Origin of the sequence: Streptomyces sp. NRRL WC-3618, from assembly GCF_001280005.1 — a bacterium.
In the GTDB taxonomy this organism is placed as follows: domain Bacteria; phylum Actinomycetota; class Actinomycetes; order Streptomycetales; family Streptomycetaceae; genus Streptomyces.
Map to the genome: position 1 here is coordinate 1 of NZ_LGDW01000450.1, position 49,753 is coordinate 49,753.

Annotated in this window: 43 protein-coding genes and 4 pseudogenes; 13 read left to right on the forward strand and 34 right to left on the reverse strand. The window is 69.1% G+C overall.

The annotated features are described in order from the left end of the window. Positions 1 to 777: pseudogene (locus ADL01_RS30560) on the forward strand (hypothetical protein); the annotation flags it as partial. A gap of 129 nt (positions 778 to 906) precedes the next feature. Continuing rightward, positions 907 to 2,022: a mannose-binding protein gene (locus ADL01_RS30565; protein WP_159049687.1), complete on the forward strand. Its 1,116-nt coding sequence runs from the start codon at positions 907 to 909 to the stop codon at positions 2,020 to 2,022. 101 nt (positions 2,023 to 2,123) lie between these two features. Here ADL01_RS30565 and ADL01_RS30570 read toward each other — a convergent pair whose 3' ends face one another. The 10 genes from ADL01_RS30570 to ADL01_RS30615 form a co-directional block, all read right to left on the reverse strand. Then, entirely contained in the window at positions 2,124 to 4,427 is a 2,304-nt protein-coding gene (locus tag ADL01_RS30570) for a glycosyl hydrolase family 95 catalytic domain-containing protein (RefSeq protein ID WP_199834969.1), read from the reverse strand. Positions 4,428 to 4,456: 29 nt separating this feature from the next. Beyond that, positions 4,457 to 5,146 carry a cinnamyl-alcohol dehydrogenase gene (locus ADL01_RS30575; RefSeq protein ID WP_053745251.1) on the reverse strand — a complete coding sequence of 230 codons (690 nt, stop codon included), beginning with the start codon at positions 5,144 to 5,146 and terminating at the stop codon, positions 4,457 to 4,459. Positions 5,147 to 5,431: 285 nt separating this feature from the next. Then, entirely contained in the window at positions 5,432 to 6,037 is a 606-nt protein-coding gene (locus tag ADL01_RS30580) for a sarcosine oxidase subunit gamma (RefSeq protein WP_053745252.1), read from the reverse strand. Beyond that, positions 6,030 to 9,350: a sarcosine oxidase subunit alpha family protein gene (locus ADL01_RS30585; protein WP_053745253.1), complete on the reverse strand. Its 3,321-nt coding sequence runs from the start codon at positions 9,348 to 9,350 to the stop codon at positions 6,030 to 6,032. The genes ADL01_RS30580 and ADL01_RS30585 overlap by 8 nt, the downstream gene beginning before the upstream one ends. Before the next feature lie 24 nt (positions 9,351 to 9,374). After that, complete coding sequence (locus ADL01_RS30590; protein WP_053745254.1) at positions 9,375 to 10,607, reverse strand: sarcosine oxidase subunit beta family protein; 1,233 nt, start codon at positions 10,605 to 10,607, stop codon at positions 9,375 to 9,377. Positions 10,608 to 10,757: 150 nt separating this feature from the next. Continuing rightward, positions 10,758 to 13,205: a GcvT family protein gene (locus ADL01_RS30595; protein ID WP_053745255.1), complete on the reverse strand. Its 2,448-nt coding sequence runs from the start codon at positions 13,203 to 13,205 to the stop codon at positions 10,758 to 10,760. 311 nt (positions 13,206 to 13,516) lie between these two features. Continuing rightward, positions 13,517 to 15,292, reverse strand: coding sequence for a cellulase family glycosylhydrolase (locus tag ADL01_RS30600; RefSeq protein ID WP_053745256.1), 1,776 nt, complete (start codon positions 15,290 to 15,292; stop codon positions 13,517 to 13,519). Between the two features lie 119 nt (positions 15,293 to 15,411). Then, entirely contained in the window at positions 15,412 to 17,544 is a 2,133-nt protein-coding gene (locus tag ADL01_RS30605; RefSeq protein WP_053745257.1) for an alpha-galactosidase, read from the reverse strand. Positions 17,545 to 17,559: 15 nt separating this feature from the next. After that, a complete protein-coding gene (locus ADL01_RS47575) occupies positions 17,560 to 17,814 on the reverse strand; it encodes a beta-galactosidase (protein ID WP_053745258.1) in 255 nt (84 codons plus the stop codon). Between the two features lie 573 nt (positions 17,815 to 18,387). After that, the gene (locus ADL01_RS30615) at positions 18,388 to 18,723 is read right to left on the reverse strand and encodes a YdeI/OmpD-associated family protein (protein WP_234354852.1); all 336 of its coding nucleotides are present in this window, start codon (positions 18,721 to 18,723) and stop codon (positions 18,388 to 18,390) included. A gap of 256 nt (positions 18,724 to 18,979) precedes the next feature. Between ADL01_RS30615 and ADL01_RS45525 the strand changes: the two genes are divergently transcribed. Beyond that, positions 18,980 to 19,102, forward strand: coding sequence for a hypothetical protein (locus ADL01_RS45525; protein ID WP_053745259.1), 123 nt, complete (start codon positions 18,980 to 18,982; stop codon positions 19,100 to 19,102). A 182-nt stretch (positions 19,103 to 19,284) separates the two neighbouring features. On the opposite strand, the gene ADL01_RS30625 is transcribed toward ADL01_RS45525, so the two are convergent. Together ADL01_RS30625 and ADL01_RS44935 are read right to left on the reverse strand one after the other, a co-directional pair. Then, positions 19,285 to 19,542: a hypothetical protein gene (locus ADL01_RS30625; RefSeq protein ID WP_053745260.1), complete on the reverse strand. Its 258-nt coding sequence runs from the start codon at positions 19,540 to 19,542 to the stop codon at positions 19,285 to 19,287. A gap of 236 nt (positions 19,543 to 19,778) precedes the next feature. Continuing rightward, on the reverse strand, positions 19,779 to 21,086 hold the full coding sequence (locus ADL01_RS44935; protein ID WP_234354853.1) for a sigma-70 family RNA polymerase sigma factor: 1,308 nt from the start codon (positions 21,084 to 21,086) through the stop codon (positions 19,779 to 19,781). Between the two features lie 463 nt (positions 21,087 to 21,549). Between ADL01_RS44935 and ADL01_RS46790 the strand changes: the two are divergent. Further along, positions 21,550 to 22,180, forward strand: a pseudogene (locus ADL01_RS46790) (transposase); the annotation flags it as partial. A 60-nt stretch (positions 22,181 to 22,240) separates the two neighbouring features. Here the strand turns inward: ADL01_RS46790 and ADL01_RS44940 are convergent. The 5 genes from ADL01_RS44940 to ADL01_RS30660 form a co-directional block, all read right to left on the reverse strand. Then, the gene (locus tag ADL01_RS44940) at positions 22,241 to 22,675 is read right to left on the reverse strand and encodes a DUF6368 family protein (RefSeq protein WP_053745262.1); all 435 of its coding nucleotides are present in this window, start codon (positions 22,673 to 22,675) and stop codon (positions 22,241 to 22,243) included. Positions 22,676 to 22,761: 86 nt separating this feature from the next. Next, positions 22,762 to 23,751: an ABC transporter substrate-binding protein gene (locus tag ADL01_RS30645; protein WP_053745263.1), complete on the reverse strand. Its 990-nt coding sequence runs from the start codon at positions 23,749 to 23,751 to the stop codon at positions 22,762 to 22,764. A gap of 19 nt (positions 23,752 to 23,770) precedes the next feature. Continuing rightward, a complete protein-coding gene (locus tag ADL01_RS30650) occupies positions 23,771 to 25,792 on the reverse strand; it encodes an ABC transporter permease (protein ID WP_053745264.1) in 2,022 nt (673 codons plus the stop codon). Continuing rightward, positions 25,789 to 26,883 carry a quaternary amine ABC transporter ATP-binding protein gene (locus ADL01_RS30655; protein ID WP_053745265.1) on the reverse strand — a complete coding sequence of 365 codons (1,095 nt, stop codon included), beginning with the start codon at positions 26,881 to 26,883 and terminating at the stop codon, positions 25,789 to 25,791. The genes ADL01_RS30650 and ADL01_RS30655 overlap by 4 nt, the downstream gene beginning before the upstream one ends. A gap of 20 nt (positions 26,884 to 26,903) precedes the next feature. Beyond that, positions 26,904 to 28,379 carry an aldehyde dehydrogenase family protein gene (locus tag ADL01_RS30660; protein ID WP_053745266.1) on the reverse strand — a complete coding sequence of 492 codons (1,476 nt, stop codon included), beginning with the start codon at positions 28,377 to 28,379 and terminating at the stop codon, positions 26,904 to 26,906. 299 nt (positions 28,380 to 28,678) lie between these two features. Between ADL01_RS30660 and purU the strand changes: the two genes are divergently transcribed. Beyond that, positions 28,679 to 29,560: a formyltetrahydrofolate deformylase gene (gene purU / locus ADL01_RS30665; protein ID WP_053745267.1), complete on the forward strand. Its 882-nt coding sequence runs from the start codon at positions 28,679 to 28,681 to the stop codon at positions 29,558 to 29,560. A 39-nt stretch (positions 29,561 to 29,599) separates the two neighbouring features. Beyond that, complete coding sequence (locus ADL01_RS30670; protein WP_053745268.1) at positions 29,600 to 29,881, forward strand: hypothetical protein; 282 nt, start codon at positions 29,600 to 29,602, stop codon at positions 29,879 to 29,881. 204 nt (positions 29,882 to 30,085) lie between these two features. Here the strand turns inward: ADL01_RS30670 and ADL01_RS30675 are convergent, their stop codons facing one another. From ADL01_RS30675 to ADL01_RS46795, 4 genes are all read right to left on the reverse strand, one after another. Further along, positions 30,086 to 31,048 carry a class I SAM-dependent methyltransferase gene (locus ADL01_RS30675; RefSeq protein ID WP_053745269.1) on the reverse strand — a complete coding sequence of 321 codons (963 nt, stop codon included), beginning with the start codon at positions 31,046 to 31,048 and terminating at the stop codon, positions 30,086 to 30,088. Positions 31,049 to 31,345: 297 nt separating this feature from the next. Continuing rightward, complete coding sequence (locus ADL01_RS30680) at positions 31,346 to 32,491, reverse strand: methyltransferase domain-containing protein (RefSeq protein ID WP_053745270.1); 1,146 nt, start codon at positions 32,489 to 32,491, stop codon at positions 31,346 to 31,348. Next, on the reverse strand, positions 32,488 to 32,649 hold the full coding sequence (locus tag ADL01_RS45530; RefSeq protein WP_199834970.1) for a hypothetical protein: 162 nt from the start codon (positions 32,647 to 32,649) through the stop codon (positions 32,488 to 32,490). The genes ADL01_RS30680 and ADL01_RS45530 overlap by 4 nt, the downstream gene beginning before the upstream one ends. Continuing rightward, positions 32,646 to 32,840, reverse strand: coding sequence for a hypothetical protein (locus tag ADL01_RS46795; RefSeq protein ID WP_420719752.1), 195 nt, complete (start codon positions 32,838 to 32,840; stop codon positions 32,646 to 32,648). Before ADL01_RS46795 ends, ADL01_RS45530 begins: the two co-directional genes overlap by 4 nt. Positions 32,841 to 33,009: 169 nt before the next feature. Here ADL01_RS46795 and ADL01_RS30685 point away from each other — a divergent pair, with 169 nt between their 5' ends. Genes ADL01_RS30685 through ADL01_RS30695 form a run of 3 tightly spaced genes read left to right on the forward strand, consistent with a single transcriptional unit; the run spans position 33,010 to position 34,290 of the window. Beyond that, a complete protein-coding gene (locus tag ADL01_RS30685) occupies positions 33,010 to 33,849 on the forward strand; it encodes a helix-turn-helix domain-containing protein (RefSeq protein WP_053745271.1) in 840 nt (279 codons plus the stop codon). After that, positions 33,846 to 34,055 carry a DUF397 domain-containing protein gene (locus ADL01_RS30690; RefSeq protein WP_053745272.1) on the forward strand — a complete coding sequence of 70 codons (210 nt, stop codon included), beginning with the start codon at positions 33,846 to 33,848 and terminating at the stop codon, positions 34,053 to 34,055. The genes ADL01_RS30685 and ADL01_RS30690 overlap by 4 nt, the downstream gene beginning before the upstream one ends. 25 nt (positions 34,056 to 34,080) lie before the next feature. Continuing rightward, positions 34,081 to 34,290 carry a DUF397 domain-containing protein gene (locus tag ADL01_RS30695; RefSeq protein WP_053745273.1) on the forward strand — a complete coding sequence of 70 codons (210 nt, stop codon included), beginning with the start codon at positions 34,081 to 34,083 and terminating at the stop codon, positions 34,288 to 34,290. Positions 34,291 to 34,601: 311 nt separating this feature from the next. Here ADL01_RS30695 and ADL01_RS30700 read toward each other — a convergent pair whose 3' ends face one another. Both ADL01_RS30700 and ADL01_RS30705 read right to left on the reverse strand, forming a co-directional pair. Beyond that, entirely contained in the window at positions 34,602 to 35,465 is an 864-nt protein-coding gene (locus ADL01_RS30700) for an RCC1 domain-containing protein (RefSeq protein ID WP_053745274.1), read from the reverse strand. 168 nt (positions 35,466 to 35,633) lie between these two features. Further along, positions 35,634 to 36,302, reverse strand: coding sequence for a Type 1 glutamine amidotransferase-like domain-containing protein (locus ADL01_RS30705; RefSeq protein ID WP_053745289.1), 669 nt, complete (start codon positions 36,300 to 36,302; stop codon positions 35,634 to 35,636). Between the two features lie 261 nt (positions 36,303 to 36,563). Here ADL01_RS30705 and ADL01_RS30710 point away from each other — a divergent pair, with 261 nt between their 5' ends. Then, a complete protein-coding gene (locus ADL01_RS30710) occupies positions 36,564 to 36,863 on the forward strand; it encodes a hypothetical protein (RefSeq protein ID WP_053745275.1) in 300 nt (99 codons plus the stop codon). Positions 36,864 to 37,169: 306 nt separating this feature from the next. On the opposite strand, the gene ADL01_RS30715 is transcribed toward ADL01_RS30710, so the two are convergent. Both ADL01_RS30715 and ADL01_RS30720 read right to left on the reverse strand, forming a co-directional pair. Beyond that, complete coding sequence (locus tag ADL01_RS30715; RefSeq protein ID WP_159049690.1) at positions 37,170 to 37,850, reverse strand: class I SAM-dependent methyltransferase; 681 nt, start codon at positions 37,848 to 37,850, stop codon at positions 37,170 to 37,172. 128 nt (positions 37,851 to 37,978) lie between these two features. Then, entirely contained in the window at positions 37,979 to 38,437 is a 459-nt protein-coding gene (locus tag ADL01_RS30720; RefSeq protein ID WP_053745277.1) for a glycine-rich domain-containing protein, read from the reverse strand. A 190-nt stretch (positions 38,438 to 38,627) separates the two neighbouring features. Here ADL01_RS30720 and ADL01_RS30725 point away from each other — a divergent pair, with 190 nt between their 5' ends. Together ADL01_RS30725 and ADL01_RS30730 are read left to right on the forward strand one after the other, a co-directional pair. After that, on the forward strand, positions 38,628 to 39,953 hold the full coding sequence (locus tag ADL01_RS30725) for a helix-turn-helix transcriptional regulator (RefSeq protein ID WP_053745278.1): 1,326 nt from the start codon (positions 38,628 to 38,630) through the stop codon (positions 39,951 to 39,953). 332 nt (positions 39,954 to 40,285) lie between these two features. Further along, positions 40,286 to 41,407, forward strand: coding sequence for a DUF4037 domain-containing protein (locus tag ADL01_RS30730; RefSeq protein ID WP_053745279.1), 1,122 nt, complete (start codon positions 40,286 to 40,288; stop codon positions 41,405 to 41,407). A 94-nt stretch (positions 41,408 to 41,501) separates the two neighbouring features. Here ADL01_RS30730 and ADL01_RS30735 read toward each other — a convergent pair whose 3' ends face one another. The 4 genes from ADL01_RS30735 to betA form a co-directional block, all read right to left on the reverse strand. Then, positions 41,502 to 41,921 (reverse strand): PIN domain nuclease, encoded by a 420-nt coding sequence (locus ADL01_RS30735; protein ID WP_053745280.1) that lies wholly within the window; start codon positions 41,919 to 41,921, stop codon positions 41,502 to 41,504. Further along, complete coding sequence (locus tag ADL01_RS30740; RefSeq protein ID WP_053745281.1) at positions 41,921 to 42,175, reverse strand: type II toxin-antitoxin system VapB family antitoxin; 255 nt, start codon at positions 42,173 to 42,175, stop codon at positions 41,921 to 41,923. Before ADL01_RS30740 ends, ADL01_RS30735 begins: the two co-directional genes overlap by 1 nt. A 150-nt stretch (positions 42,176 to 42,325) precedes the next feature. Next, positions 42,326 to 43,162 carry a methylenetetrahydrofolate reductase gene (locus ADL01_RS30745; RefSeq protein ID WP_053745282.1) on the reverse strand — a complete coding sequence of 279 codons (837 nt, stop codon included), beginning with the start codon at positions 43,160 to 43,162 and terminating at the stop codon, positions 42,326 to 42,328. Between the two features lie 3 nt (positions 43,163 to 43,165). Further along, positions 43,166 to 44,845 carry a choline dehydrogenase gene (gene betA, locus ADL01_RS30750; protein ID WP_053745283.1) on the reverse strand — a complete coding sequence of 560 codons (1,680 nt, stop codon included), beginning with the start codon at positions 44,843 to 44,845 and terminating at the stop codon, positions 43,166 to 43,168. 201 nt (positions 44,846 to 45,046) lie between these two features. Between betA and ADL01_RS30755 the strand changes: the two genes are divergently transcribed. Further along, positions 45,047 to 45,793, forward strand: coding sequence for an IclR family transcriptional regulator (locus ADL01_RS30755; RefSeq protein WP_053745284.1), 747 nt, complete (start codon positions 45,047 to 45,049; stop codon positions 45,791 to 45,793). Positions 45,794 to 45,872: 79 nt separating this feature from the next. On the opposite strand, the gene ADL01_RS30760 is transcribed toward ADL01_RS30755, so the two are convergent. From ADL01_RS30760 to ADL01_RS30780, 5 genes and pseudogenes are all read right to left on the reverse strand, one after another. After that, positions 45,873 to 47,000 carry an aromatic ring-hydroxylating oxygenase subunit alpha gene (locus ADL01_RS30760; protein WP_053745285.1) on the reverse strand — a complete coding sequence of 376 codons (1,128 nt, stop codon included), beginning with the start codon at positions 46,998 to 47,000 and terminating at the stop codon, positions 45,873 to 45,875. A 164-nt stretch (positions 47,001 to 47,164) separates the two neighbouring features. Then, positions 47,165 to 48,331 (reverse strand): NAD(P)/FAD-dependent oxidoreductase, encoded by a 1,167-nt coding sequence (locus ADL01_RS30765; RefSeq protein ID WP_053745286.1) that lies wholly within the window; start codon positions 48,329 to 48,331, stop codon positions 47,165 to 47,167. Next, positions 48,328 to 48,690, reverse strand: coding sequence for a bifunctional 3-phenylpropionate/cinnamic acid dioxygenase ferredoxin subunit (locus tag ADL01_RS30770; RefSeq protein ID WP_053745287.1), 363 nt, complete (start codon positions 48,688 to 48,690; stop codon positions 48,328 to 48,330). Before ADL01_RS30770 ends, ADL01_RS30765 begins: the two co-directional genes overlap by 4 nt. Positions 48,691 to 48,978: 288 nt before the next feature. Beyond that, positions 48,979 to 49,507 (reverse strand): annotated as a pseudogene (locus ADL01_RS30775) (MBL fold metallo-hydrolase). Beyond that, positions 49,507 to 49,753: pseudogene (locus tag ADL01_RS30780) on the reverse strand (S-(hydroxymethyl)mycothiol dehydrogenase); the annotation flags it as partial. The pseudogenes ADL01_RS30775 and ADL01_RS30780, both read right to left, overlap by 1 nt.

Here is a 49,753-nt window from a genome sequence, read left to right on the forward strand (position 1 = left end):
CCTCCCAGCCCCCCACCGCCTCCGGCGGCCAGCCGGCCGCTCCCTGCGGCGCCGGTGTCGCCACGGCACCAGAGCACGGAGGAGGAACGGCGTTCGTTCCGCGTGCTGGCGGACGTCGCGTGGGAGCGGCACAGCGCGGCGGTGAACAGGGCCCTTGCCGGGATGCCGACGTTGCGCGGGGCCGCCCAGGAAGCTGCCCGTGCCGATCTGATCGCCGTGCGGATGTACCTCCAGAACGGCGAAGGGCCTCTGAACCACAGGGAGTTGACACGGTCACTACGGGACGGGGATCCTCGGCTGCTGTCGTACGCCGCCTGCCTGGCCTCCGGACTTGGGCGGCTGCCCTCGTACCGGGGCGCGGTGCTGCGCGGTCCCGGCGGCGCGCCGGGGCACGGGGAACTGCGGCCGGGGACGGTACTGCGGGATCCGGCGCCGTTGAGCGGGCTGCCGTTGGACCCGGCCGGGAAGGACCAGGTGGCGGGCGTGGGCTACGCGATCTGGTCGATCACGGGCCGCCGGGTACGCCAACTGCTGGACTCCGGCGAGGAGATCGTCTTCACGCCCGGCACCCCGTTCAGAGTCCTCGACGTACGGACCGAGGGCGCCACCCCGCTGGTCCTGCTCCGCCAGCTCCCCGACATGACCACGACGACCGGAGTGCTGGAGGACGCCGACCACACGGCTCTGGAACGACTCCAGCACGCCCTGACGGACCGCACGTCACCGACCGAGGGCGAGTGGCCCGAACGGTGCTCGGGTCCGGCCGGCGAGCACTGACCCCCGGCCGGACCCGCCAACTACCCAACAACTAAACCCGAGTTGCCCCGGAGAGAATCTTCGGAACCTCCGAGGCAAAGCTGGGGACCTGATGGACGGACAACTTGTCCTGATGAGAGGAACGACTGGATGGGCGCACGAAAAGAGGGTGACGGGACGGCACCCGGAACCGCGAACGGATTGCCGCGTGTACGGGTGGCGGTCGCCCTGTCGGCCTCCGCGGAAGCCCCTGAGGGCGCGCTGACCCCGGGCGGCCGACCCACCACTCCGGAGCAGCGGACCACGTCCGCCGCCCCGGAGTCCACAACGGCCGCCACCGCCTCCACAGCCTCGGAGCCGACCGCGGTCCCGGCCCCAGCCACCGCCGCGCAACCGGAGGCCGAGACCAAGGCCGAAGCCGAGGCCACCGGGAGCGCTGCCGCCGCGACGGGCACCCAGAGCCAGGACCCCGAGGGGGCCATGCCCGCCGCCATGGCCGCTGCGGCGGCGGGTGGGACACCGCCCGAGAGCGACACCCACACGGCCCACACCGGACGTCCGAAGAAGCCGATGCTGGCCGGGGCGGCCATCGTCGGGGCCGTCCTGATCGCCGTACCCTTCCTGCTGATGTCCGGCGGAAAGGACGACGGGAAGAAGTCCGAAACCGTACAGAGCGTGTCCCAGCAGGACGCGTCCGACACCGTTCTGGGCGCGGACACCGCGAGCGAAACACCGGGGGACTACTCGACCGAGCACCCCTCGGCGCCCGCGAGCCCCAAGGAGTCCAAGCCCTCGGCCCCGCCGCACAGTCCTGCCGCCGTACCCCCGAAGCCGCAGGCCAAGCCCTCGCCCAGCGCGAAGAAGCCGTCGACGGTCAACCATTCCAAGCCCCGGTCGGCGAGCAAGCCGAAGACGCCGAAGAAGGCGAACCCGCCCAAGGCTCCGGTATGGACGCAGACGTCCGTCACCGCTACCAGCACGCTGGCCGTCGGTGAGTCCTGGACCACGAACCGGATCAGGCTGACCCAGCAGGAGGACGGCAACCTCGTGGTCTACAACGAGCACAACAAGCCGCTGTGGGCGAGCATGATGTTCGGCAAGAACCACAGGACCGTCTTCCAGGACGACGGCAACCTCGTCGTCTACAACAGCAGCCAACCCGTATGGGCTTCCAGGACCCAGAATCACCCGGGCGCCAAGCTGCTCCTGCGGCCCGACGGCAAGGTGGTCATCGTGGACAAGGGCACCGTGATCTGGTCCACCTGACCACCTGACCCGACACCTCACGCGACACCCACCGACCGCAAGCCCTGCCCGGCACCGTCCGGACAGGGCTTGCGGCATGGGCGGGACGACCGGCTGTCCGACTACGGCAACCCCCAGGCCTCTCCCCGCTCCCCCGGAGCCACCGGTCCGATCACCAGCTCGGGCCGCTCACCCACGTACAGGAGCACCTCTCGGCCCTCGGCCAGCTCGATCGTGAGCGTGCCGTCCTGCGCGGTGCTGGTGCGGGCCGGGGTGCCGTCGTCCAGCTCCGCCGTCACCGGGCCGCCGGTCAGGTCGTGGCGGAGGCACAGGGGCTCGCCGGCCAGGCTGCGTATCCGGACGAAACGGGTCGTGCCGGCCGTGCGGACCGCGCTGACCAGGAACGCGCCCTGGGTGCGGAAGTCGTGGAGGGTGACGTCCGGCCAGGTGGACGGGACTGCCGGGAAGACCCGTACGACGCCGCCCCAGCTCTGGCAGAGCATGTCGTGCAGGGACTGGGAGGCCGACAGGGGGGTCTCGATGACCGGACCGGCCTCCGTGTAGTGGGTGTTGGCCCGGCACGGGTAGCGCGTCGTGGGGTCGAAGAACTTCTTCAGGTAGGTCAGTGACGTGTCGCCGCGGCCCATCATCGCGTACAGCGACGCGGCGCCCGTGTAGCTGTAGCCGCGGTGGGCGCCGGTCAGCGCGTGCCAGTGGACGACCGACTTCTCGATCAGCTCGCGCTGCTCGGGCTGGTCCCAGTTCACCAGGTACAGCGGATACACCATCAGCAGGTGGGAGTAGTGGCGGTGGGACTGCGCGTACGGGGTGTCCGCGCCGATCATGAAGCCGTTGCCGTCCACGGGGTACGGCGTCAGCCTGGCCAGGGTCTCCTGCCAGCGGGGGGCGAGCGGGTCGTCGACGCCCAGTCGTTCCGCCGCCTCCAGGAGTGCGGTGCAGCCCCAACGGATGAGCGCCAGGTCGTAGTTGGTGTCCTGCGGTGGAACCACCGGGTACTCCGGGGAGAGGGTCGACGGGAGGTGCAGCCTGCCGTCGTCGCCTGGCTGAAGGAAGTGCAGGTAGTAGTTGACCGCCCGGCGGAGCAGGGGGAAGACGGTGTCCCGCAGCAGCTTCTCGTCCATGCTGTGGCGGTAGCTCAGCCACACGTTGTGCAGGGCCCAGGTCAGATCGCCCACCTCGGCGCCGGTGCCCGGACGGCCGACGCCCCGGTTGGCGTACATGTCGGAGCTGCGGCCCACTCCGGCACTGTCCGAGCGGTAGGCGGTGGGCACGTTCGCGGTCAGTTGTTCCTGGTTCTGGCGGACGGTGGTGGCCAGCGAGTCGAGTTCCAGGTGGTTGGAGCCGTGGATGAGCCAGTACTCCAGCTGGACGTTGAGGTTCCACCAGACCGCCGGCCAGGGCGTGGGTTCCAGCCAGGGGCCGCAGGTGGCCATGGGCGGGCCGCCCGCGACACTCGCGGACGCGACCTTGTAGAGCTGGATCCAGTGGAAGCTCTGCAACCGCTCGTCGGGGAACGAGACGAAGCTCTTGGGGTAGTACGCGTGCCAGTGCCGGGTGTGCGGGGTGCGCAGGGCTGCGTACGAGGCGGCGGTTCGGCGGATTCTGCTGAGCGAGGTGTCCCCCGCCCGCGTGTCCGACGGGTGGCTGTGGGCGACGGTGAGGACGAGGGTGTCGCCCGCGTGGCGGTATGCCGTCGCGGTCTGGCCGCCGCCGGTCAGGGGCTGGAGGACCTGTTCGATGTCACCGGTGGTCCGGGTGGTCCATGGCGGGTTCGGGACGTAGTCCGCCGGCGGGGCCTCACTGATCCTGCGGGGGCTGATCGCGTCCTCCGGGTGGAACGTCCAGTGGACCTCCTCGTCGCCGTCCGCCGTGACGCGGGCGGCGAGTACGCCGTCGTGGATGAGGGCGGCGAGGGTCAGGGTGCCCTTGTCCGTGGTGAACGTGCCGGTCAGTTCGGCGTTCCACAGGCTCAGGCGCCAGTTCACCCCGGTGATGGTGCCGACCGGGTCCAGGGTCAGGTGTCCCACGGGGAGCCGGCAGGTGCCCCAGCCGCTGCCCAACTCGGGGCGGTGGTCCTGGACTTCGCCGTGCTGAACGGTGAAGCGGACGGCGTTCGCGCCGGGTTCCCGGTAGATCATGCTGCCCAGCCGCCCGTCCCCCAGGAACGGGCCCTCGTGCCACAGCGTGGGCAGCCTGCGCCACAACAGGTCCTGTTCGCGCAGGAATCCGCTCCACGCGCTGTCCGAGTCCATGCGGTTGCGAAGCTTCCAGGGGGTGCGGGTGACAACGGCGGCGACGCCTGCCGGACCGGCGGATTCGGCCTGGGCGGCTTGGGCGGCCTGGGGCAGGGCTGCGAGTGCCGTACCGCCGAGTGCCGAGCCGAGCACTGCTCTACGAGAGGTCATGCGGGTGCCTCCAGGAGGGGGTGACCGGCTCACCGGGTCCAGTAGGTGAGGTTGCGGAAGCGGGCCTCGGCGCGTCCGGTGCCGTGGTGGTAGACGCCGTTCTTGAAGTGGCGGGTGGCGGGGCCCCGGTCCTCGGCGGTCAGCACCAACGCGTCGTCGAAGTAGACCTTGACGCTGCCGGCCGAGGCGTCGTGCGCGAGCTTGACGTTGAACCACGTGTCGTACGCGCCGGTCTTCAGGACCGTTCGGTCGAACGCCCGTACCGTGCCGCCGTTCGCGCTGTAGGCGTTGAGCATGAAGTCCGTGGCCGGGGTGCCGGCGGGGTGGCTCACGCGGAGGATCTGCACGAAGGTCGCGCCGTTCGTACCGGGCGGAAGGTACACGTCGGCGTCCCACATGTGCCGCCCGGACGTGTACTCCTGCCTCCAGCGCATCTCCGTGCGCGGGTCGGTGGAACTGCCCTGCGACAGGGGCTCGTCGGTGTCGTACACCCACATGCGGTGGATACCGGCGCTGTTGGCGTACCGGTCGCTCAGGTCGAGGTTCCACGGCTTGTGCATGCCGTACGTGAACGTCGTTCTCGTCCAGCCGTCCGTGGGGGACGCGGTGGGGGCCTCGGGAGAAGCGGAGGCCGTCGCCCGGGTGGTGGACCGGACGGCGCCCGAGGCGAGCAGGCCTCCGGCCGCCAGAACCGTACGCCTCGATAAAGACATGGGCATGCCAAATCGACCTTTCGCAGGGATCGGCGATTCATCGGACCTATCTCCCGACGGAGCATAGGACTAGACCAGACGGCGGTCAACGTTCCCGTCCGGACTCCCGTCTGGATTCATGTCTGAATTCTCGCCCGGTTCAAGCCCGACCGAAGATAGATCCGATGTACGGCGACTCCACGCCACCCCTGCTCAGCCACTCCCCTGCTCAGCCACTCCCGTGCCCAGCGACTGCCCTGCCCAGTTGCTCCCTTGCCCAGCTACTCCCCGCGCTGCCGGCCCACCGCCTCGTTACGACTGGAACTCGGTGGCCGCGTCCAGCAGCCAGTCAGCCAGATAGCCCGCGAAGGACGAGCGGACCAGCACCCAGAAGCCGGCCCGGGGTTCGTCCCGGGCGACCAGGACCACCTGGGTACGGCCCAGGGTCGTCTGGGCGCAGCGGCCGGCGCCGAAGGCGCGGGGATGCAGGTCCAGTGGGCAGCCGTGGGCCAGCAGGTCGCGGGCGCGGGGGCCCGTGACGAGCAGCGTGGTGCGCTGGGCGGAGACGTCGGTCACGGAGACCGGCTCCTCCCCCGCCGCCTCCCTGATCCGGCTCTCCAGGTCCCGTTCGCTGCCGGGCGGGCCGACGAGCAGCCACTCGTCGGGGCCCAGCCACAGGGCGACCAACTTCCCCGCGCGTACGACGGTGTTGGGCGCCAGAGGCAGCGGGAGGCCGAGGGCGAGTCCGACCGCGTCCGCCGCCGCCCCCTTGGCGTCGAGGCGCACGTCGAGCTGGGCCAGGAAGGGGAGTTCGGCCAGTCGGACCGCGCCCCGGGAGGCGCGGGTGGCGGCGGCCAGGCGGCCGGTCGCGTGCGACAGGGGGGACACGGGCGACCGGGACGTGTTGGTGTCAGCCATCTCGGCGGGCTCCCTCGGGGTCGTAGAGGACGGGGCTCGCGACGGTCACCGGGATCAGACGGTCGCGCGCGACGGCGTACAGCCGTTCACCGACGCGTTCCCGGCCGCCCTTGATCAGGGCGAGCGCGAAGGTCCGGCCCAGGGCGGCGCTGCGGTAGCTGGAGGTGACATGGCCGAGCATCGGGACGGGCGGCGCGGGCAGTTCGCTGTCGGCGACCAGTTGAGTGCCCTCGGGGAGGAAGGTGCCGGGGTCCTCCGGGAGCAGGCCGACCAGGTGCTTGCGGTCGGGGCGGACGGCGTCGGCACGGGCGTACGACCGCTTGCCGATGAAGTCCGGCTTCTTCTTCGACACCACCCAGCTCATACCGAGGTCCTGCGGGGTGACGGTGCCGTCGGTGTCCTGGCCGATGATCGGGTAGCCCTTCTCGGCACGCAGGACGTGCATGGTCTCCGTGCCGTACGGGGTGATGTTGTACGGGGTACCGGCCTCGTACAGCGCCTCCCAGAGGGCGCGGGCGTGCCACGGTGACACGTTGATCTCGTACGCCAGTTCGCCGGAGAAGCTGATCCGGCAGACGCGGGCCTCGATACCCGCGACCGTCGTCTCGCGCCACGCCATGAACGGGAAGTCGGCGTTGTCCACGGCCAGTTGGGGGGCCAGGGAGCCCAGTACGTCCCGCGAGCGCGGGCCGACGAGAGCCACCGTGGCCCACTGTTCGGTGACGGAGGTGCAGTGGACGCGCAGGTCCGGCCACTCGGTCTGGGACCACTCCTCCATCCAGTCCAGTACGGCGGCGGCGTTGCCCGTCGTCGTGGTGACCAGGAAGCGGTCGGGGGCTACGCGGATGACGGTGCCGTCGTCGAAGATCATGCCGTCCGGGCGGCACATCACGCCGTAGCGGATCATGCCGACCTTCAGGGTGCTCATCATGTTGGTGTAGAGCAGGTCGAGGAAGACGCCCGCGTCCGGGCCCTGTACGTCGATCTTGCCGAGGGTGGAGGCGTCCATGAAGGCCACGCTGTCGCGGGCGGCGGCGCACTCGCGCAGGACGGCCGCCTCCATGTCCTCGCCGGGCCGGGGGTAGTACCAGGGGCGCTTCCACTGGCCGACGTTCTCGAACAGCGCGCCGTGCTCGACGTGCCAGGCGTGCAGGGCGGTCGTCCGCACCGGGTCGTGCAGCGCACCCCGGTTGCGGCCCGCGAGGGTGGCGAAGGAGACGGGCGTGTACGGCGGGCGGAACGTGGTCGTGCCGAGGGCCGAGATGTCGACGCCGAGGAGCGCGGCGACGATGCCGCTGGCCAGCAGACCGGACGTCCTGCCCTGGTCGTTGGCGGTGCCCGCCGTCGTGTAGCGCTTCGTGTGCTCCACGGAGCGCATACCGGCGCCGGTGGCGCGGGCCAGGTCGTCCACGCTGACATCGCGTTGCAGGTCGACGAAGGAGTGGGTGTCGAAGGCGTCGGGGATGGCGTACACGTGCATGGGCGGCGTCTGGGGCTGCGCGGCCTGGTCGGGGACGGGCAGGTGGGGTGCCTCGGGGGCGTACCCCTCCGCCGCGAGTGCGCGCGAGGCCGCGTCCACGCCCTGTGCGAGGACCGAGGGCAGATCCAGGGCGCCGGTCGCGCTGCCCGCGACCTCGACCGACTGACGGCAGGTGTCGGGGACGAAGGTGCCGAGCGCCTGGTCGTACCGGAGCTTGCCGCCGGCCTGGCTGAACAGCTGCGCCACCGGGTTCCAGCCGCCGGAGACGAGAAGAAGGTCGGCGGCGAACTCCCGACGCCCGGCGGTTGTTCCGGCCTGGGTGAGCTCTCCCTCGTACGGGGCGACCGTCACGGCGCTCAGACGCGCGCCGCCTTCCGTGCCGACGACCGCGTGCCCGGCCAGCACCTCGATACCGGCCGCCGTCGCCCGCTCGGCCCACTTCCCCGGGTAGGGGCGGGTGTCGACGACCGCTGCCACGTCCACGCCCGCCGAGGCGAGGTCCAGTGCCGCCGCGTAGGCGCTGTCGTTCGTGGTGAACACGACCGCCCTGCGGCCGGGCAGGACACCGTGGCGATTGACGTACGTACGCGCCGAGGTGGCCAGCATCACTCCGGGGCGGTCGTTGTCCGCGAAGGCCAGCGAGCGTTCGTGGGCGCCGGTGGCGAGGACCACCCGGCGGGCGCGGATGCGCCAGACGCGTTCGCGGGAGACGTTCTCGGGGGCCGCCGCGCCGAGGTGGTTGGTGCGGCGTTCGACGGCGAGGAGGTGGTTGTCGTCGTAGTAGCCGAAGACGGTGGTGCGGGGCAGGACCCGTACGTCGGGTGCGGATTCCAGGCGGCCCATGGTCTCCGCCACCCAGTCGAGGTGTTCGGCCGTGCCCAGGAGGCTGCCGCCCGGCTCCGGGCGGTCGTCGGCGAGGATGACGCGGGCGCCGGTGCGGGCGGCGGCGGCTGCGGCCGCGAGACCTGCGGGGCCCGCGCCGACGATCAGCAGGTCGCAGTGGGCGTGTACGGCGTCGTAGCGGGCGGGGTCGGGGGTGGTGGCGAGGCGGCCCTGGCCGGGGAGGCTGGTTGCCACGAGGCCGTCGTACAGCTCCACCGTGGGGGCGGGGAGCATCGGTTCGGGGAACGGGGCCTCGATCTGGATGACGGCGTTGGGTTCTTCCACGCCGGCGGAGAAGATGCCTCGGGGGCGGCCGAGTTTGATGCTGGTGCCTGTGTGGATGATGCCGTTCGCGAGGAGGGCGGAGGCGAGGGTGTCGCCTTCGTAGCCGTGGTGTTCGGTGCCGTCGAAGGTGAACGTCAGAGTGCGGTCGCGGTTGACTCGGCCTCGGGTGGGGTGTCTGAACGGCTGGGTTTCTTTCCCCGCCCCGCCCCTTCCCGAAAGTTCTGGGGGCTCTGCCCCCAGGCCCCCGGTCGGCCCTGAAGGGGCCTCGTCCTCAAACTCCCCCAGAGGGGGGACCCCCAGACGGGCTGAGGGGGCGGGCCTGGGCTCAATAGTTGCCGAAGAGACTTCGGGTGCAGGCCAGCGCTGGGCAGCCGCCGTGTTCCTCGCATCCTCGATGACCGGGGCCTGCTCCCCAGCCCTGTAGACCGCCAGGATCTCGTTCGTCCCCGTGTCCCGTACGGCGTTGAACCAGCGGCGGCAGCCGGCCGCGTGGGTCCAGCGTTCGGCGAAGGGGCCCTTCGGGTTGTCGCGGAAGAACAGGTACCGGGCCCACTCCTCGTCGGTCAGTGCCGACGGGTTCTCCGGGTAGGCCACATGTGCCTGGCCGCCGTAGTGGAACTCGGCCTCGTCGCGGGGCCCGCACCACGGGCAGGGGATGAGCAGCATGTCGTTCGGCTCCCTTGAGGATCCCTAGTGGGCCACCGCGGCCGCGCCGTGCTCGTCCACGAGCGCGCCGGTGGTGAAACGGTCGAGCGAGAAGGGGGCGTTGAGGGCGTGGGGGGTGTCGTGGGCGATCGTGTGGGCGTAGACCCAGCCGACGCCCGGGGTGGCCTTGAAGCCGCCGGTCCCCCAGCCGCAGTTGAGGTAGAGGTTGTCCACCGGGGAGAGGCCGACGATCGGCGACGCGTCGGGACTCACGTCCACGATGCCTCCCCACGTACGGAGCACGTGCGCCCGCGCGAAGACCGGGAACAGTTCCAGGGCCGCCGCCATCTGCTCCTCGATGATGTGGAACGCCCCACGCTGCGTGTACGAGTTGTACGAGTCGATGCCCGCGCCCATCACCAGCTCGCCCTTGTGCGCCTGGCTGACGTACACGTGCACCGCGTTGGACATCACCACCGTCGGGTGCACCGGTTCGAGGAGTTCGGAGACCAGTGCCTGCAACGGGTGGCTCTGCAACGGGAGTTCGATGCCCGCCATCGCCGCCAGGACCGAGGTGTGGCCCGCCGAGCAGAGGGCCACCTTGCCCGCCGCGATCGGGCCCAGTGTCGTCTGGACCCCGACCACCCGGCCGGCGACCACGTCCAGGCCGGTCACCTCGCAGTTCTGGATGATGTCGACACCCGCCGCGTCCGCCGAGCGCGCCAGGCCCCACGCCACGTGGTCGTGCTTCGCGATGCCGGCGCGCGGCTGGTAGGTGCCGCCCAGCACCGGATAACGCACGTCCGGTGAGATGTTGACGATCGGGCAGACTTCCCTCACCTGCTCGGCGTCCAGCCACTCCGCGTCCACACCGTTCAGCCGGTTCGCCTCCACGCGGCGCACGCTGTCACGGACGTCCTGGAGGCTGTGGGCGAGGTTCAGCACACCCCGCTGGGAGAAGAGGATGGGGTAGTCGAGCTCCTCCTCCAGGCCCTCCCACAGCTTCAGGGCGTGCTCGTAGATGCCGGCGCTCTCGTCCCACAGGTAGTTGGAACGGATGATCGTGGTGTTACGGGCCATGTTCCCGCCCGCCAGCCACCCTTTCTCCAGCACGGCCACATTGGTGATGCCGTGGTTCTTCGCCAGGTAGTGCGCGGTGGCAAGCCCGTGCCCACCACCCCCCACGACGATCACGTCGTAAGAACGCTTCGGCTCAGGCGTACGCCACAACCAGTCGGGATGCTCCGGCAGTTCGGCACCGGGGGTACGGGGGCTCATCGCGCGTCTCCGTCTTCTACGGTGAGTGGATTGTGAGACCTGGGCCCTGATGAGGTCGGGTGCGCGCCAGCGCACCGACAGGGGCGCGGGGAACTGCGCGGACAACCCCCACCGGCCCGCAGGTTGATAACCGCCCCCCAAGCGGAGCGCCTACCCACGGAGACGGGACATCGTCGGATCGAACAGCGGCTCCTCGGCAACCACCGCCACCACCCGCTGATCGAAGTACCCGATGTGCAACGCCGTCCCGGGGACGGCCAGTTCGACCGGCAGCCAGGCATACGCGATGCCCTTCCCGATCGTGTACCCGTACGCGGCGCTCGTCACGTAACCGACGGCCCGCTCCCCCTCGTACACCGGCTCCTTGCCCATCACCACGGACCGGGGGTCCTCGATGGTCAGGCAGGTGAGCCTGCGCCGCACCTCGCCCTTACGGCGTTCCAGTGCCGCCTTCCCGACGAAGTCGCCCTTGTCGAGCTTCACCGCGAAGCCGACGCCGGCCTCGTACGGGTCGTGCTCGTACGTCATGTCGGTGCCGAAGGAGCGGTAACCCTTCTCCAGCCGGAGGCTGTTGAAGGCGCCCCGGCCCGCCGCGACGCCACCCAGCGGTTGCGCCGCCTGCCACAGGGTGTCCCAGAGCTTCTGGCCCTGGTCGGCGGTGGTGTACAGCTCCCAGCCGAGTTCGCCGACGTACGACAGGCGCATCGCCGTCACCGGGACGCTGCCGATGTAGGCGCGCTTGGCGCGGAAGTACTTCAGGCCGTCGTTCGAGAAGTCCTCATCGGTCAGGGGCTGGAGGACCTTGCGGGCCAGCGGCCCCCACAGGCCGATACAGCAGGTGCCGGGGGTGATGTCGCGGACCTGGACGGTGCCGTCGGCCGGGAGGTGGCGGGTGAACCAGTCGAGGTCGAGGTTGCCGTTGGCGCCGACCTGGAAGAGGTCGCGGCCGAGGCGGGCCACGGTGACGTCGCTGCGGATGCCGCCGTCATGGTCGAGAAGCAGGGTGTACGTCACCGAGCCGACCGACTTGGCGACCTTGCTGGTGGTGAGGCCCTCCAGGAAGTCGGCGGCGCCGGGGCCGGTCACCTCCAGACGTTTGAGGGCCGTCATGTCGTACATCGCGACCGTCTCGCGGGTCGCCTGGGCCTCGGCGCCGACGATCGGCGACCAGTACTGGGCCGCCCAGTCGCCCGGGGTGGGGATGGAACGGCCTGCCACGAGGGGCGCGTTGGCCTCGTACCACTGCGGGCGTTCCCAGCCGTTCGCCTCCAGGAAGAAGGCGCCCAGCTCCCGCTGGCGGGTGTGGAAGGGGCTGGTGCGGATCGGGCGGGGGTGCCCGGACGGCTGGAGCGGGTGCAGGATGTCGTAGACCTCGACGAAGTTCTGGCAGTCGCGGGCCAGGACGTACTCCGGGGACAGCTGGTGCGGCTCGAAGCGGTTGAGGTCGCACTCGTGCAGGTCGAAGGACGAGCAGAAACCGTCGACGAGCCACTCGGCCATCGCCCTGCCGACGCCCGCCGAGTGGGTGACCCACACCGCTTCGGCGACCCAGAAGCCCTTGACGTCCGGGGACTCGCCCAGCAGCGGGAAGTTGTCGGTGGTGAAGGAGAACAGGCCGTTGATGCCCTCCTCGACCTTCGCTTCCTGCGTGGCGGGCAGCAGGGACCGCGTCTCGGTCCAGGCGTCCGCGAAGTCGTCCTCGGTGAACTTCAGGACCGAGGGCATGGAGCCGGCCGCGTCGGCCTCGCCGAACGAGAGGATGTCGTCGGCCGAGACGGGCATCGGGCGGTGGCCGTAGTAGCCGATGCCGATGGCGTCGTAGCGGTCGCGGTAGTAGAGGTCGGCGTCCTGGTGGCGCAGGATCGGGCGGACCGCCTCCTCCCTCTGGCCCGCGAGGGCGGGGACCGGGCCGGTCCAGGCCAGTTGGTGGGCCAGGGGGGTGAGGGGGAGGTTCAGGCCGGCCATGCGGGCGATCTTCGGGCCCCAGATGCCGGCGCAGCACACGACGATGTCGGCCGGGATCTCGCCCTGGTCCGTGACGACGCCGGTGACGCGGCCGTCGGTCTGCTGGACGTCCAGCACCTCGTGGCGGGGCAGGAAGGTCACGCCTCGTTCGGTGGCCCGGCGGATCTGCGCCTCGACGGCGAGGACCGCCTTGGCGAGGCCGTCGGTGGGAACCAGGAGGCCGCCCAGGACGCGGTCGCGGTTGAGCAGCGGGTGCTGCTGCGCGCACTCGTCGGCGGTCAGCAGGCGGGACTCGATGCCCCAGGCGGTGATCCAGCCGTGGCGGCGGCGCAGTTCGGTGAGTCGCTCGGGGGTGGTGGCCACTTCGAGGCCGCCGACCTGGAGGAAGCAGGGCTTGCCGTCGACGTCCAGGGAGCAGAACTTCTCGACGGTGTAGCGGGCCAGCTCGGTCATCGTCTTCGACGAGTTCGTCTGGAAGACCAGGCCAGGGGCGTGCGACGACGATCCCCCGGTGGCGGGCAGCGGGCCCTGGTCGACCACGGTCACTTCGGTCCAGCCTCGTGCGGAGATCTCGTCGGCGAGTGCCGCGCCAACGACGCCCGCTCCGATGATGACCACTCGGGGTCCCGCCATCGCCGCACCTCCGGGTTGCTGTCTACGCAACATGACTCAGGTTGCGCAACTCAATGTGCCTGCCGTGCAGGTGGGTGTCAAGAGTTTCCGGGAGCCGGGGAGGAGGCTTGGCGTGCGTCTCGTCGGGTTGTCCGCCGGCTGACGCGACAACGGGGCCGCCGGCCTGCCCACCATCAGTTTCAGAAGGCGAAAGCGTCCACCGACTCCGTACGGGAGAGCACGGCTCCGCCCGAGGAGGAGCGAGGCCGCGCGCAGAGACGCCGGTGCCCTGGTTGCCGGGGAGGTGGCAACCAGGGCGAGGTGCGGGTCGGTCAGGGGATGGTTGGGCCGCGAGTGCCGGTGACCGAGTCCCCGGACTTCTTGACGTGGTACATGACCTTCTTGCCGCTGTAGAAGTCGAAGGTCAGTGTCACCAGTTCGCCGTCGCGCAGCGACTTCAGGAAATCGGGCTGCAGGACGATCGTGCCGTTCGGGTAGTCCGGCGAGAAGGTCGCGTTGAACTCCTGGTACACGGTCCAGGGCTTCGGGCCGGCGTAGCTGCCGTCGGGGTACCTGGCCTCCATGGTCGCCAGCACGTCACCCTTGTACTGCGTGGGGATCGTGAGCGCGTCGGTGTTGCCCGTGGCGTCGGACAGCGCCGGCTCGTCATAGGTGACCACCTCGATCTGCCAGGGCAGTCCGCGGGAGAACCGGGCCTGGAGCGTGGCGTTCACCCCGTAGTCGCGGTCACCCGACAGCCGGGTCAGCGCGCCGGCCGTGAGGACGAGCCGCGTCGTGTCGAAGAGGGTGTAGTCCCGTCCCTCGACGAGCTTGGTCTCACCGTGCCACAGGCCCCGGAACTTGGTCCCGTTCAGATTCAGGGTGACTCCCTTGGCCGTGATCGGCTCCTTCTTCTCCAAGAAGATCTTGTCGAAGGAGGCCGTCGCCGAACGGATGGTCCAGCTGGACTTGATCCACGCCATCAGCTCGGGATCCGTCCACTTCAGGGTCTCCCGGTTCAGGTAGGCGAAAGTACCGGGGTCCCACAGCGCGGTGGTGACTCCGGCGAGGCGCGTCGCGTGTCCGAGGTGCTCGTAGTACTTCAGTGCCTCGCCCCGCTCGACGCGGGAAGGATGGTTGTGGTCGGGGTAGCCGAGCAGGCCCAACTCACCGACGTAGACGGGGATGCCCCTGGCGACGAAGGTGTCGCGCATGCGGGCGAAGGCATCGTTGAGGTCGATCTGGGCGGCTTCGTCGTAGTGGGTGCCGCCCGCCATGTTCACGCTGAACGGGTACCAGCTGTAGAAGTGCACGGTGGCGACCAGATTGCGGTCCTTCAGCTTCCGGATCGTGGCGGACAGGTCGTCCATGAGGCGCTGGCTAGGTGTGCACCAAACCGTGGGGAGGACGAGCAGTCGGTTCGCGTTGCTGCCGCCGGAGGAACGGACGATCTTGTGGAAGGAGACGTTGAGCTCGTCGAGGAGCTTGGTCTTCTGGGCGTCCGTGGCGTCGTCGAACACAGGCTCGTTGACACTCTCGAAGAGCAGGGTGCGCGGAGCGTCCCGGAATCTCTCGGCTATCTGGGTCCACAGCGAGTTGAAGCGGGCGAGCACCGTGTCGTGGTCGGCGGGCATCTTCGAGAGCCACTGCCACGAGTCGTGGTGAATGTTGAGCACGACGTACAGGTCCTCGGCGAGCGCCCAGTCGACCACCTGCTTGACGCGGCTCATATACGCGTCGGCGACGGTGTAGGGCGCGGTGGCGGACTGGTGTGCGCTCCAGGTCACCGGGATGCGGACGCTGCGGAAGCCCTCCGCCCGGATGGTCTTGAACAGCTCCCTGGTGGCCTTGGGGTTGCCCCAGGACGTCTCGTCCGGAATCGCGTCCAGGGTGTTGCCCAGGTTCCAGCTGGGCTGCATCGCGGCGACGGCGTCCATGGCACGGGCCGGGACCTTGACTGCGGAGGCTGCCTGCTGCGGCGTGCCGCCGGGCGAGGCGATCGCGGTGCTGCCGGACAGTCCCAGGACGACGAGCAGCGCCATCAGAAGGCCGGCCAGGCGGCCGGGGCCTCGTCCGCGATGGTGTGCGGGGTGCCGTATGCCCTTCATGTGTCATGCCTTTCGGTCGGTCGTACGGGTGATCCGATGCGTGGTTTCGGGCAGCGCACAGGCGCCACCGTCGGCCACGTCTGTCCCTGTCAGCAGAAGGGAGGCAGAGGGGGGAGGGTTCAGGGAGCGTCGGGGGCCGTGGGAGTGATGCGCAGGAGGACGGCGGACGGCGCGGTGGGCAGGGTCAGGCTCAGTTCGGCCGTGTCGGGCATCCAGGAGGAAACGGCCCGGCTGACCGAGGGGTAGAGCACGTCGACACGGGCGGCGGTGGCCCGAAGGTGGGGCAGGTGAAGCGTCGCCGTGGCGTCGGTTCCGGGGCGGCGCCAGGCCGTGAGGTAGGTGGTGGCGGGAGTGCGCAGGGCCAGCGCGAGCCAGGGGTCGTCCCAGGCGGGAAGGCCCAGCGGCCAGGACGGCACCGCTTGCGGCAGGTCGGCGCGGATGCCCTTGTACGCCGCCACCGCCTCGTGGACCAGAGCGCGGGCCTCCGGCCCGAGTTCGGGAATGCGGCCGGAGAGATGGATCCGGCCGAGGAGCGCGTTGGCCATGGTGAAGGCCACCTCGTCGAGGGAGTCCTCCGGCTGGGGGTACGCCCAGACAGCGCCCTGTTCGGGGGTGACGGCGGTGGGTGCGGAGGCCGCGATGGGGGCGTACAGCTGGAGGTTCTGCTGGTCGCTGGTGGACTGCAGCTGCAGCCGGGACAGCAGGGCGTCGTCCCAGCGCATGCCGCCGGAGGCGCAGTTCTCCACCACCAGATGCGGATAGCGGTCCAGGATGCCGTCGAGCCAGTCGAGATGCGCCCGGTTGTGGCCGAGCAGTCCGGCGCCCGGCGTCTCGCCGGGGTGGGCGCTGGTGCCGGAGCCGGGGTCGATGTTGTGGTCGAGTTTGAGGTAGCCGACGCCCCACTCGCCGACCAGGCGGTCCACGACCTGGTCCAGGTGGGCGCGGGCGGCGGGGTGGCGCAGGTCCAGGTGGTGCCGGCCGTTCTCCGTGACGCGGACGCCGTCGCGGCGGAAGAACGCCTCGTCGGGCAGGGACTTGGCCATGGGGCTGCGGACGCCGACCACCTCCGGCTCCAGCCACAGGCCGGGCACCATGCCGCGCTCCCGGATCCGGTCCAGCACCTCGTGGAGCCCGCGTTCCCCGGGGAACCGGGAGGCAGAGGCCTCCCAAGCGCCGACGCTGTCCCACCAGCCGTCGTTGTCGCCGTCGTACCAGCCGGCGTCGATGACGAAGTACTCCGCGCCCGCGTCGGCCGCCGCGTCGATGTGCGGCAGCAGCTTCTCGGTCGTGGGGTCGCCCATCAGGCAGTTCATGTAGTCGTTGAAGATGACGGGCAGGCCCTGGTGGTCGGTGTGCGGCCGGCGCTGGGCGCGGCGGTAGCGGGTCAGCGCGGCGAATGCGGCGTCGGGGCCTCCGCCGTCGCTGAAGGCGAGCGCGGCGGGTACGGTGCGGAAGGCGGCGCCGGGTTCAAGGGAGTGCCGCCAGCTGTGGTGGATGTCGGTGGGTCCGAACAGTGCCGCGTAGGCCGCCCTGTCGTGCTCCTCGCATTCCCAGCGCCACCCCCCGCCGTTGTGCTCGATCTGCCACACCCACGTACGGCCGGTACGCCGGTCCGTCAGGCCGCCCATGGGGAGGTGTCCGCAGCTGGACCAGGTGCGCTGTCCGTTCAGGGCGAGGCCGGCTTCGCCGTGCCCGTTGCTCACGCTTCCGCTGTCGACCGGTGTGGTCCGGCGCATCGGCTGTCGTTGCCAGCGGCATTCGGTGGTCCAGCCGTTCTCCGCCCGCAGCAGGTCCGTGGCGTCGATGGCCGCCGGGTCCTGCGGGGTGAGGCAGCCCACCACGAGCGAGCTGATCGACTCCAGATGCAGCGTGCTCTGCCCTTCGTTTCGCAGGGTCACCTCGCTGCGGAGCACGGGGATGCCGTCCGGTGATCGGTAGGTCACCTCCGCGGCCAGCCCGGTTTCGGGATCGTGGAGATGCACGGTCAGGGTGTGCCAGTCGCCGTCGCGGGTCACGTGGTGACTCCGGTGGCGCAGACGCCCGCCGAGATCGGTGCCCACGAGTCGGTCGCCCGACCAGCCACGCCCGTGACCCGTGGCCGTCACCTCCACCAGGGGCAGAGACGCCCCGGCGGGTTTCTCCGCCTCGCCGGGCAGCCCGAGGTGTGTCAGGCGCGGGCTGCCGTCGTCGAGGAGGATCTCGAGCTGGAGGGCCCCGTGCCCCCAACGGATGGTCCTCTGTTCCTTGGTCATGGTGGCCCTTTCGAGTCAGTGCCCGCGCAGGACGGCGCAGCCACCGGGCGGGATTTCGTGTGCGACTTCACCGGTCAGCAGGTCGTGGGCGGGCTCCGGCAGAGGCATGGCATCGGTGCCGTGGTCGATCGCGAGGGCGGGGTGGTCGCCGTAGCGTTCGGCGAGCACCGCGGCGATCCGACGGGCCGCGTTCCGGTACGCGGGCGCGGTGAGGCAGTAGGTGTCCCGGCCGCCGTGGACGAGACGGGGGGCGTCGGGCCGGACCGTCAAGGCCGCACAGGCGGTCGGTGCTGCTGCGAGTCGTCATGACGGTTCCTCGGGTACGGAGAGTCCAGTCCTGCTCTGTCGGCCCGTCAGGGCCGGTGATCACTCGACCGGGAGTGCTGCGCTGACGAAGCTTCTGCGGTTCGACTCATGCCTCATGGCGACGGCCTTCCTAGCTGTCGAAGCGCTTCACTTCCAGGCGAAAGTTAACGGAGAAGTTTCGTATGAAACAAGGGTGCCTACCGCGAGAAACTTTCTCCTGCTGGTGCGTTGACAGTCCGCCGGACGGAATGGCATCGTCGAAGCGCTTCGACATCCCTGCTCCAGGGTCAACTTCACCCGCGACTTTCGGGGGTGCGTCGTGGGCTTGTCGTGGGGCGCGGAGTGTCGCCGGGCTGCTCGAACGGCTCACGTGGCGACGAGCCGATGGTCCACTGGTGGATGACCATGGCCATGACCCCCCGCTCGGCCCGGCCGCACCGCGGGCAGGCATGGGACGGCTCCTGAAGCGGACGAGACAGAGTTTCGAGAACAGTTCCGCTCAATAGCGTGGTTTTGTCCGTTCCGGCAGACGCCCGGTCACCACGTCGGCGGGTCCGCCGGCTTGGCTCGCTGCGGGTGGACCGTCTCGTGCCGGACCAGCATCGCCACGCACTCGGCGATCTTCCGGGTGCGCGTCTCGGTGCGCTTGACAGCATTGACCCGGCTGATGAGGGCGAAGCGGTTGGTCTTGGTGAGCACCTCGAACATCGCCTGCGCCGCTGGGTCGGCGGCGATCGCGGCTCGCAGGTCGGCCGACACCTCCGCTTCCGATGACGGCGCATAGGCGGCCGTCCACCGCCCGTCGGCCTTTGCGGCGTCCACCGCGGCGCAGCCGGCGGGCAGCATCAGGCCGGCCGCATCCAACCGGGCCACGTTGGCGACGTTGCGCTGGGACCAGACGCTGCGGGGCCGGCGCGGGGGCGTTCCGGGTCGGCGCAGGCAACGACCAGCGCGTCTTCACCCGATGGCGTCCCCGCCGCTGACCGACCACCAGAAGGCGGAGGACCCCGGCGAACACTTCTCGCCGGGGTCCTCCGTTCTCAAGATCAATCTCACCGATAACCGCTGTACCGATGTCCCGAGGCCGTTCACCGGCTACGTCACAGTGCGCTGACGCACGACGCGGCCGATGCTGCTGGCCCGCTCACGCCACGCCTCCGTCCGCTCCCTGGAGCGATACGCCCGCCCCGGCGTCGACGCGGTCGCCCGACACGTCGCCGAACGCGACCCCGCTGCACGCCGCCGCACGTAAATCCGAGCAGATCAGGGCTTCAAGATCACCCCGTTGCCCCTTTGGCGCGTATCTCGGAACCTCCCTGTACGAGCGTCTCGACCGGCTCCAGGGTCTTCCGCATTCCCAACCACCTCTCCCACTGGTCAGGCAATTGCGACTGGGCCGCCGGGCGTGCATCCCGGCGGCCCGTCCGGTCGCACTCAGCTTCCGAACGCCCATGCCAGGACGGCGGTGGTGGTTGCAGCGAGGGCCGCTACCGCGCTCCAGATCACGGACGTGCGGTGCCAGAACGGTGGACCGGCGTCCGGCTCGGCGACGGCGGGCGCGGCGATCTCGCTCCGCGATCCGTGGTCGGCGCTTGCGATCGTGGTCTCCACGACCAGCAGTGCCGAGCCCTTGACCGTGATGCTGACGGCGGCTGCATGAGGCGCGACGCGCGGGTTACGGTTGTCAGTCAAGTGGTTCTCCGTTCGGGACTGCTTGGGCCGAGGCCGGGCCTGTTCAAGGGGTGCCTCCTCGGGTGTTCGATGCGCCGGGGGTCGCAGTGGCGCTGCGGCCCCCGACGTGCGGAATCGGTTTCCGGTGTGTCGTTCGTGTGCGGTCGCTGCCGACGTCGCCGTTCCCTGCCCGTACGGTGGCCCTCGCGCAGTCGTGACGGACGGTGGCCGAGGGGTGCCGAGCCCTGCCCGGGAGCTCACCATGACAACTGATCGTCACTGGTGCGCAGGCTGAGTCTTCTCGCCAAACGCCCTTTGGCCTGCCGCTCGTAGTAGCGAACGGTCGCCGGGCTGACTCCGAGCAGTTGGGAGATCTGCTCGGTGCCGTAGCCCAATACGTACCGCAGCACGATCACGTCGAACTGACGCTCCGGCAGCTCCGCGATGGCGCTGAAGAGGCCGAGATCGCTGGTCATTCCGTCGAGGGTGGCCCGGGCGTTCCGCATGGCCTGTGCCACCACATGGTCCCGTGAGGCGATGCCGGCCCGCTCGGCCACACTGTGCCGCAACACCTTCCAGGCGTAGGCAGCGGGCTCCGAGTGCCTCAGGAAGACCCCCCACTCGCTCAGGATGGTGAGAAAGGCGCCGTGTACCGCCTCCTCGGCCAGTTCCTCGCGCAGATGCAGGCGGGCGTACTCGGTGTAGGCCTTCGCGTTCATCAGGAAGAACGCCTGGAAATCGAGCGGTAGTTCGACCGCCTGCTCACTCCTGACGTCAGAGGGCACAAGCGTCGCGACCGGTGCCGATCCGGGGTGCGCCTGCGGGTCGTTCCGTGCGGGCTGGACGCCTGGCGTCTGCGGCATCCCGGCCGTGCTCGGGGGCTGTCGATGCGCGAATCCCCCGCCCTTCCGGGCGATCGGTTCCGGGCAGGGGCTGCTTCCGGCGGGCCTTCCTGTCTCTGTGCTGTTGCACCCGGCGACGGGGCGCACGTCCTCCGCAGCCAGTGTCATGAGGATCGCCTTCGGCGCGGGCAACTCGTGAGCCGTGCCGTTGGGCGGCTCATGCCGTTCGGTCAGCCTCTTCACCACCGCCTCGGACGCCGATAACGCGTGGAGGAGGGTCTCGCAGCGCTCATCCAAAGCGTCCCGCTCGGCGCGCAGCGCGGCGAGTTCCATGGTCATCACGCTCAGGGCGCGATGTAGTTCGACCACGTTATCCGGCCGCAAGCCACGGCCGGGGTTCCTCCTAGCACCGTGAACCGGTGGGGTGGACTGCGGCAGTGCCATCGGGGTCGGTGCGGCGGGCGCAGTACCCACCCCGTCGGGGCGAAACCGGCCGCCGCCGTTGAGGATCTGACGTGCCTGCCGTGCCCTGGCCGGCGCGTCCGCGGCGGAAAAGCAGACCGCGGCCACGGCATCGACGAACTCGCCGGTGAGATTGAGCCCGGCCAGACGGTCGGCGACCGTCGCCCGGCTCGGCACCGGCCCCTTGCCGACGGACCCGTCAGCCATTGCCGAGTGCAGGGCCCTCACAGTCAGGTCTGCCTCATCCATCCACGTACGCACCAAGTCCGCAGCTTGGTTCTCCTGTGGACTGGTGCCCTTTAGAGGGCCCCAAGGCCGAGTCCGCCGCCCTGCCATCCACTCCTCCTCGCACTCACCGGGAGCACAAGTCTGGAGAAGAATAGAGATGTCTACGAGTTGTCCAGCAAGATTGCCAGACAACCTGAGCAGCCTTGAGGCAGTTTTCGTGTGATGGGCGGGGATCGCGTCCGGCGTGCCGTCGAGGTGGCGGGTGTCGGCGCAGCGACTCAGCATGGCCGCGACGCTACTGAGCCGCTCACGGCCACCGCACCATTCCCCGAGATCACCCCAGATCAGAGGGCTACCGCGCGGCGTGGCATTGTCGCCTCGGCGAGAACTACTGGGACACAACGCCGATGCTGTTGGCCTGCTCCGCCACACCTCCGGACGGTCGCTGGAGAGGTACGCTCGCCCGGGCGTCCACGCGGTCGCCCAGCATGTTGCCGAGCGCGACGCCAAGCTCGACCGCATCGAGGAAGTCCTGGACCGCTTCCGGGACCGGGTCTTTGCGTTCGACGAGTTCGGCCCGCTCGGGATTCGGCCCACCGCGGGCTCGGGCTGGGCCGAGCAAGGGCGTCCCGACCGGCTGCCGGCCACTTACCACCGCACCCACGGAGTCCGGTACTTCCACGGCTGCTACTCGGTCGGCGACGACACGTTGTGGGGCGTGAACCGCCGCAAGAAGGGAGCCGTGAACACACTGGCCGCGCTGAAGTCGATCCGCGCTGCCCGGCCCGACGGCGCACCGATCTACGTGATCCTGGACAACCTGTCCGACACAAGGGCACCGACATCCGACGCTGGGCGAAGAAACACAAGGTCGAGCTGTGCTTCACCCGACCTACGCCTCGTCAACCCGATCGAAGCGCACTTCGGACCGCTGCGGCAGTTCACCATCGCCAACTCCCACCACCCCAACCACACCGTTCAGACCCGGACCCTGCACGCCTATCTCCGCTGGCGCAACGCCAACGCCCGCCACCGAGACGTCCTGGCCGCCGAACGCAAGGGAACGCGCCCGCATCCGCAGCGAGAAAGGCATCCGCTGGGGCGGTCGACCCGCTCTCGCCGCATGATCAGACAACATGGCGAGCGTTCCAGGTCACAGCACCACCTCCACCGCGAATCTGTCTGGGCTACTTGACCAGCCGGAAGGCGGGGTGCCCGAGCCAGGCCCGCAGGAACTCCGCCGATCCCAGCGCCATCCAGTCGTCGCCCGCGATCCCCAACACCCCCGGAAGGCCAGCGACGACCGACGCCTGTCCATCCAGCAGGTCGACATTGACCACGCCCCCGATGACGTCCATGACAGCGGCGGTCAGCAGGGCCGTGGCCACGTGGTCGATCTCGCGATTGCAGCAGGCGCTGACATGGACGGCATGGGTCGGTCTGAAGCCGAGGATGGCCTCCACCTCGGGCTCGTCCTCGTGCTCAGCCTCCAAGGTGCTCTCGTCGCCGACCCCCGGCCCCATCCGAACGTGAAAACGGCCACCGGACTGGCGGTTACAGCCTGTGGAGCGCAGGTAGGACCAGGACTCGTCCCGGCACAGCTCGGCGAAGCAGGAAGCCACGGATTCTCTCCCGAACCCCGTGCCGCATAGCGGCACGGGGACAGGACAGAGGGCCAGAATCCCCGGGCTTCAGCCCGAGGAGCAGGTCAATTGACCCAGGCGTCCACCTTCGCCTTGTTGGCGTCAACCCACTTCTTCGCCGCCGCCTCAGGCGTCATCTTGTCCTCGGCGATGTACTTGGCCACGGTGTTCTGGTCGTCGTTCGTCCAGCTGAAGTTCTTGACCAGGTCATACGCGGGACTGCCCGACTTGGCGAACTTCGCACTGACGATCTTGTCGAGCTTGTACACGGGGTAGTCACACGCGATCTTCTCCGCGTCCGCGTCACAACCCGCCTTGTACTCGGGCAGCTTGACCTTGACGAGGGGCACCTCGGACATGAACCACTGGGGCTCGTAGAAGTACCCGATCACCCATTCCTTGTTCTTCTCCGCCTTGCGGAAGGACTGGATGAGCGCGGTCTCACTCCCCGCGTACACCACCTTGAAGTCCAGCTTCAGGTTCTTCACCAGCGCCTCGTCGTTGGTGACGAACGACGGGTCACCATCGAGAAGCTGACCCTTGCCCCCCGACTCGGAGGTCTTGAACTTCGCCGCGTACTTGTCGAGGTTGTTCCAGTCGAGGATGTCCGGGTGGGCCTTCGCGAGCCACGGCGGTACGTACCAGCCGATCAACCCTTCGTTGCCGGTCGCGCCGGCCTCGACAGCCGTCTTCTGGTCGGTGATGTACTTCTTCCGCAGGTCGTCGTGGCCCCAGTTCTCGATGACAGCGTCGACCTCGCCCGTGCCGAACCCCTGCCAGGCGATCTCTTCCTTCAGGTCCTTCTTGGTGACCTTGCACCCGAGGTTGTGCTCCGCGACGTACGCGACGACCGCCGCGTTCGCCTCGTAGCCGACCCACGGGTTGACCGCGAGGTTGAACGTGCCGCACTTCCCGGAGGACCCGCCGGACCCGCCGGAGCTGCCGGAGCCCGCGGAGGTGTCGCCGACCTTCGCGCCGCCGCAGGCGGTGAGGGTGAGGGCGAGGACGGCCATGCCGGCCGCGCCGGCTCTCCACTGTGTTGCTTGCCTTGCCATGGTGGTAGCTCCTTACGCGTTACGCGCTGGTACGCCGCGCCGCTGCCTGAGTGATCCGGTCGAACATGACTCCGAGAAGGACGATGGCCAGCCCCGCCGCCAGCCCCTTCCCGTACAGCTGCCCCTGCGAGAAGCCGGCCACGACGTCGTAGCCGAGGGCGCCCGCGCCTACCAGGCCGCCCACAACAACCATCGACAGCACGTAGATCAGACCCTGGTTGGTGGCCAGGGTGAGAGCGCCGCGTGCCATCGGCAGTTGGACCTTGGTGATGATCTGCCAGGTGTCGCACCCGGCGGAGGTGGCCGCCTCCACGGTCGTCTCGGGCACGTTCCGTATCCCGTCCGCGATGATCTTCATGGCGACGGGGGCCGCGTACACGATGGCCGCGACGATCGCGGTGAAGCGGGTCGCGCCGAACAGCGCGAGGAACGGTACGAGGTAGACGAACGGCGGCATGACCTGCGCCGCGTCCAGGGTGGGCCTGATCACCCGGTCCGCGAGCGGGCTGCGCCCCATCCACACGCCGACGACGACGGCCAGCAGCAGCGTCATGACCGTGGCGACGAGCGTGGACGCCAGGGTCGTCATGGCGTCCGACCAGACACCGGTGGCGACCAGCAGACCGACGCAGACAGCCGTGGTCACGCCGGACCGCCAGCCGCCGAGCACCACGCCGAGCCCGATCAGGACCGCGCCGACGAGCCACCACGGGGAGTCGGTGAGCAGGCTCTGGAACGGGTTGAGCAGACCGTTGGTGAGCGCGTCACGGAACGCGTTGGTCAGGCCTGACAGGTTGTCCTGCACCCAGGTGCTCGTGGAGTCGGCGGCGCGCACGACGGAAGCGCCGACATCGCCCTCGCCGGGGAACTCCGCCGCCCACACATAGGTGTGCGACAGGTAGACGAGGACGGCTGTGACCACTGCCCCCGCCACCACCAACTGCCGCCGCCAGGCGAGGAGTCGGCCGCCCGAGCGCCGGGCAGCCTCCGCCCGTGCGCTCGCCGCGGTGGTGACGCGGTCGAGGACGATGGCCATGACGACGATGGCGAGGCCCGCGTTGAAGGCCGTACCGACGTCGAGCGACTGGAGTGCCTGGAAGACGGTCTTGCCGAGGCCGGGGGCGTCGATCAGGGCGGCGATGGTCACCATGGCCAGGGCCGCCATGATCGTCTGGTTGACGCCCATCACGACGGTCCGCTTCGACATCGGCAGCAGCACCTTCAGCAGTGACTGCCACCGGGTCGCGCCCAGCGAGTCGGCCGCCTCGACGGTCGTCTCCGGCACCGTCCGGATGGCGTGCGCGGTGATGCGGATCGCCGGCGGGGCCGCGTAGACGACGGTGGCGATGGTGGCGGAGGCGCCGCCGATGAGGAAGAACAGGGTCAGCGGGGCGAGGTAGACCATGGTGGGCATCGTTTGCATGAAGTCCAGGAACGGCGTCATGATCTTGTTGGCGCGGCTGGACAGTCCCGCCCACACGCCCAGCGGGATCGCGAACAGCAGCGCCACGAACACCGCGGACAGCGTCAGCGCCAGGGTGTCCATGCTCTCCTGCCACAGCCCCTGGAGCCCGAAGAAGACGAACCCGGCGACGCTCAGCAGCGCCACCCGCCAGTTGCCCACGGCCCACGACACGAACCCGGCGATGCCGACGACCCCGAGCCAGCCGATCTGCGGCAGCGGCCGGGAGTCGGAGGGCTGGGAGATCAGATGCTGGACGAGGGTCGTCAGGTTGTCGATGACCAGGCGGATCTCGTTGAAGAAGTAGAGGAAGAGCGGGTTGGAGTTGCGGTCGGCGCCGATCGAGTCGTTGACGTCGTTCAGCCATCGGTGCAGCCCGGTGAGGTCCGCCGCCGCGAGCGGCAGGGTGTGCGTGCCGCGCAGTTCGGCGAACAGCACCAGCCAGACGACCAGGATCGCCCCGACCACCATCCGCCGGCTGATCCGCCGCACGACCGCGACGGGCGCCGCCTCGGGCACGGCGTCCGTCTCCTGCTGCGGCGGCTCCGGTACGGGGGGTTTCTCCATGGCGACGGTCATCGCTTGTCGCCGCCTTCCTGCCCGGCGACCACCGCGAGGATCTCCTCGTCGCCGACCAGGCCGATCAGCTTGCCGTTCTCGACGACCTTGACCGGCTTCTCGGCGGCGAGGACAGCCCGGGTGGCTTCCCGCACCACGACGTCCGGCCCGAGCTCGGGACCGCCGAGGTCGTCGCCGTCCACCGGCGGGCGCATGATCCAGCGCAGGGTGAGGACGTCGGCACGCGGTACGTCTTTCACGAACTCGCGTACGTAGTCGTCGGCCGGAGCGCCCACCAGCTCGTCGCCCGTCCCGCACTGCACCATCTTGCCGTCGCGCATGATGAGGATGCGGTCGCCCAGTTTGAGCGCCTCGGAGAGGTCGTGGGTGATGAACACCATCGTCTTGCCGACCTCGTGGTGCAGCCGGATGACCTCGTTCTGCATGTCACGGCGGATCAGCGGATCGAGCGCGGAGAACGGCTCGTCGAAGAGCAGCACTTCCGGGTCGCCCGCCAACGCCCTTGCCAGGCCCACGCGTTGCTGCATACCGCCGGAGAGCTGGTCCGGGTAGGAGTTCTCGTACCCGGAGAGCCCGACGAGCTCAACGACCTCCAGGGCCCGCTTCATCCGTTCGGCCTTGCCCATCCCGCGTATCTCGAGCCCGAAGGCGACGTTGTCGACAACACGGCGATGCGGCAGCAGCCCGAAGTGCTGGAAGACCATGGAGAACTTCTCGCGGCGTAGCCGGCGCAGCCGCTTCTCGTCGGCGTCGCGGATGTTCTCGCCCTCGAAGACGATCTCACCGGCGGTCGGTTCGATCAGCCGGGTGAGACATCGCACCAGGGTCGACTTGCCGGACCCCGACAGACCCATGACGACGAACACCTCGCCGGGCGCCACGTCGAAGTCGATGTCCCTTACGGCGGCGGTGCATCCCGTACGGTCCATCAGCTCACGCCGGGTGAGTCCGCACAGCTCCTCCGATTCCGGCACCCGCTCGGCCTTCGGTCCGAACACCTTCCACAGGCCGCGCACGGAGATGACCGGCGTGCCGTCCGAGTCCTGGGACGTGCCGCGCCGCTGCGGCACCTCGGTCTGTACTGGGGTCACGATCGACCTCTTTTCGGCGTTCAGCCGCGGAACCAGTGCTGCGGCCGGGGTTGGATGTTCTGCCAGATGTGCTTGGGCTCTCGGTACTCGTCAAGGCCGCTCGGTCCCAGCTCCCGGCCCACACCGGAGTGCCCGAACCCGCCCCATTCCGCCTGCGGTACGTAGGGGTGGTAGTCGTTGATCCACACGGTGCCGTGACGCAGCCGCCGGGCGACCCGCTGGGCCTTCCCGGCGTCCTGCGTCCAGACGGCGCCCGCGAGGCCGTACTCGGTGTCGTTGGCGATGCGTACGGCGTCGTCCTCGTCCCCGTCCTTGAAGCGCTCGACGGTCAGTACGGGCCCGAAGGACTCCTCGTGCACCACCCGCATGTCCTGGGTGCACTCGTCGAGGATGGTGGGCGGGTAGTAGTGGCCGCCGGCGAGCGCGGGATCGTCCGGCCGCTCACCGCCGCAGCGCAGTACGGCACCCTCGGCGAGCCCGGCGGCGACGTACGCCTCGACCTTCGCCAGGTGCCCGGCGGAGATCAGCGCGCCGGTCTCGGCCTCGGCGTCGAAGGGCCCGCCGAGCCGGATCTGCCGCGCCCGGCGCACCACCTCGTCGACGAACCGGTCATGCAGCGAGTCCTCGACGATGAGCCGCGCACCGGCGGAGCAGACCTGCCCGGAGTGCAGGAAGACGGCGGTGAGGGCGAAGTCGACGGCTGTCTCGAAGTCGGCGTCGGCGAAGACGACGTTGGGGTTCTTGCCGCCGAGTTCCAGGGCCACCTTCTTCACGCCCGCGGCGGCGGTGGCCATGACGCGCTTGCCGGTCTCCAGGCCCCCGGTGAAGGAGACCAGGTCGACGGCGGAGTCCTCGGAGAGCGGAGCGCCCACCTCGGGCCCGGCACCGAGGACGAGGTTGCCGACGCCTGCGGGCAGCCCGGCCTCCGCCAGCGCCTTCATCAGGAGGACGGAGGTGGAAGGGGTGAGCTCGCTGGGCTTGAGGACGAACGTGTTGCCGGCGAGGAGGGCCGGGGCGACCTTCCAACTGGCTTGCAGGAGAGGGTAGTTCCAGGGAGTGATCAGCCCACACACCCCCACCGGCTCGTACACGACCCGACTGACGGCGTCGTCGCGCCCGGTGTCGATCACCCGGCCGGCATCGATACCCCCGATCCCGCCGTAATGACGGAAACAGGAGACGACGTCGGCGATGTCGTACTCGCTCTCCACCAGCCGCTTGCCGGTGTCCAGCGACTCGGCGCGGGCGAACTCCTTGGCGTCGCGCTCCATGATGTCGGCGGTGCGCAGCAGCAACTGGCCGCGCTCCCGTTCGGGAGTACGCGGCCAGGGTCCTGTGTCGAAGGCTCGGCGGGCGGCGGCGATCGCGGCCTCGGCGTCGGGACGCGTCCCTTCCGAGACGGTGGCGACGACGCTGCCGTCGGCGGGACATCGTATTTCGCGGCGGCCGCCGGCAACCGGCTCCCGCCATTCACCGTCCACGTACAGGTCTGCCACGCGCCAAGCCTTTCAACAGAAATTCGTTGCGCATCGTGCACCCAATTGCTTGTGGTGGAACACCCTCGCGAATGTGCAGACATACGTCAAGTAGTTGACGGATGACGATTTCAACAGGCCTCCCTGGATGCGCGGTCGCGCGCCCAGCCACGCGCCCAGTCACGCACTCAGTCGCGCGCACAGCCACGTGGACCCTCACAGGCACAGTTGCCCGGCCGCCCTTGACCGGAGCGGCCACCGAGCCGACCATGTTGCGTATCGCTCACCATGTTGTGCAATACGCACCAACGGAGGCTGACGTGTCCACCAAGTTTCCTCGCCCGACGCCTGGCAGTGAGTACGTTCTCACCCTCTCGTGTCCCGACAGCTCGGGACTGGTCCACGCCGTGAGCGGCTTTCTCGTGCGGAACTCGGGAAACATCCTGGAGAGCCAGCAGTTCGATGATCGGCTCCAGGGCCGTTTCTTCATGAGGGTCCACTTCGATGTTTCCGATCCGAACGCGGACCTGGAAAACCTGCGTTACCGATTCGGCCCCGTCGCCGAGGCCTACGGCATCTCCTGGACCCTGCGGGACGCGTCGACGCCGACCCGGACCCTGATCATGGTCTCGAAGTTCGGCCACTGCCTGAACGACCTCCTGTTCCGCCGCCGCACGGGCGGCCTGAACATCGAGATCCCGGCGATCGTCTCCAACCACCGCGACTTCGAAGGCCTGGCGGAGAGCTACGGCATCCCCTTCCACCACATCCCGGTGACCCGGGACACCAAGCCGGAGGCGGAGGCACGGCTGCTGGAGCTGGTCCGCGAGCTGGACATCGACCTGGTGGTACTGGCCCGCTACATGCAGGTCCTCACCGACGACCTGTGCAAGGAGCTGGAGGGCAGGGCCATCAACATCCACCACTCCTTCCTCCCCAGCTTCAAGGGCGCGCGCCCCTACGAGCAGGCGTACGACAGAGGCGTGAAGCTCGTGGGCGCGACGGCGCACTATGTGACGTCCGACCTGGACGAGGGGCAGATCATCGAACAGGACGTGGTGCGGGTGGACCACTCACTCGACCCCGGGGAGCTGGTGACGGTGGGCCGGGACGTGGAGGCGCAGGTGCTGGCGCACGCGGTGAAGTGGCACAGCGAGAGCAGGGTGATGGTGGAGGGGAACCGGACGGTGGTGTTCCGCTGAGGCGGTCGTATACAGGCGTATCGCTGGCAGAATGCCGACGTGGAGTCGATCTTGCGCGCCGCCGGCAAACTGTTGAATACCGAGTTGTCCGGCCCGGTCGACCTGGGTGGCAGCTCGCGCAGCACTGTGTTGCGTTGCGAAACGGCCGGTGGCGGCACGGTGATCGTCAAGTTCCCGGCGTTCGCGGAGACGATGCGGTTGTTGTTGCGTGAGGTCGCGGGAGGCTGGGACGTGGCCCGGCTGCCGGGGTATCCGGCTTTCGAAACCCGAGGGACGAGTGGGCCGTTTCGGACACCGGACGACGTAACGACCGTCGACTGAAGGCGCGTTGGCCGAAGGCGGTCGCAGACGGTACGAGCCCTGCGCGGCGGTCGAGCTCTCGGTTCTGGAGCTCACCGCGGGGCAGATGGGCGGCGTGATCGCGGGCATCGAGGCGCGGTACGGAGGGAACGGCGACCGCCGCCCCTGCGAGCTGGGCGGCGGTCGTACGGCGACTGGGCTGCCAGGGCCTGACGGCCCCGGCCCCTACCGCTTCGCTTGCGCCTTCGGCCCGGATCGCCGTGCGCGGCGTATGGCGCGGGTGACCACGGGAGGGAGCAGGTCGAAGGCGATGCGGGTGGCGCGGCGAGGCAGCGGCTTGGGGCCGGTGTGCGCGACGGGCACCGCCGCCTTCTTGGGCTCCGGCGCCTTGGGCGGCGCCTGCTGCACCTCGGGGGCCTTCTCCACGTAGTGCCGGGAGACGGGGAACTCCGGTGCCTTCATGCCCTTGGACTTCAGGCGGATGATGCGATGACCGGCGGCCTCCTGGAGGCTGAGGTGGCAGTCGTCGCGCCCCTCGAGCATGGCCAGCAGCTCTTCCTGGACGGTCTCGGGGTCGTCCCAGGTGGCGTACAGCTTCTGGGTGCTCAGGCAGATGGGGTGCAGCCCCCGGTTGAGCACGGCCTCCCAGGCGGCTATGGACACGCCGGGCGTGTGCTCGGAGCGGAAGTCGTCCAGTACGACGATGCCGCCGGGCAGCAGCGCGTCGCGGGCCGCGGCTATGTCCCCGTACACGTGCTCGTACAGGTGCGAGGCGTCGACGTGGACCCACCGGCAGGAGTCCGACTTCACCTCGTCGGGCACGACCGAGCTGGGGCCCGCCAGGACGCGCGGCAGCTCGTCGTGGAACGAGCGGTAGTTGTCCTCGAAGATCTGCTGGGTCAGCTTGCTGTACGACTTCGTCGCCTCGGCCTGGTTGGACACGTCCGGCGCGTCGCCCTCGAAGAGGTCGCACACCGTGAAGTGCTCGCCCTCCTGCAGATGCCGACCCGTGAAGATCGCGCTCTTGCCCATGTACACGCCGACTTCCAGCAGGTCGCCTCGCATGTCCGCGGATTCCTGCCGTCCGAGGAACCAGTTGAAGAGCATCTGGTCGAGGACGGGGAACCAGCCCGGGACGTCGTCGAGCCGGTGGGGAAGCGATCGGCTCGTGTCATCGACAGCTGTCATAAGTCACAACGCTCTCTCGTGGGAATGAGCAAGGCGATCAGGCCCGAAGAAACTATGGGAACCCCATGGGCCGGTCAATAGCGGTGAGTTGGGCCTCGGCGACGGCCGGGGCCCAGCAGGACGGGCATCACAACCGATGGTGCCGGTTGCTTGGCGAAGCCGGCCGCTCAGACCACGCGACGGCCGCAGTAGCGTCCTCGACGCGAGGAATGGCAATGGCTTCCTCGTCCATGGTGCCATCGTCACAGACAGCCCCGGGTGAAGTCTGCCTGTTGGGGCAATGGCCTCCCGGCGGCGTCATGGGGCGCCCACGACCGCGTGCCATTTTCCGCGCGACAGACGGCACAGCCCGTCCGGAGTGATGCGGACCTGAGCGCCGAGCAGCGGCAACGAGCCTTCCGCGTTGAGGCGGCTCCGGATGCGTTCCAGCGCTGTCCACAGCCGTCGCGGCCCGCCCTGGTGGACGTCCGGCGGGTCGGTCCCCTCGGCGGACGCCCGCGCCCATGAACCGTCGGCGTGGACGAGGAGCGCGGTACGGATCCGGTCGCGCTGTTCGTAGGCGAGTTCCACGCCGGGCGTCGTGACCTCCAGCATGGATCGCAGTACCCACGCGTTCGCCACGTCCACCACGGGGTAGCGGCCCATGCCGGTCTCGTCGCCGTCCGATACTCGCGCGGTGGCGAACAACCCGGTGAGAGCGGGCGGGTAGTCGTCCCCCGAGCGCGCGGGCATGAACCCGGCGGTGTCGCGTTCCACCCGCCCCACCACATCACCGTCGGGATGCTTCCAGCCGGTGATGACGAGAGAGGTCCGCTCGAGCGTTGTCGCGATCCGTCCGCCCGTGGCGAGAGCCGCGAGTACGGGACGCAGGCCCGGTCCGGCGGGCAGCGCGACCGTGGAGACGATCCGGTCGTACGTGCCCGGTACGCGCTGTGTAGCGTCGGCGGTGACGAACTTGGGGTACAGCCCGATGGTGGCGAGCCGGGAGGCCGCCGCCTTGGTCAGGTACGGGTCCACGTCCAGGCTCGTCACATACCGGTCCCCGATCCGGCAGGACGCGTACGCGGTGAGCCCGCCAACTCCGGTGCCCAGGTCCAGAAGCGACAGCCCCGCCCCGAGTCGCCCGTGCCGAAGCATCCGGACGACCATGCTCGGCGGCGTGGCGGAGGAGGTGGGCACCCCTTCGGGCCGTTCGCCGGGCATCGCGTGGTCGGCGTGCAGCCCACCGACCCTGGTGACCAACGACCGGTCCGTGTAAGCTACTTCGCCCCATACGTCCAGGTCGTCACCGCCCTTGCGGAGCACCCACGTACCCGAGTCGTCGACGTCCCACCAACGCGGGACCAGCTCGTGCCGGGGTACGGCCGCCACGATCGGGCGCCACCGGGAATCGGGGTCGGCCACCCGGTCGGCGAGCGTGTCGGCCCTCTTCTCCCAGTTCACGATCGCTCCCCGTGTTCGGCAACCTGGTGCCGGGCGCGCAGCACACGGCAGTCGGTCACTCTGCTCGCGTCCCGTTCGACTCTGGCGGCGGCTTCGGCCCGGTCGAGTTCCTGACAGTCACGGCAGACGGCGGTCTGGGCGGTACGGGAGTCGGTCACGCGACTTCCCCTCGGCTTCGGGCGTTCTCGCGCGCAGTCCGTGCGCTGAGACGCTCGGCGGGTGTGGCGGGGCGGACGTGCGCGGGGGCCGCGTCCCACTCCGTTCCGCCGCAGACCGGGCGCAGCGACCAGTAGGGGCCGGCGACACCCCGGAACTCCCCAACTCGGCCTTCACCACTGGTGTCCACCATGAGTGTGCCCGGTTCCGGAACACGGGCGGGTTGCCGCCCACTTGCGGGAACGTTCTGCACGACCACCGCAACTCCTCTCCGTAGCCATTCCGCTACTCGGGGAGACCAGCGTGGTCTAGAGTCAGAACCTCTTCAACTTGTTGTTCCCGAATGGAAAGTTAGCCAGAGAATGGTGAATCGCAAGGAACTGAATCCTGAGACCAGCCCGCAAGCGGCCTTCGGAGCTCGCCTACGCAGGTCGCGGGAGGCGCACGGATGGACACAGGAAGAGCTCGCCCCGAAGATGGGCTACTCCAGCACGCATATCTCGGCCGTGGAAACTGGCCGCAAGATGCCAACTCTTCGCTTCTCGCGGAGTGCTGACCTTGTCTTCGGGGCTAGCGACACGGTTGACACGTTCGAACGCTTGTGGCGCGAGATTCGACACGGCAGCCTCCTGGAAGGCTTCCCGGAGTACGTCGGCCACGAGGCCCGGGCGGTAGAGATCCGGCTGTACGAAATCGGCATCATCCCCGGCCTGTTGCAGACACCGGAGTACGCACGTGTGTTGGCGGACAGTTCCGTGCGGCGGGGCGCCATCACGCCCGAACAGGCGGATGAACGCGTTGCGTTCCTGGCGGAGCGGCAGTCGGCACTGGTGAGGCCCCGGCCGCCCATGATGTTTGTGGCCATGGACGAAAGCTGCATCCGCAGACCTGTTGGCGGAGCGGCCGTCATGGCAGCCCAACTGGCGCGTCTGGTCGAGTTCGCCGAGCAGCCGAACACGTTGCTACAGGTGGCGCCGTACGAGATCGGCGAGCGCCGCACGTTCGATCTACCCGTGAACCTCCTGACACTGGCGGACCGATCCGTGATTTGCTACGCCGAGTCCCAGGCCCAGGGACATCTGGACCGGGAGAGCACGTCCGTGATGCCCATGCTGACGGCCTACCATCAACTACAGGCTGAAGCGCTGTCCCAGACCGCGTCTGTGGCCATGATCAACCAGTTACGAAAGGGCACCCCGTGAGCACCGAATCCCCCCGCTGGTTCAAGTCCTCGTACAGCAACAACGGCGGTAACTGCGTTGAAGCCGCCGCCAACCTCGCCGCCTCACGCGGCATAGTCCCCGTCCGCGACTCCAAGAACCCCACCGGACCGGCTCTTGGCTTCCCGGCCGACGCCTTCTCCTCCTTCGTCGCAGGCGTCAAAGCAGGAGAGTTCGACACCGTCTGATCAATCCAGTACGAAAGGGCACCCCGTGACGACCAAATCACCGCACTGGTACACGTCCTCGTACAGCGACAACGGCGGCGCCTGTATTACGGTCGCCGCGAACCTCGTCGCCTCGCACGGCATCGTCCCCGTCCGTGACTCCAAGAACCCGAGTGGTCCCGTCCTCGGCATCGCCACCGCCTCGTTCGCGACGTTCGTCGCAGGCGTCAAGGCCGGCGGGTTCGGCACCGTCTGACACGCCGAGCCGGGCCGAAGTGGGCGTCTGGGGGCGACAGCCCCCAGTAACGCCGTTTCCACTGTCAGGCGGCGCCGACAGCAGCGCCGGCCGGCCTCAATTCAAGTGCGATACGCGGTCGCTCTCGAACTTCATCGACGCGCTCTCTGCTCGCAACAACCAGACTGGTGGAGCTGAAGTCCGTTCCTGGGGGCCCCATTACGCGTACCGCGCCCTCGCGGACGGCAACATCTACACGTTCCCGGACTTCGCGACGTACGACTTCACGAACCTCGACATCTACTGACGGCACATCGACCCGGGCACGCTGATCACGGTGTCCGGGTCGGAAGCCGGATTCCGGACCAGGCATCGACTTCGCACTGTCTGTCGGCATTGTTCCCTGCGGCCACGACTGTGCCGTTGGCACGCAGGCCGAGGGTGTGCGTCGAACCGGCCGCCACGGCGACAATGTCGCGCCAAGCGCCGACTTCGCACTGTCCGTAGCTGTTGTCACCCACAGCGAGGATCCGCCCGGACGCGGTGACCCCGACCGTGTGGTAGCTGCCCGCGCCGAGCGCCACCACGTCTTCCCACTCATCGACGTCGCACGCCCCGGTCACCCGGTCGCCGGTCGCTACTGCCCGCCCGTCAGCTCTGAGGCCGACGGTATGGAGATACCCGGCCGAAATGGCGACCAGATCACGCCACCCTTCAACGTCACACTGACCTCGTCGGTTGTTCCCCGCGGCCCGTGCGGAACCGTCCGACCGGACGCCGACCGAGTGCCAATCTCCGCACGAGACGACGACCATGTCGCGCCAGGACCGCACGTCGCACTGTCCTTCTGAACTCCGGCCAACTGCTAGCACGCGGCCAGTCGCGAGTAGCCCGAGCGTGCGGCGCCAGCCTGCGGCCACGGCCGTAACGCCTCGCCATTCGGCGACATCGCATTGCCCATCGCCATTCCACCCCGTTGCCAGCACGGTCCCGTCCGACCGGAGTCCCACCGTATGAGACTTGCCCGTGTTCGTCGCGGTATGGACGTTGCCGGCTGCCACCGCGACGACGTCTTCCCATCGGTCGACACGACATTCAGCGGCTGCGGTATTGCCCACGGCAAGAACGGTTCCGTCCCAGCGCCGTCCGACGGAATGACGCCTTCCGGCCGCCAGCGCCGAGGAATTGGCGAGCATTCCGCCTCCTTGCGCTTGGCGCGAGTCGCGACATGGGATTCCACCACCTTACAAACTCGCCCGCATCCTGCGGGGCGAGTAACGGTGGCCAAGCCCTCCCCGGTAGCTCCGCATCAGCGCGCCCCTTGGCGCGGCACCACCCTGTCCGGTCTCCCCCAAGGCGTTGAGTCACGGATGGAGCCGCCACCGGCCTTCAGAAATGACATCCACCTTGCCGTCCCTGACGCGAACGGCCGTCTCGTCGTCGATGAAGTAGATCGGGAAATCTGCCCGCGCAGCGATGCGATCAGCCCAGGCGTCGTCCCGCTCGGGGAAATGCGGCGAGTACAGGTGGGGCTTGAGATACCAGTCAAAGAGGCCGAACGGCGGCTCCACGGTCGTCGCGCCGAGCACGTGAAGGTCCGTGGTGTCCCCGATGACGTCGGCGGAGTGTCCGGTGAGATGACGGCTGAAGATCATTGAACCGGCGCTGACCCCCACATAGACCCGGTTCTCCAGCGCCTCCAGGAAGCCGTCAGCCAGACCGTTGCCGGTGATGCTGCGCGCGAGGTGGTAGTGGTTGCCGCCCTCGACATAGATGACGTCGGCGTGGAGCAGCCGGGCGAGCACCATCTGGCGGGGCAGGCCGTTCAGCTCCAGGACGTCGAACTCCCGCCAGCCGAGGCCGTGCAGCCGGTTCATGTCCGCGACGAACCACCCATGGTCCCCGGGCTCAGCGACTGACGCCGTGGGAACGTACACGACGTTCGCCGATCCGAACGGCTTTCCCAGCATGTCCCGCAGCGCATCCCGCAGCGTCTCGTTGCGCAGGCCACTCGCCGTCAACAGGAAGTTCATCGGGCGAGCCAAGCACGACTGACGAGGGCGCGCAACGAACCCAGGATCCACCGACACCGCCACCAGTACGCCGGCCGCCCACAGTTCGGCCGGCAGCATCTCGCGGCGGCGCTCCCACAGCCCATCGTCAACTGCTGCCCACGGCTTGCACCCACCACGTGTCTCGGTCGCAGCCACCCCCTCCGGGCCGCACAAGCGTCCCGAGGGATCAGTGGCGGTGGTCGGCTCTTCGCACGTTCGAGCGCCTTTAAGGTGGGGCACATGTCTGTGAACATTCATCTCTATTTGGACATCACGAATCTTGCCTCCCCCGAGGAAGCCGACGCGGTGGGAGTGACAGTGGAAGAGGTCTTCAAGGCCCATGGCATCGAATCGTGGATGTACGTGGGCGTCTTTCACGACCCGCCCAAGGTCCTGACAAGCAGCGAACACGGGGCGATCATCATCAGCGGGTTCGCAAAGTGGTCCGAGCAGTTCGAGTCCGACGTTTCCCAGGCGATCCGTGCCACTGCGCCCGAGGCCCACATCGACTTGGAGTGGGACTACCCGGACGAGAGTTGATCCGGCGTAACTCCGGCCCGTGCACGGGGGTCGAGCGGGAAGACCCTGTCCCGGAACTTGAACACCGGAGCGCCCGTGCAGAGCCTTGCGGCTCGACGGGACGGGTCTGCTTCGATGCCCGGCAGAGACGATTCGATCCCTGATGGTCGCGGGCAGTTGGCCGTCCGATCAGATGCGCTTTGGGCTACCTCTCCGCCCGATACGGACCCGGCTGCGACGCCGCGGCGTCAGCCACACCATCCCCGAGCCGGCCGACCAGACCCGCTACGACAAGACCGCCGAGTCCTGCCAATCAGCTGACAACTCCTAGGCTGCCCTTCGTCGTACGGCACGGAACACGTTTGTGGCGATGGGTGGTTCGTGTGTGCTGCCCGGGTCGTGGATGGCCTCGGTATGGACGGTTTCGAAGCCGTGCTCGTCGCAGAGCTTGTGCCACACCGGAATGTCGAGGACCCAGCGCAGCATGGTGGCCGGTGTACCGTCCGGCCGGCGTGTGGGAATCTCGGCGGGCCGGGGCTCCGTCTCGGGAGGGCTGCCGTGGCGGTAGTGCGCGAGGGTGGAGAAGACGAGCAGCCCGCCGGGCCGCAGTCCGTCGGCGATCGCCGGCAGCAAGGTGCTGGGGTCGGTGAAATCGAGGGCGCCGAAGACGCAGTACGCGACGTCGAACACTCCGGGGTGCCTGGCCATGTAACTGACTGCGTCGTCGTGTACAAGCTCCAGTCGGGAGATGTCCCCGAAGCGTTCACGACCGCGACGGTGCTGGGCGGGGTCGCGGTCGACGGCCACCACGCGGGCGGGCAGGTGGACGTGGGCGAGGTAGGCGGCCTGTCGTCCGGGGCCTGCGCCGAGTTCCACCACGACCCGGTCCGCGATGTCGCCGAGGAGATCGGGCCCGGGCTCCGCGCGCTGATACCAGTCCCAGTGGAAGCGATCCACGATGCCGTGCGGGTTGTCTGTGGGGACTGTTGAGGATGGGGAGAGAGTCACAGTCCCATCCTCGTGGGCTTTCCGTGATCGCCGACGCTGTCCCGCTTGATTCGCTCGAAGCGGTGTCGGTCGCGGTCCTGCGAGGTCGGGTCCGCCCCCGCAGGAGCGGACCCGACCGGGGCTGCGGGTCAGTGGCTGTCGCTGCCCGGGTGGCAGGGACCGCATTCGGCCGCGTCCGCCTGCCACAGGGGGAGGTCGACCTCGAAGCCCATCACCGCGATCGCGTGTGCGGTGCGCATGACCGACCCGTCGGCCTTCATGTCGACGAGCGGGACGTGGTGCAGGAACGCGCCGCCGTTGTACCGGTCGCACAGCTCGCCGTACGCCACGGTGTCGAGGATGACCGTGTGGACGCCGATGTCGACGATGTGGCCGGGGGTCAGGCCCAGGCCCTGGCCGCGACTGGCCATGGCGGTGAGCAGGTACGCGTACGCCTGGCCGAGTACGCGGGTGGCCATGACCTCGTCGTAGGGGTAGTCACGCATCAGGAGCGCGACCTGCTTGTTCCACAGCTCCGGGGTGATGAAGGAGTGCGGGTCCTTGAACGGGGACGTGGCCGGTGCAGGGGTTTCCAGCGCGATAGCCATGTCTGTTGTCCTCCTTCTGCGGGCCCCACGGGTTGCGGGGCACTATGGGAAGGGCACCACCTCGCAGAGCGTCGTGGTGGTCAATTCCCCGTCTGTGCAAGCCGTTTGCAGATCGTGCATACGCCCTCGACGGCCCCGGTATGTCCCCTCTACGGTGATAGCCCCCGTCTCGTGGCGTGTGGAGGGCAACATGCCCAGCGATCCGTTATGGACGTCAACGCAGGCCCGCACGCTCATCGAACGACGCGCGCCCGGAGGCCTCGTCCGCATGGGCCGTGTCCAGCGCGGCTGGCGGCAGGCCGACCTCGGCGGCCGGCTGGGGTGCTCGGCTGCCACCGTGTCGCGGTTGGAGACACGGTGCCGGGTCGCCGACCTCGAACTGCTCAGGCAGGCAGCTCACACGGTAGGGGTGCCGTCACACGTCCTGACGGAAGCACTCGGCATTACCGGCACCGGGGTCCTCGCCGCCACTAGAGTGGCGCCGGACGGTCCGTGTGACGCCGAGGAGGACCCCATGCGCCGCCGCACTCTGCTCGCAGCAGCCGGGGCAGCAGTCCCCGCCCATCTACTCCTCGGAGTAGATGACGCCCTCGCCGGAACACCCGAACCCAGTGGCAGGACTTCCTCTTTCGACTCCCAACTCGCTGATGCCCGCGCACTGTTCGACGGTGGTCGACACGCCGAGCTCGCCGGGAAGCTCCCGGGGCTACTCGGTGACGGTCATCTCGCTGCCCGGTCGCGCACGGAACTGGGCTACGCGAGGCTCTCTGTCTCGTACACCCTGGCTTCTCAGCTGCTCAGTAAGCTCGGCCGCTATCAGCAGGCCCGACTGACCGCCGACCGGAGCATCACGTACGCGGACCTGTCTGGCTCCGCACTCGTCGCCGCAGCGGCCGCCCGCGAGCTGGCGATCGTCCTGCGCCACCAGGACCAGCCCGCAGCCGCCCAGCGCCTGATGCTGAAAGCCGCCGAAGACGTGGAGTCCACCGGGCTTACGACATCGGCGCAGGCCGCCGCGTACGCACAGATGCTGTGCACCACCTCGTACACGGCTGCTGTGGCCGGAGACCGGCACCAGGCTCTCGCAATGATCCAGGAAGCACACCGTGCCGGGCGCCGGCTTCCGCAGCAGGCGCCTGAGGGGCGGTTGTTCCCGCTGACCGGTGCGGCCGTCGACCTGTACGCGGTGGGCGTGCACTGGGCGCTCGGCGACGCGGGCGCGGCACTCGAAGCCGGCCGCAATCTGCGGCCCGAGCAGTTCGCGACCGCCGAGCGCCGAAGCCGCATGCACACCGACCTCGCACGCGCCTGGTGGCAGTTGGGTAAGCCGGAACAGACCGCGACCGAACTGCTGGCCGCGGCCCGAGTCAGCCCCGGTGAAGTACGGGACCGGTCCTCGATCGGACAGATCATCGCGGACCTGTCCGCCCGGCATCCCCGCACGGCCGGCGTGCGGGAGCTCACCGCCGTGGTGTCAGGCGCTCCTGGCGGCCAGGCATCGCACAGGCCGGGGTGAGTGAGAGCACCCGTGCCCTGGATGATCGACCTGCGCAAGGTGCGAATCCCCGGGCCTTGCCCTGGCTTCCGCCCTTCAGGAGGCAACCACCCGCCAGCCGCGTCCCCAACCTCACGGGTCAGTACACCTAGTCCTGGCGCGCGGCCAGCTGGACCATCCACCAGCTCGGGCGCCAAGGCGCGTACGGATGGATGCGGTCGGCTTCTGCTGCCGGGCGGCTGGTAGTTGCCGTAGGCGGATCGGGCCGACCGTACACATGGTCGACCATGGCGGCCCGCCGGGAGGGGAAAAGCCTTCGACCGGTCACGCGCCGATCCGGCACCCTCCTCAGCATGACCACGCCGTCTTTCGTCCCCGGACTGGAACTCTCGCGTCGCTTCTACCTCGAGGCCGTACGGCCTCTGTTGGACGAGGCCGTTCCCGGGGCGGTGCACTCCGCCGCCCGTATCGGCAGCGGCTCGGAAGTCCTCGGGTTCGACACCGCCCGCTCCGCCGACCACGAGTGGGGGCCCCGTCTGCAGGTCTTCCTGCACCCGCAGGACGTCACCCGTCACGGTACGAGGATCACCGCACTGCTCTCCGAACGCCTGCCGAAGACCTTCAGCGGCTACCCGACGCACTTCGCCCCCCTTGGCGAATCGGGCATCGGCGTCATGCGGACAACCGACGGGCCGGTGCGGCACCGGGTCGAAGTCACCGACCCGAGCACCTGGTTCACCGCGCGACTCGGCTTCGACCCGGGCAAGGACATCACCCTCACGGACTGGCTGGCCACCCCCACCCAGCGCCTCGCCGAGGTCACCGCCGGTGCCGTCTTCCACGACGGGCTCGGCCACCTCGTACCGGCCCGAACCGCCCTCGACTGGTACCCGCACGATCTCTGGCTCCACCTCCTCGCCTGCCAGTGGCAACGCATCGCCCAGGAAGAAGCCTTCGTCGGGCGCTGCGGCGAAGTCGGCGACGAACTCGGCTCCGCCGTCGTCGCCGCCCGACTCGTGCGCGACCTGATGCGGCTCTGCCTGCTCATGGACCGCCGCTACCCGCCCTACGGCAAATGGACCGGCAGCGCCTTCGCCCGTACCCCCCAGGCACCCACCCTCACCCCGGTCCTCACCGCGGCCCTCGCCGCCACCGACTGGCCCACCCGCGAACATCACCTCGCCCGCGCCTACGAGACCGTCGCGGCCACACACAACCAACTCGGCCTCACCGACCGCGTCGACCCCGCCACACGCCCCTACCACGACAGGCCGTTTCAGGTCCTGCACGCCGAACGCTTCGCCAGGGCACTGACCACCCACATCACCGACCCGGCCATCCGCGCCCTGCCGACGATCGGCACTGTCGACCAGTTCATCGACAGCACCGACGTCCTCAGCCGTCCAGAACTGACCCGCGCGGCCACCCGCGCAACGATCAGCTCTCCCCCTGAAAACTCCGCTTCGAGGCAATAGGGGCAGCGGACGGCCGACCTCCGTCAAGACCAGCGGATTCGACACCTTCTGACAGGGCGGGCCCATGTGGGCGGCGGGCAGGCGGAACACCTGCTCAGCGGTCGGCGGTGCCGGGCGGTACGACCCATTCGGTGGGTTGGCCGGTGAGGGAGGCGATCATGTCGAAGTCGCCGTCGTAGTGGAGGACTGTCCGCCGGTGCGCTTCCGCCGTGGCGGCGATCAGCAGGTCCGGGAGGGACAGCGCGCGGTGGAAGCCCGCGTTGAGGGCGTGGCGCTGGACTTCCAGAGCGCGGGCGAAGGTGTGGTCGTCGGTGTGGAGGTAGTCGAAGGCGTGCAGCCAGGTGCTGATCCGGGTCGCCTCCGAGCTGTCCCGTGCGGAGTGGATCATCTCGTGCTCGGTGGGCTGACACACCGCGAGGAGGTAGCGCTCGTGCAAGGGCTTGAGCACCTCCTTGACGTTCGGTTTCGTCCAGCGCGCCAGGGCGGACTTGTCGATCAGGTAGCGGTCCCGCATCAGGCAGCCCGGCCTCCGTCGCCGTCGCCGGTGTGCTTGAGGGAACCGTCGGCGTTGCGGGGGCCGGTGTTCTCCACGATCTCGCTGAAGTCGAGCTCACCAGCCTCGATGGCGTCGAAGCCCTCCTGCCGAAGGTGCCTCTTGACGGCGTCCTCCATGGCGAGGCGGACAGCTTTGGCCTTGGTCTTGGTGCCGAAGATGCGCATGGCTTCGATGACCATGTCTTCGTCGAGGTCGATGACGGTTCTGGCCATGCGGATGATCCCTTCGCCAATGCTTCTGCCAAAAACGATAGCATCGAGCGATGAAAGTAGATATCGTTTTGGGGATCTGCCTGTGCCGGGGGCTCGCCAGCAGTGAGCTCAGTAACGCTCACCCCGCCCGCGCCGCCCCCGATACGACCCTCAGCCCCCCACTCGCTCCAGCAACCCCTGCCGCCACCGTTCCGTCTCTTCCACCTGGTTGAACGTGAACAGGTGCAAGCCCGCCACCCCCGCCCCGGGCGCCGTCAGCGCCCCCTCCGCCGCCGTGAGCAACCGCTCCGGTGAGTACCCGCCGGGCGCCGCGAACCGCAGGAACCACAGGGGGTGCCGGGTCAGGAAGCGTGTCGACTCGCCGACGCCGATCTTCGTCGCCATGGAGAGGAGCTTCGCCCGCTGTACGGGACCCGCGACCCCGACGTACACCGGCAACGCGACATCCCGGCGCCGCACCCGACCCACCCACTCCCCCAGCACGCGCGCGTCGAAGCACAGGTTGCTGACGATGTACGTGGCGTGCTCGCGCTTGTCCCACATGGCCTGGATGGTGACGTCGTCGTGGATGAGCGGATGGCTCTCGGGGTATCCGGTGACGCCGATGTGCGTGAACGGGCTGCCCAGCTCGCCGAGCCTGCGCAGTACCGGCAGGGCACCCTCGTACGACCCGGCCGGGGGATCCGCGTCGCCCGCCGGCACGAAGACGTCGTCCACGCCCGTCTCCCGCAGCCGGTCGACGACGTCCTTGAGGTGCGCGTCGTCCCGCAGCAGCCGGGCCGGCACATGCGGGACCACGCGGTAACCGTGCGCCGCCAGGCGGCCGGTGAGGTCGAGGGTCGGTTCCAGGCCCTTGACCGGCGACGCCGTGACCGTGACCACGATGTCGCGCGGAACGTGGGCGAGGACCTTGTCCTCGGTCGCCTTCGCGGGCAGCACCTCGTAGCGGACGCGACCGAGCAGCGTCCGGAGTCCTGAGGCAGCCACCCGCTACCCGGCCTGCGGGGTGTCGGCGTCGCGGAGGCGGTAGTACGCGGCCTTGGAGGCCGGCAGCGGCTGCTTGCCGAGGATCAGGTCGGCGGCCTTCTCGGCGATCATCATCACCGGCGCGTAGATGTTGCCGTTGGTGACGTAGGGCATGACGGAGGCGTCGACGACGCGCAGGCCCTCCACCCCGTGCACCCGCATGCTCTCGGGGTCGACGACGGCCATCTCGTCCGCCGAGGGCCCCATCTTGCAGGTGCAGGACGGGTGCAGCGCCGTCTCGCCCTCCTTGGCGACCCATTCGAGGATCTCCTCGTCCGTCGCCACCTTCGGGCCGGGCGAGACCTCGCCGTCGTTGTAGGGGGCAAGGGCCGGCTGGTTGAGGAGCTTGCGCGCCACGCGGATCGCCTCGACCCACTCGCGCCGGTCCTGCTCGGTGGACAGGTAGTTGAAGCGCAGCGCCGGGTGTTCGCGCGGGTCCTTGCTCTTGATCTTCACCGAGCCGATGGCGTCGGAGTACATGGGACCGACATGCACCTGGTAGCCGTGGCCACCCGCCGGGGACGAGCCGTCGTAGCGGACGGCGATGGGCAGGAAGTGGAACATCAGGTTGGGGTAGTCGACGTCCTCGTTGCTGCGGGCGAAACCGCCGGCCTCGAAGTGGTTCGTGGCCGCCGGTCCCTTGCGGAACAGCCACTGCAGGCCGATGAAGGGGGCGCGCCACTTCGCCATGTACGGCTGCATGGACACGGGCTGCTTGCAGGCGTACTGGACGTACACCTCCAGGTGGTCCTGCATGTTCTCGCCGACGCCGGGCAGGTCGTGGACGACGTCGACACCCAGCGCGCTGAGCTCCTCGGCGTTGCCTACGCCCGACAGCTGGAGCAGTTGCGGGGAGTTGATCGCGCCGCCGCAGAGGATGACCTCCTTGGCGCGGACCTGCTGGGGCGCCCCCTTGCCCCGCTGGTACTCGACACCGACGGCCCGCTTGCCCTCGAAGAGGACCCGGGTGACCAGCGCGCGCGTCTTCACCGTGAGGTTGGGCCGCTTCCGTACGGGCTTGAGGTACGCCTTGGACGCCGAGAGCCGGCGGCCCCGGTGGACGTTCCGGTCGAACTTGGCGAAGCCCTCCTGCCGGTAGCCGTTGACGTCGTCGGTGGGCGCGTAGCCGGCTTCCTCGGTGGCCTTGAGGAAGGCGCCGAAGAGGGGGTTGGTGGCGGGGCCGCGTTCGAGGACGAGGGGGCCGTCGTGGCCGCGGAACTCGTCGTCGGGGTCGGCGGCGAGACAGTTCTCCATGCGCCGGAAGTACGGCAGACAGTGCGCGTAGTCCCAGCTCTCCATGCCGGCGTCGGCCGCCCAGCGCTCGTAGTCCATGGGGTTTCCGCGCTGGAAGATCATGCCGTTGATGCTGCTGGAGCCGCCGAGCACCTTGCCGCGCGCGTGGTAGACGCGCCGGCCGCCCATGTGGGGCTCGGGCTCGGACTCGTACTTCCAGTCGTAGAAGCGGCTGCCGATCGGGTAGGTCAGCGCCGCGGGCATCTGGATGAAGACGTCCCACGGGTAGTCGGACCGGCCCGCCTCCAGGACCAGCACCTGGTTCGCCGGGTCCGCCGAGAGCCTGTTCGCAAGTGCACTGCCGGCCGATCCGCCGCCGACGATGACGAAGTCGTATTGCAGGGGAGCCATGATCTCTCGTCTCGCTCGCGCCGTAGATACGCCAGGCATGCTAATCCAGTAGCGCTATACGCACCAGGTTGCGGGACGCGCAACATGCAAGGACTTGATTTCCGATCTGTTACTTGCAGTGGTGTTGTTTACTGCGCGTATAGTTTCGCTGTGAGCAACCACAGCACAGACACCGAAACGTCCACATCACAGGCCGGCGGAGTGCAGTCGGTCGACCGCGCGATCAGCGTTCTGGAGATTCTCGCCCAGCGCGGCGAGGCAGGCGTCAGCGAGGTCGCTGCCGAGATCGATGTTCACAAATCGACCGCGTTCCGGCTGCTCGGCGCACTGGAGGCACGCGGCCTGGTGGAGCAGGCGGGCGAACGCGGCAAGTACCGTCTCGGCTTCGGCATCGTGCGCCTCGCCGGCGCGGTCACGGGCAGTATCGACATCACGCAGCAGGGCCGCCCGGTCTGTGAGCAGCTCGCCGAGGACATCGGCGAGACCGTGAACATCGCGGTGCTGCAGGAGCACTACGCCGTCAACCTGTTCGAGGCACGCGGCCCGGGAGCCGTCAGCGCGTACAACTGGGTCGGCCAGCTGACCCCGCTGCATGCCACCTCCAGCGGCAAGACCCTGCTGGCCCACCTGCCCGCGAAGGAGCGCGCCGCGCTGCTGAACGGGGCCGGCCTGAAAAAGGTCACCCCGCACACGATCACCGCGCGGACGAAGCTGGAGAAGGATCTCGCGGAGGCGCGTGAGCGGGGGTATGCGTGGACGCAGGAGGAGTTGGAGATCGGTCTGCATGCGATGGCGGCGCCGATTCGGGACCACACCGGGGCGGTTGTCGCGGCGGTGAGCGCGTCCGGGCCTTCCTACCGGTTCACCATCGAGCGGTTGCATGAGCTGTCGCCGCTGCTGGTGAAGGGGGCGGCGGAGATCAGTCACCGGATGGGGTATCTGGGGTAGTTCGGCGGGTGCGGGCCGGTGGGGGCTGGTCGCGCAGTTCCCCGCGCCCCTATCGCTTGCGCCCCTGCGGGGCGCCCGCTCAGGGGTTCGTGCCCAGGCGCTCGTTCACCCAGTCGTGGAAGGCGCCGATGTGGTGCTCACTCGGCACCAGGACGCCGCCCTTCGCGTACAGGCGGGAGCTCATGCCGGGCTGGGTGCGTTCGCAGGCCTCGAAGTCCTGGCGGTTGACCCGGTCGAAGAGTTCCACGGACCGGCTGACGTCCTTGCCGCTCTCGACGACATGCGGCAGGTACAGCCAGTCGCATTCGACGATCGTACGGTCGGCGGACACCGGGTACATGCGGTGGAAGATCACATGGTCGGGTACGAGGTTGATGAACACCTGCGGTTTGATCGTGATCGCGTAGTAGCGGCGGTCCTGGTCCTCAGCGACACCGGGGATACGGTCCAGGCCCTCGGAGCCGTCGATGGTGAACCCCTGGATCTCCCCACCGAACTCGGCGCCGTGCCCGACGTAGTACTGGGCGGCGTAGCCGTCGGCGAACTCGGGGAGCACCTCGGTGAGTTCAGGGTGGATCGTGGCGCAGTGGTAGCACTCCATGAAGTTCTCGATGATGAGCTTCCAGTTGGCCTGCACGTCGTAGACGATCCGCTTGCCGACCGAGAGGTTGTCGATGTCGTAGTGCTCGATCGACTCGACGTCACCGAGCCTGCCGATGACCTCGCCGATGACGTCCTCCTCGAAGGAGGGCGGGTTCTCCGCGAGGCACACCCAGACATAGCCGAGCCATTCCCGCACGGCCACACTGACCAGGCCGTACTCGGTACGCCCGACGTCCGGCATCTTGGTGAGGTTGGGCGCGGCGACGAGCTTGCCGTCCAGGCCGTACGTCCAGGCGTGGTACGGGCACTGGAAGGCCCGCTTGACCTCGCCTGCCTCCTCCGTACAGAGCTTGGCGCCACGGTGCCGGCACACATTGAAGTAGGCGCGGATCGAGTTGTCCCGCGCCCGCGTCACGAGGATGCTCTCGCGGCCCACGTCGACGGTCCGGAAGGCGCCGGGCTTCGCCAGTTCGGACGCGCGCGCGACGCAGAACCACATGGTCTCGAATATGCGCTCCTGCTCCTGCTCGAAGATCCCCGCGTCCGTGTAGGAGGAGCCGGGAAGGGTGGCGATCAGACTGTCGGGCAGGCTGTTCGAGGTCACGGTGCACTCCTCGGAGAAACGTCGTGGTGGTCAGGATCCGTCAACTGGACAGCACGCTGGGCGGGTAGCACCCCGCAGGGGCGCACCCGACAGGGGCGCGGGGCTGTATCGATTTGCGGCTCCGCCGCGGGGCGCGACCAGCCCCCACCGGCCCGCAGCCAGACTCACCGCACCCCCGCCGCAGCCAACTGCTTGCGCCAGCGCACAAACAGCCGAGGCTGATTCATCCCAAGAACGGCAACCGGCTCCCCGGCCCGCCGGTAAACGGCAAGGACGTTACGGTCACCGACAGCACCCTCCTCCACCGCCACACTGTCAGCGCCCCCCGCATGACCGACGAACTGGATCTTCACCCCGTACTGGTCGGACCAGAAATACGGCGGCCGAGGCACCCCCGTCTCCACCGCACCCCCGGCCAGCAGTGTCGCCACAGCGGCAGCGGGACGCTCCAGCGCGCCCGTCCAGTGCTCGACCCGGCGATGGGCGCCCACCCGGGGGTCGTACCAGTTGGCGCAGTCGCCGACCGCGACCACACCGGCGAGGCTGGTGCGGCCGTCGGCGCCGCACTTGACGCCGTTCTCGAGGTCGACGCCTGACCCCGCCAGCCAGTCGACGCAGGGCCGCGCGCCCACCCCGACGACGACGATGTCGGCGGGAACACTGCGCCCGTCGGCCAGCAGAACCGCCTCGACGTGACCCTCTCCGCTCAGTCCCTTGACCCCGACGCCGCACAACAGCCGTACGCCGTGGTCGGTGTGGAGGCCGGAGACGACGGCTCCCATGGTCTCGCCGAGGGGGCCGGCGAGCGGTGTCGGGGCGGCCTCGATGACCGTCACGTCCAGGCCGAGGGCGTACGCGGTGGAGGCGACCTCGGCGCCGATGAACCCGCCGCCGATCACCACCAGCCGTCCACCGCGGGCCAGTTCGTCGCGCAGGGCGCGGGCGTCGTCGAGGGTGCGCAGGGTGTGGACGCCGGTCAGGCCGTCGGCGCCCGGCAGGGTGCGGGCGGCGGCGCCGGTCGCGATGACGATGCCGTCGGCGCGGATGTCCCGGCCGTCGGCGAGGCGGACGGACCGGTCGGTGCGGTCGAGGCCGGTCGCGCGGGTGCCCAGCAGCCACTGGGCGCGCAGGTCCTCGCCGTCCGTCTCCAGTCCGAGATCCGCCTCGCCGAGGGTTCCGGCCAGGAACTCCTTGGACAGTGGCGGCCTGTCGTACGGGCGGTGGGTCTCGTCGCCGATGACGACCAGCCGCCCGTCGTAGCCCTGGTTGCGCAGTGAGCGCGCCGCCGACAGTCCGGCCAGCGAGGCGCCCACCACGGCCACTGTTCTCACGCGGGACCCCCGGCGAGCCGGGAGGCGATGCAGGGCGGCAGGTTGGGGGCGTCCGTGGACACCCGTACGTAGACCATGCCGTCCTCGACGACGACCTCGTGCGTCCGCACCGGCAGCTTGGCCGGCGGCGAGTCGACCGCGCCGGTGCGCAGGTCGAACTTCGAGGCGTGCAGGGGGCATTCCACCTCGCAGCCCTCCAGCCAGCCGTCGGCGAGCGAGGCATCCTGGTGGGTGCAGGTGTCGTCGATGGCGAAGACCTCGCCGTCGTCGGTGTGGAACACCGAGACGGGCGGGTCGATGTCGAGCCGGAAGGCCTCACCTCGCGGAAGATCCACGAGACGGCACGCGGGAATCATCATGACACCTCGGTGCGTATAGCGAAACGGATTGCGGTAAGCGCAACGTCAGTTTGAGGGCGCCCAGAACCCTTGTCAAGAAGTCCAGGGGCCGGGATGAGCCATGGGTGTGCGTTGCGCTCTGAACAACACGAAGCACATTGCACAACCCGAAACCAAGCGAGCCCGATGCCGGAACGAGCGCGTCGCAGCAGCTCGGACAGGCATCGGGCAAGCACGGGGCAGGAATCGGACAGGGATCAGGCAGGGACCGGACGGTCCCCGGGCAGGGATATTGAGCGGACCGGCCGATCAGAACCCGCGGTCGATCCACTCCTGGAGATGCGGGGCCTCGGTGGCGACGGTGGTCGTGTCGCCGTGCCCGGTGTAGACGACCGTGTCGCCGGGCAGGGTCAGCAGCCGGTCCCGGATCGAGTCGACGATGGTCGGGAAGTGGGAGTAGGAGCGGCCGGTCGCGCCGGGGCCGCCCGCGAAGAGCGTGTCGCCGCCGAAGAGGGCGCCCAGGGCGGGTGCGTACAGGCAGACCGCGCCCGGGGCGTGGCCGGGCGTGTGCAGCACGGTCAGTTCCACCCCGGCGACGGTCAGCACCGAGTTCGGGGGCCGCGTCGATGTGGTCGTTGTGGGCGTGGGTGCACACGATGGCGGTCAGACGCCGGTCGCCGACGGCCGCCGCGATGGCGTCGGCATCGTGAGCGGCGTCGATGACGATCGCCTCGTGGTCGTCGCCGACGATCCACACGTTGTTGTCGACGTCCCAGGTGCCGCCGTCGAGCGAGAAGGTGCCCGAGGTGACCAGGCGTTCGATGCGGGCGTCGGCCATCAGAGCACCACCACCGAACGCAGGACGTCGCCGCCGTGCATCCGCTCGAACGCCTTCTCCACGTCGTCGAGCGCGATGGTCTCGGTCACGAAGGCGTCCAGCGGGAGGCGGCCCTGGAGGTAGAGGTCGATGAGCATGGGGAAGTCACGGGAGGGCAGGCAGTCGCCGTACCAGGACGACTTCAGCGAGCCGCCCCGCCCGAACACGTCGATCAGCGGGAGCTCCAGCTTCATCTCCGGCGTCGGC

Coding starts and splice junctions, on each gene's coding strand:
- ADL01_RS30565 (WP_159049687.1), top strand. CDS start 907: ATGGGCGCACGAAAAGAGGGTGACGGGACGGCACCCGGAACCGCGAAC.
- ADL01_RS30570 (WP_199834969.1), bottom strand. CDS start 4,427: ATGACCTCTCGTAGAGCAGTGCTCGGCTCGGCACTCGGCGGTACGGCA.
- ADL01_RS30575 (WP_053745251.1), bottom strand. CDS start 5,146: ATGCCCATGTCTTTATCGAGGCGTACGGTTCTGGCGGCCGGAGGCCTG.
- ADL01_RS30580 (WP_053745252.1), bottom strand. CDS start 6,037: ATGGCTGACACCAACACGTCCCGGTCGCCCGTGTCCCCCCTGTCGCAC.
- ADL01_RS30585 (WP_053745253.1), bottom strand. CDS start 9,350: ATGCTGCTCATCCCCTGCCCGTGGTGCGGGCCCCGCGACGAGGCCGAG.
- ADL01_RS30590 (WP_053745254.1), bottom strand. CDS start 10,607: ATGAGCCCCCGTACCCCCGGTGCCGAACTGCCGGAGCATCCCGACTGG.
- ADL01_RS30595 (WP_053745255.1), bottom strand. CDS start 13,205: ATGGCGGGACCCCGAGTGGTCATCATCGGAGCGGGCGTCGTTGGCGCG.
- ADL01_RS30600 (WP_053745256.1), bottom strand. CDS start 15,292: ATGAAGGGCATACGGCACCCCGCACACCATCGCGGACGAGGCCCCGGC.
- ADL01_RS30605 (WP_053745257.1), bottom strand. CDS start 17,544: ATGACCAAGGAACAGAGGACCATCCGTTGGGGGCACGGGGCCCTCCAG.
- ADL01_RS45525 (WP_053745259.1), top strand. CDS start 18,980: ATGCTGCTGGCCCGCTCACGCCACGCCTCCGTCCGCTCCCTGGAGCGA.
- ADL01_RS30645 (WP_053745263.1), bottom strand. CDS start 23,751: ATGGCAAGGCAAGCAACACAGTGGAGAGCCGGCGCGGCCGGCATGGCC.
- ADL01_RS30650 (WP_053745264.1), bottom strand. CDS start 25,792: ATGACCGTCGCCATGGAGAAACCCCCCGTACCGGAGCCGCCGCAGCAG.
- ADL01_RS30675 (WP_053745269.1), bottom strand. CDS start 31,048: ATGACAGCTGTCGATGACACGAGCCGATCGCTTCCCCACCGGCTCGAC.
- ADL01_RS46795 (WP_420719752.1), bottom strand. CDS start 32,840: ATGGTGGACACCAGTGGTGAAGGCCGAGTTGGGGAGTTCCGGGGTGTC.
- ADL01_RS30685 (WP_053745271.1), top strand. CDS start 33,010: ATGGTGAATCGCAAGGAACTGAATCCTGAGACCAGCCCGCAAGCGGCC.
- ADL01_RS30700 (WP_053745274.1), bottom strand. CDS start 35,465: ATGCTCGCCAATTCCTCGGCGCTGGCGGCCGGAAGGCGTCATTCCGTC.
- ADL01_RS30705 (WP_053745289.1), bottom strand. CDS start 36,302: ATGAACTTCCTGTTGACGGCGAGTGGCCTGCGCAACGAGACGCTGCGG.
- ADL01_RS30710 (WP_053745275.1), top strand. CDS start 36,564: ATGTCTGTGAACATTCATCTCTATTTGGACATCACGAATCTTGCCTCC.
- ADL01_RS30720 (WP_053745277.1), bottom strand. CDS start 38,437: ATGGCTATCGCGCTGGAAACCCCTGCACCGGCCACGTCCCCGTTCAAG.
- ADL01_RS30725 (WP_053745278.1), top strand. CDS start 38,628: ATGCCCAGCGATCCGTTATGGACGTCAACGCAGGCCCGCACGCTCATC.
- ADL01_RS30730 (WP_053745279.1), top strand. CDS start 40,286: ATGACCACGCCGTCTTTCGTCCCCGGACTGGAACTCTCGCGTCGCTTC.
- ADL01_RS30735 (WP_053745280.1), bottom strand. CDS start 41,921: ATGCGGGACCGCTACCTGATCGACAAGTCCGCCCTGGCGCGCTGGACG.
- ADL01_RS30740 (WP_053745281.1), bottom strand. CDS start 42,175: ATGGCCAGAACCGTCATCGACCTCGACGAAGACATGGTCATCGAAGCC.
- betA (WP_053745283.1), bottom strand. CDS start 44,845: ATGGCTCCCCTGCAATACGACTTCGTCATCGTCGGCGGCGGATCGGCC.
- ADL01_RS30770 (WP_053745287.1), bottom strand. CDS start 48,690: ATGATGATTCCCGCGTGCCGTCTCGTGGATCTTCCGCGAGGTGAGGCC.